This window comes from Archangium lipolyticum, assembly GCF_024623785.1.
GTDB classification, from domain to species: Bacteria; Myxococcota; Myxococcia; order Myxococcales; family Myxococcaceae; genus Archangium; species Archangium lipolyticum.
This window is the reverse complement of sequence record NZ_JANKBZ010000053.1, coordinates 1-51,667: the sequence shown is the minus strand read 5'-3', so window position 1 is coordinate 51,667 and position 51,667 is coordinate 1. Positions and strand designations below refer to the sequence as shown.

Sequence of the window (51,667 nt, the reverse complement as noted above, 5' to 3'; positions counted from 1 at the left end):
GGCCCACAACGTCAGCCGCCTGCTCACCCGCCGCAGGCTTTTGTGCGTCTACTTCCTGCTGCCTGCTTCCCCGGCCTGCGACGAGCCTCCAGAGCTATTCTGATCAACCCTGTGGTCGGACCAGTTCGCGCAGCGCGCGACCGGAAGGTGTCTCTGGGGCGGGTTTCTGGTTCGAACGCGCACTACCTTCGGTGTCGTCTCCGCGAATTGGGTAGGGCCGCTGGGCGGCCGACGCTCTCCTCGATACGGCGCGGCGCCGATGTCTCTCCCGACTATGTCGAAAGACTGTCGGACACTCCACTGGATGGCGGCGCTCAGGCCCCCCGCGCCCAACATGGCACCCGCCGCGGCGAGTCCGAGCTTGCCGCCGACGCGGGTGCCGAGATCGACCTTGTGATGGCAGTGGGGACACTTCGCGATCATGGATGACTCCTTCATGGGGGGCGTGCCGCTCAGGCGGCGCGCGGCTGGGAGGATGAGGTTGGGTATTGCTGACAAGGGGCTGGAAGGAGATGGAGTCGCCCTGACTTCGTATCTGCTACGGTTGACCGGAAAGGTCATCCACCGTGGCACTACCATCGCCCCATTTCGTGGTTCTCCTCGTCCTGTCCGTAGGGGCGTTGGCGGCAGCGCAGCCCCTACCGGTCCGCGAACAGCAGCAACGGCAGGTCGTCGTCCCCCTCAGTCCCGGTGAGCTGGTTCCGGAGATACGGGTGGCCGTCGGTGTCGTGACCTACTTCCACTTCGACGCCACCATCGATCGGGCCTCGGTGGAGGTGGAGGGACGGACGACGCGCTTCCAGGTCGTGGACGTAGGCGATCGGACCCTCATCCTCGAGCCCTCGGTGGAACCGGGCTCCGGGGAGAAGTTGGGCGTACGGGTGCGTTACAAGGACGGTGCTACCCCGGCGTATGCCACCTTCTCCCTCGTTTCCCACCCCGCGCTGGTGGACAAGGAGGTGGAGGTGGTGCGCCGCCCGCGCACCGTCGAGGCGCTGGAGGCGGCGCTCGCGGCGCTCCAAGCCGTGAGTGGGCCAACGGGGCTCGTCTTCTCCGGGAGGCTCGACCTCAAGGGCGTACAGGCCCGGCACATCGAGGTACCCCTGGGAACGCAGGGAGGGCTGAGTGTGGTGGAGGGAGAGGCGTACCGCGCCGGCCCGTGGGCGCTCGCCGTCGTCCGCGTGCGCAACCTCCCGGGGCAGAAGCCCTGGGAACCTGGGCAGGCGCAACTCACCCGTCCAGACGGCGCCTCCGTGAAGGTGCGCTCCGTGGAGATGAACAAGGCGCGGCTCGGGCCCGGGGAGGAGGGCCTCGTGGCAGTGGAGACGGAAGCCCCCTTCTGGCAGGCGACGGAGGCCCTCCGCCTGGAGCTGCTGGACAAGAGTGGCAGCCGGCGTCTCTCCATCCCCGAAGTGAAGCTGTAGGAGCGCCACCCCATGACGGCGGAAGTCCTTCACCCCGACCATCTCCAACCCGGCCACATGGTGGGTCCCTGGCGCATCGTCCAGGTACTGGGCCGTGGCGGCTCCTCCCGTGTCTTCATGGTGGAGCGCGACAACAAACCCTACTCCTTGAAGATGGGGCTCCTCCCTTTCTCCGAGGCCCGGGAAGAGCTCTCGGAGGAGGAGTACGTGGAGGAGATGAGCGCCTACCGGAGGCTGGCGCGCGAGGCGGCGGCCCTCTTCACCTACGCCTCCCACCCCAACCTGCTGCGCCTGTACGCGGTGGACTGCTGGCCCAACCCCAGCAACGGCTACCCCTTCCTCGTCACCGACTACGTGGACGGGGACAACTGGCATGAGTGGCGTTGGCACAACCCTCCACACGCCGCCAGGCTGGTGGACACCTACAGCGCCGTGGTGCGCACCGTGGGGGTGCTGCACCAGCGTGGCGTGTACCACCGGGACTTGAAGGCGGAGAATCTCCTCATCCGCCGGCAGGACGGCAGGCCCTTCATCATCGACTTCGGCACCGTGCGTCTGCCGGGAGCCCTCACCAGAACCCTGGGCGTACCCGAGGGCGTCATGCACCTGCTGCCGCCCGAGCTCCTGGCCTACACACGCACCGAGGCGTGGAAGAAGAACGTGCCCTTCAACGGGGGCGCCGCCGCGGACCTGTACGCCCTGGGGGTGCTGCTCTTCCAGGCCCTCACGGATTTGCACCCCTTCAACCCCGAGCTGCCGGACGAGCAGCTGGTGGCCGCCATCGCCACTGTGTCCCCAACAGCGCCCCACCTCCTCAACCCCCTGGCGCCGCGCGCCCTCAGCGACATCTCCCTGCGGTTGCTGGAGAAGAAGCCGGAGGACCGGTACCCCAGCACCGGAGCGCTGCTGCAGGCGCTGGAGCAGGCCGCCGAGCAGGAGAGGAAGTCGGCCGCCTGGAAGGTGCCGCTCTTCGAGGCCGAGCCGCGCCCGGAGGAGCCAACGCCCCAGCAAGAGGTAGCTCCGCCGACCCAGCCGCCCGAAACGGCGCGCGTGGCTCCAGAGGAGGCTCCGCGGCCGCAGGAGGCCCCTGTAACTCCCCCTGGCCGTCCCCAGCGCGCAAGGTGGTCCCGGGTGCTGTTCGCGGGCCTGACCGTGGTCGGCCTTGTCTTGTGGCTGGCACGCTCCACACTCGCACCGCCACCCGAGGCGCTACCGCCTGGGTCTGGCCAGTCCGAGAAAGGAAGCCCGCCCGTGTCCACCACTTCCCCCTCCACCTCCTCGAGTTTCCTCGCCGCCTGGTTGTGCGCCGTCGTTGGCATCGGCTGCCCCGCTGTCCAGGTGAGGCCCCCGGAGCCCGAGGACTGCCCCAGGGATGCAACCGAGGCCATGGCGGAGCTGAAGATTGAGACGGGCAGTCGTCTTCGAGCCATCGTGGACATCAACCAGCCCGGTGATCAGGGCGACACGGGCGTCTATCAGGATGGACCCGTCATCGGACGCCTCACGAGGGGTGACGGCAATCTGCCCGAGGGGACGTTGCTCCACGGACACCTCTGGACGGGGCCCGGCATCTACGACATCGCCGGGGATGTGAAACGCCCGGCTGTCCTGGGCCGCTACACGCAGACCGTGCTGCCCGATGGGCGGAAGTACCCCGTGTGCATCGTGCTGGGGGACACGGACGGGCGTGTGAAGAAGGAGGAGGGCTCCAAGCCCGGCGCCGCCGTGCTGGCGCGCGAGCTGCCTGTGAGCCCCATCTTGCGCTGGCCGTGAGGCCCATGGCGCGCCTGGTGGCCGTGGATGTTCCACCCGAGGAGCCATACGAGAAGCTCAAAGCCTTCCTGGAGCAGGGTGAGCACGCCGGGCGGTTCGAGTACGAGGAGGCATGTCTCGGCTTTCCATGAAGCGCGGGTGACGCTCCGCTTGCCTGCCCCAGGGGCCCATGTTACGCCGCATGGGTCCCCACCCTGAAATTGCGAACAAGAATCATTCTCAACATGGTCTCTCTGATTCGGAACAAGCGCGGACAGCGCCTCCCCGCGCCAGCGTCTCTGGCTGGTGTCTCCTTGCTCGTGCTCGCGACGGCCGCTGCCGCTCAGGAAGCGGAGGAGGCAAAGCCCATCACCCTGGATGTCGTCCAGGTGCAGGCGGAGCGGGAGCGCGCGACGGGTCCCGTGAAGGGCGTCATCGCCGAGCGCAGCGCGAGCGGCACCAAGACGGACACCTCCCTCCTGGAGACGCCGCAGGCGGTCTCCGTCGTGGGCCGGGAGCAGATGGAGGCCCAGCAGGCGCAGTCCATCGTCGAGGCCACGCGCTACTCGCCCGGTGTCCGGGCCGAGTCCTTCGGTGGTGACTCGCGCAACGACTGGTTCCTGGTGCGCGGCTTTCCCTCCCAGGAGGCCGGTTACTACCTCGACGGCCTGCAGCTCTTCTCCAGCTCCTTCGCCACCTGGCGCCTGGAGCCCTTCGGGCTGGAGCGCATCGAAGCGGTGCGTGGCCCCTCGTCGGTCCTCTACGGTGGCTCCAATCCCGGCGGTCTGCTCAACCTCGTGAGCAAGCGTCCCCCCACCGAGCCGCTCCGCCGCGTGGAAGCGGGCGTCAACGAGTACCTCAACGGCTACGGCGCGGTGGACCTCGGTGGGCCCATCGGCGAGAGCGAGCAGTGGTTCTACCGGGTGTCGGTGTTGGGCCGGGGTGGCAACACCCAGGTGCGCTCCATCGACAACAACCGTCTCTTCGTCGCCCCGAGCCTCACCTGGAAGCCGACGTCCGGCACGAGCCTGACGCTCCACGGCAGCTATCTGCTCGACCGCACGCGCGGCCAGAACTTCCTGCCCTACGTGGGCACCGTCGTGGACGCGCCCTACGGCCGCATCCCCACGGACCTGTTCACGAGCGACCCCAGCATGGACCGCTTCGCGCGCGACCAGGGCCTGCTCGGCTACGAGTTCGAGCATCGCTTCAACGACACGTGGACGGTGCGCCAGAACCTGCGCTTCGGCCGCCTCGGCATCGACTTCCAGACGCTCTACGGCGTGGGCTACGCCACCGCGCCCGAGGGCGCGGAGCTCGCCCGCTTCAACTTCGTGACGAAGCCTCGCGCGAGCCTGTTCACGGTCGACACCCAGGCCCAGGCCCGCTTCACCACCGGCCCGGTGCGTCACAGCGTCTTGTTCGGGGTCGATTACAAGCACTACCGCATCAATGACGTGCAGGGCTTCGAGGCCGGGGCTCCGCTCGATCTCCGCACTCCCGTCTACGGCTCCTACGTGCCCACGGAGTCGCGCTACAACCTCAACAAGACCCGCCAGAACCAGCTCGGTGTCTACCTCCAGGACCAGCTCCGGCTCGCCGAGCGCTTGAACCTGGTGCTCAGCGGACGCCACGACTGGGTGGGCGTCCAACTCACGAATCCGCTCACGCCGGCCGGGAGCTACGAGGGCACCGACGGAGCCTTCAGCGGCCGTGCCGGGCTCCTCTACACCTTCGACAACGGCCTCGCGCCGTACGTCAGCTACTCCCGGTCCTTCAACCCCGTCGCCGGCACCAACGCGGCTGGCGAGCTCTTCGAGCCCGAGTTCGGCGAGCAGCTCGAGGCGGGCCTCAAGTTCCAGCCGGAGGGCAGGTGGCTCTCGTTGGGCCTCTCGGCCTTCGAGCTGCGGCGTGAGAACTTCCTGACGACGGACGGCACCTTCCAGACGCTCCAGATTGGCGAGGCACGTTCCCGCGGTCTGGAGCTCGAGGCCAACGCGAGCCCGCTCCCGGGTCTGGACCTCATCGGCTCCGCCTCGTTCTACCGGCTGCGCGTCACCGAGGGGGCGGACTTCGAGGTCGGCAAGGCGCCCGTGGGCGTGCCGGAGCTGCAGGGCTCGCTGTGGCTCGACTACACCTTGCAGGACGGAGTGCTCCAGGGGCTCGGGGCTGGCGCGGGCGTGCGCTACGTGGGCGCGTCGTTCGCCAACCGGGACAACTCGCTGGAGGTGCCGGGCTTCACGCTCGTGGATGCCGGTATCCACTACGAGAAGGCCCAGTGGCGGGCGGCCATCAACGCCTCGAACCTGCTGGACAGCACGTACGTGTCGTCCTGCAGCTCCGAGACGGCCTGCTTCTACGGCGACCGGCGCCGAGCGATGTTCAACGTGGGCTACGCGTGGTAGCCCGGGCCCGGTAGACGCCGCTCACGCGGAAGCCCGGGAGGGGGTGGGGGCCTCCTCCATCCTCTCGGGCAGCACCTCCGCCGGACGCTTGCGCGCCAGTCCCCACGCGAGCCCGCCACAGCCCAGGGCGAGCGCGCACAGCAGCAGCTCCGCGAGGAAGACGGACGGCAGCCCTCGCGCGAGCGCCGTGAACAGGTTCACCTCGCGCAGCGCCACGTCCGAGGCGAGGACTCCCACGAAGAGCGCGGACGCCGCTCCGCACAGGCCGATGCCCACGCGCCGGGACGAGAGGCCCGGCACGAGCGCCATGACGACCGCGAACCCCCAGGCGCCGAGGAACAGGCCGAACTCCCAGTCGCCCCGCCTCGCGGCCTCCCACGGCAGCGCGCGGTTGGCGGTGAAGTAGACGGAGGAGGCGAAGGCGAGCCCCGCGGACACGCCCACCGTCAGCCGCTCCAGCAGCCGGTTGCCCCAGTGCGCGCGCCGCGCGTCCCGGCGCTCGAGCCAGATGAGGTTGCCGGTGATGAGGACGGCGCACATGGCGAGCGCGAGCAGCGCGTAGAGCGGCTTCAACAACAGGCCCCCGTAATGAGCGGCGTGCAGGTCGAAGAACACGCGCTCGAGGAAGAACGTGGGGGTCGAGGTCTCGATGCTCGTCCCGAAGGGCTCGCCACTCACCGCGTCCATGAAGGCGAAGTGGTCCGCGCCGAGGGGTGCCATCTGGAAGTAGATGGCGGCCCACGCGTTCGCGTCGCCCTGGAGCTGGAAGTCCACGTAGCGCGGAGTGCCCTCGGCCCCGGGGACGGCGGCGCGGGCCCGGGACACGAGCTCGTCCAGGGACAGCATGGGGGCCTCGCGCCCGGCGGCGGTGCGGACCGGTTGGGTATAGCCCCTCAGCTCGGTGACCCGGTTGGGGTTGCCGTCGAACACGGTGGCGGTGAAGCCCTGGCCCACCAGCGCCGCGAGACACAGGACGGCTCCCGTCCAACCGAGCATCGCGGTGAAGGGCAGCCCGAAGACGCCGAGCACCTTGTGCGCATCCGAGGACGAGAAGCGCAGCTTCATCCCGGGGCGGAAGCGCCACCACTGCTGGCGCAGGTCCTTGAGATGGATGACGAGCCCGCTCACGAGCACGACGAGCATCGCCACCGAGACCACGCCCGTGAGCTCCATGCCCCACGGCACGCGGTAGAAGAAGTGCATCCAATACAGCTCGCTCGAGAGCCGGCTCCGCTCGGGCAGCACCGCGCCGGTGACGGGGTCCATCCAGAGCACCCGCGTCTCCTTCGGCTCGAAGAGATAGGCGGTGACGAGCCGTGTCTCCTCGTGGGTGAGGAAGCCCACGTGCGAGCCGGTCGGCATCGGGCCGAGCTGCTTCACCCGCGCGAGCAGCGCGTCGAAGGAGGGGGGCTGCCCGTGCGGCGGCGCGACGTGGAACGCGGGCTCCTGCCACACCTCGAGCTCCTCGCGGAACAGCGCGAAGATGCCGCAGAAGAAGATGACGAAGAGGAAGAGGCTCGCGATGACGCCCGCCCAGGCGTGCACGTCCCACTGGATGCGGAAGGTACGGGGAGAGAGCTTCATCCGAGCCTCCGCGCCACCAGCGTGAGCACCAGCGGCAGCGCGAGCGCGGCGCACACGGTCCAGGCCACGCGCCCGTTCCTCAACAGCGGCAGTCCGCACGCGAGCCCCACCCAGAGGGGCAACACCAGGTGGAAGCCGATGAGGAAGGCCCACCCGCCCGTGACGGGGAGGAGCGCCACCAGGCCGGCGCCCACCGCGAACGCCGCCAGGGGCGCACCCACCAGGGCCGCGAGTGTCCGCGCCGGGCTGTGATTCGCCGCCTTGTTTCCCACGCCCTCGCTCACCCGTTCGCTCCCGCGAGCACCACCGGCACGAGCCCCAGCAGCCCGCTCACCAGCGCGAACGTCCGCGCGCGCTCGGGCCGGGGCGCCAACACCAGCACCAGCACCGAGGCCACCGTCATGGCGAGGACGAACAGGACGAGCACTCCCGCCACGGCCCCGAACCCGGCGACACAGCACGCGGCCGCCGCCAGCCCGGTACAGGCCGCCGCCCAGCGCGTGGGCCCTCGGGCGCCCTCGCTCAGCCACGAGACCGCCGAGACGCAAAAGGCGAGTGCCGCGAGGCTCAACACCGCGACGTCCTCCAGGCCCATGCCCCTCGCTTCATGACAATTTCGTCAATTGTGAGAATGATTTGCATTTTCATCTCGTACCCCCTGGCTGTCAAGCGAGGACGGCGGGCCCACGGGGTACCGCGTTATAGAGGCGCCACCGGAAGTCACACAGGGAGAGCACACAATGGCCAAGGGAGCCTTCTTCAACGTCCCCCTCCACGGGCACGTCAACGCCACGCTGCCGGTGGTGCGGGAGCTGGTCGATCGAGGGGAGGACATCACGTACTACCTCACCGAGTCGTTCCGGCCCCAGGTCGAGCGGGCGGGCGCGCGGTTCCACCGCTACGAGAGCACGTTGGAGGGTGGGCCCAATGCGGGTTCGGCGCTGATCCTCCCGGCCCGCATGCCCGGAGAGAGCCGCCAGGTGCTCGCCCAGCTGTTGGAGGCCGTGCGCGCGGAGCGCCCCGACTACATCGTCTATGACCCGATGTGCTTGTGGGCGTGGATGTTGGGCCAGATTCTCCGGATCCCCGCCATCACGTTCCGTCCCACCATGGCCGTCGACGTCCGCTCGGGCCAGTTCGCGGCCTTCCTCAAGAGCAGGAGCGCGGCGTTCGCGGGGCCGATGCAGCAGGCGGGCAAGGAGCTGGCGGAGCTGATGCGGGAGCATGGGCTGCCGCCGATGGACCTGCTCGGCATGTTGGGCCAGGCGGAGCCGCTGAACCTGGTCTGCGTGCCGCGCTCGTTCCAGATGGGGGGCGACACCTTCGATGAGCGCTTCCTCTTCGTGGGACCGTCCATCCGGCCGCGCGGAGACGCGGGGGACTTCCCCTTCGAGCACCTCGCGGGAGGCCCGGCGCTCTACATCTCGCTGGGGACGATCTTCAACAACTGGCCGGAGTTCTACCGGATGTGCTTCGAGGCGTTCGGCGGGACGCGCTGGCGCGTGGTGCTCGCCACGGGGCACGCGGTGAACGCCGCGGAGCTGGGGCCCATCCCCGGTAACTTCCTCGTCCGCCCCTCGGTGCCGCAGTTGGAGGTGCTGGAGCGCACGGACGTCTTCCTCACGCACGGTGGCGCGAACAGCCTGATGGAGTCGTTCGCCCATGGTGTGCCGGTGGTCGTGATTCCGCAGATGGCCGAGCAGCCGCTGAACGCCCGCCGGGTCGCCGAGCTGGGGCTGGGGCTCGCCCTGGAGAAGGAGACCGTCACCGTGGAGCAGCTGCGGCAGTCGGTGGACCGCGTCTCGAACGAGCCCGGGTTCCGGGAGAAGGCGCTGGCCATGCAGCGGGATGTCCAGGTTTCGGGGGGCTACCTCCGCGCCGCCGACGCCATCCTCGAGTTCCGCGCCCGCAAGGCCGCGTGAACCTCAGGGGTGCTGTTCGAACAGGGGGAGCTCCAGCGTGGCCGTGGCGCCCATGCCGGGGCCCTCGCTCTCCAGCGTGAGGCGGCCTCCCATCATCTGCGCCGCCAGCACGCTCGAGTGCAGGCCGAAGCCGTGGCCGTCCTTGCGCGTGGTGAAGCCGTGCGTGAAGAGCCGCTCGCGGAACTCGGGGGCGATTCCGATTCCGTTGTCCACCACCTGGATGCGCGCCCACTTCCCCTCGGCGGTGAGCCGCATGCACAGCACCCGCTGGCTCTCGGGGAGCACGTCCACCGCGTGCTTCGCGTTGCTGATGAGGTTGATGAGGATCTGCAACACCTTGTGCTTGTCCACCATCACCCGGGGCTGCACGGAGATTTCCCGCGTGATGGAGATGCCGTGGCGCTTGAGCGAGGCCAGCTGGATGCGCAGGGCGTCGTCCACGAGCTGCGCCAGATCGCACTCCACCTCCATCACCGAGGCCTTGGCGTAGTTCTGCTGCACCTGGACGATGGCGCGGATGTGGTCGATGTACCGGTGCATCGCCTCCACGTCCTCCATCAACGTCTCCTGCTCGCGCAGCAGCTCCTCGGACAGCTCGGCGAGGTAGTCCGGCAGCTGGCTGCCCCGGGCATCCCGGGTGAGGAAGTCCGCGAGCGTGCCGCGGTGCTCCTGGAGCAGGGCCGAGGTCTGCTTCACCCGGCCCACGCGCGAGGCGCCCACGTGCCTGCGCATCATCTCCACGTTGATGACGGCACTGGTGAGGACGTTGCCCACGTTGTGCAGCACGTTGGAGGCCACCTCGGCCATGCCCACCTCGCGGGCCGTGTCCACCAGCCGGGCCTGGGCCTCCTTCAGCTCGCGCGTGCGCTCCTCCACCCGCTGCTCGAGCTCGTCGTTGGCCTGGCGCAGCGCCGCCTTGCCCTGGCGGACATCCTCGTACAGCCGCGCGTTCTCGATGGAGGTCGCCGCCTGGGTGGCCAGGTGACTCAGCAGGGCGAGGCGCTCCGGGTTGAAGGCGTGGGTGGCCAGGTTGTTCTCCAGGTACAGCGCGCCGGAGAGCGTCTCCCGCCGCATCAGCGGCAGGCACAGCACCGAGCGGGCCCCGCTGCGCCGCAGGTACTCGTCGGACGAGAAGGGATGGGGCCGGGAGGCATCGTGGATGAGGACGTGCTCGTGCGTGCGCTTGACGTAGGCGATGAGGGTCCCCGGCAGCTCGTGGGGCGTGCCCTCCGTGACGGGGACGACGGCGCCGTCCGGCGAGGAGCCGGAGACGGCCGCGACCGAGAGCGTGTCCCCATCCGGCAGCAGCAGGGCGCCGCGCTGGGCGCCGGCGTTCTCGATGGCCACCCGCAGCAGGGTGGTCACCAGCCGCTCCAGGACGATCTCCCCGGAGATGGCCTGCTGCGCCTTCACCACGGAGAGCGCGTCGATGTGCGTCGAGTCCGTCGTACTGGTGGTCTCGTGGTCGGAGGGCGTGCGCGAGGGCGACAGGCCGGGCCACCGCGCCTCCAGGTGCAGGGCCTTGCCCTTGGCGCCCCACTGCCGGTACGCGGCCTGGGCCTCGCGCGCGAAGGAGAGGGCGGCCAGCGGCGCCTTGCGTGCCCGCCAGAAGTCCGCCGCGAGCTCGGCCGCGATGGCGGCGTTCTGGATGAAGCCGTTCTCGCGGGCCTGGCTCATGGCCTCTTCATAGGCCCGGACCGCCTCATCCAGCCGTCCCTCGAGCCGCGCCAGCTCCCCGAACACCATCCGCTCCGGAGCGCGGAAGGTCTCGGGGCAGCTGTCCGCCCACTCCGAGAGCTGCTGGTGGTGCCGCTTCATGGCCTCGAGCGACTTCACCCGTGCCTCCGCCTCCTGGCCCTCGCAGCTCGCGGCCAGCGCCAGGGCCCGGTAGAGGTGGAAGTCCAGGTTGTTGATGCTCCCCCTCATCACCCAGAGCACCCCGGCCGCCTGCTCCGCGGCGGCGAGCGCCTCCGCGTAGGCGCCGCACATGTAGCGGGACTTGAGCCGGGTGATCCAATAGATGGCGCGCAGGCTGCTCAGGCGCGCGGCCGTCAGGGTGGCCTCGAACGCCTGCTCGTCGAAGCCCTCCCCGCTCAGCGTGTCGAACGAGGGCGTACGCCCGCGCAACTGCTGCACGTAGCGCTGGTGGACGAGGATGGCGTCTCGCGTGTCCAGGACGCCGGCCTTGCGCGTGAAGTCGCCCCGCACGACGGACTCCTGGTAGACGTCGTCCAGGTGGTGCCCCATCACGAGGCGGTTCAAGGTGATGGCCGAGCCGCAGAAGCACGCCGCCTGGAAGTCCCCCGCCTGGACCGCGTGGTCGAAGCCCTCGAGGACGAGCTCCTGCGTCGCGGAGAGGGGTTGGGACCAGTAATGGATGAACTGCAGGCTGAAGAGCACCTTGCCCCGTTGAGAGGCCAGGTTGTGACGGTCGAGGAGCGCGCGGGCGAGCATTCCCAGCGCATGGCCTTCCCGGTACTGCTTGAAGTGGACGCCGGCCAGCATCCCCAGCCAGCTGAACCCGGAGACGGCGGTCTCCGTGAAGCCGTGACGCAGGGAGAGGGTGACGATCCGGCTCAGGTCGATGATGAGCAGGTGGACATCCGAGAAGAACGCCGTCGCGAAGAGGGCATCCAGGGCGGCCATCGCCGCCTTCATGTCCGGATCCGTCATGAGGGGAAGGTCGACGAGGCTCGCGATGGGGCACTCCCGGAGCAACGCCCAGACCTCCTCATAGGCGGCCGCCGCCTCTTCCGGGGTGGGGTGCGCGGGAATCGGCATGCCCAGCCGTGACAGGCACTCCAGGATGTTGGCGCTGGCCTCCCGGGTCCGGCCCGTCGCCACGTAGACGGCGTGCCTCGAGAGGTAGGCGGCCACCCTGTCCGTGTTGTTCCTCGCCTGGGGCAGGAGCTCCTCCGCCAGACGTTCCGCCTCGGCGGCATTGCCGCTCATGAGCTCGCAGGTCGCCCACGCGCGGCGCACCTTGAAGGCCAGCGCGGCGTCCGTCTCCCACGGGTCTCCGGGAATGAGCGAGAAGGCCATCCTGAAGTAGGTGATGGCGGGCCGGTGCGCGATGGAGGCCTGGGCCTTGAGCCCGGCCTCCGCGTTCAACCTCGCGAGCTGGTGGCGCTCCGCGGGCTCCTGGATGTGCTCCACCCCGGCGTTGAGCTGGCTCACCACGTCGAAGAGCTTTTCGCGCAGCACCTCGGGCGGGAGGCTCGCCAGCAGGGACCGGCCGATGCGCAGGTGGATGGCCTTGCGCTCCTCCTCGGAGCTGAGGGCATGGGCCGCCTGGTGGATGCGGTCATGGAGGAACCGGTACTGCTCCGGGCCGCCGCGCATCAGCAGGCCCTCCTGCAGCGCGGGCGCGAGCCCCTGCTCCACCGCTCCCAGGTCTTCCGCGTCGAAGAGGGTGCTCAACATCGGCAGGGAGAAGACATGGCCCACGCACGCGGCCAGGCTCAGCAGACGCTGCACCTGCTCGGGCAGCTGGCGCAGCTTGTCCACCAGGAAGTGGACGACGTCGTCCGGGTAGCCCGCGGTCCAGACCTCCTCGGCGTTCCACCTCCACCCGCCCTCGGGCGCGCGGGTCAGCAGGCCATCGCGGTCGAGCGCCAGCATCAGCTGGCCGAGGAAGAACGGGTTGCCGCCCGACTTCTCGTGGAGCCGTGCCGACAGCGGGACGATGACGTCCTGCCCCGCTTCTGGCAGTGCGTCCGTGACGAGCCGCTGGACCTGCTCCAGGTTCAGTGGCTCGAGCTGGAGGTCCGTCACCCGCGCGCCCGACCTGCGCACCGTCTCCACCATCAGCATCAGCGGATGGGCGGGGCTGACCTCGTTGTCGCGGTAGGCCCCGAGCAGCAGCAGCGGCGGCGTCTCCGCGTGCGTGAGCAGGTTCTGGAGGAGCTGGAGGCTGGCCAGGTCGGCCCACTGCAGGTCATCCAGGAACACCACGAGCGGGTGCTCGGGCGTGGCGAAGACGCCGAGGAACTGGCGGAGCACCTGGCCGAAGCGGTTGCGCGCGTCGGTGGGCGGCAGCTCCTGGACGGGAGGCTGCTTGCCCGCGACGAGCTCCAGCTGGGGGACGAGCTCCACCATGACCTGGCCGGACTCACCCCAGGCCGCCTGGAGGCGCTCGCGCCACCCGGCCAGCTCCTCGTCCGTTCCCGCCAGCAGTTGCTGCACCAGTCCCTGGAGGGCCTGGGCCAGCGTCGCGTAGGGGATGTCGCGGTGGAATTGATCGAACTTCCCACTCAGGAAGAAGCCGCGCCGTTGCACCACCGGCTTGTGCAGCTCCAGCACCACCGAGGACTTGCCGATGCCGGAGTAGCCGCGCACCAGCATGAGCTCCGCCTGTCCTCCCTGGCCGACCCGCTCCAGGCCTCGCAACAGCGTGGAGACCTGGGCCTCGCGCCCGTAGAGCCGCTGCGGCAGTTGGAAGCGCTGGGGCACGTCCCGGGCGCCCAGGGGGAACACCTCGCATGCCCCCTCGAGGCACTTCTCCAGGTCGGCCCGCAGCCCCTCGGCGCTCTGGTAGCGCTCCTCGGCCGTCTTGGCGAGCAGCTTCATCACCACGGCCGAGACGGCGGGGGGAAGGGTGGGGATGAGCTCGTGGGGCGGCCTGGGGTGCTGGGCCATGTGCGCGTGGAACCACTCCAGCGCATCACGCCCGTGGAAGGGGCGGCTCCCCGTCAGCAGCTCGTAGAACGTCACGCCCAGCGAGTAGAAGTCGGTGCGGTAGTCCACCAGGCGGTTCATCCGCCCGGTCTGCTCCGGCGACATGTACGCCAGCGTCCCCTCGATGAGGTTGGCGGGCGCGGCGTCCAGGTGCTCCACCCGTTGGAGCGAGGCCACCCCGAAGTCGATGAGGCGGGGGCCTCCCTCTGGCGCGGTGATGATGTTGGCGGGCTTGAGGTCCTTGTGGATGACGCCGTGGCGGTGGAGCTCCGCGAGGGTCGACGCCAGGGAGACGGCGAGCTCGAGGAAGCGCGGCACCTCCATGGGCTGGCCGACGAGCGCGGACAGGGGGTCGCCCCGCAGCAGCTCCATCATGAGCAGGGGGCGGCCGTGGACGTGCTCGTGGGAGTAGGAGCGGACCACGCCGCTTACGTTCCGCAGCCGTTGGAGGATGCTGAACTCGCGGCGGTAGCGCTCGCGCTCGCGCGGACCCGGGACGCCGATGGACGGAGTCTTGATGAGGACCGGCAGGCCATCGGACTCGCGCACCGCGTGGAGGAGCACGTTGGCCCCCGTCGTGCGCAGCGTCCCGAGGAGCTTGTAACCTGGGATGTCGAGCATCATCCGCCGCTCACCCCAGGCGGCGGAACCGGAGCTGGATGCCGCTCTTGGGCTTGGGGAAGGGGGTCATGATGTATTCCAGGTCCTGCCCCGGCACGAGCTCCCACGTGTAGTGCTTGAGCAGCAGCGCCAGCATCACACTCATCTCCACCATGGCGAAGTGCTGGCCCAGGCAGATGCGCGGCCCGCCGCCGAAGGGGATGAACGAGCCCGGCTTCCTCTGCTCGCCGCGCTCGGCGCTGAAGCGCTCGGGATCGAACCGGTTCGGCTCCGGCCAGCTCGAGCCCGCGTGCGCGGTCCGGATGCTGACGGGCACCGCCCACCCCTTGGGGATGCGGTAGCCGTTGTAGACCACGTCCCGCGTGGTGACGCGGAAGGCCCCGCCAATGGGGGGAATGAGGCGCATGCCCTCGTGGAGGAGCTGGACGAGGTAGGGCGTCGCCCGCAGCCCGTCCAGCGAGAGGGGACCCGCCATGGGGGCCACTGCCTCGCGGCCGCGCTGGAGCACCTCCGGGTGTTGGGCCAGTGTCAGCACGAGGTTGGAGGTGGCGGTGACGGTGGTGTCATGCCCGGCGAAGAGGAGCAGCTGCAGCTCGTCGACGATGGTCTCCCGCGACAGGGGCGGCTCCCCGTCCTCGCGGCGCTGGAGGAGCGAGCCCAGCAGATCCGGCGGTTGCTCGGCCCGCGTCTGCCGCTCGGCGACCACCTTGTCCAGGTAGTCGATCATCGCCTTCTTCGAGGCGAGCGCCTTGCCGAACGTCGTCCAGGGCAGGTTCACCGGAAGGGGGACGAAGAGGCCCGCCGTCCACGCCTGGAAGTGGCGCATCAGGAACGGCACGTCCACGGCGTCCTGGCCGAAGATGAGGGTGAGGGCGATCTCGAAGGCCAGCTCCCGCATGGCGGGCCACAGGGTGAGGTCGCCCGGGAGCGCCGCCCAGCGCTCGAAGTGGCGCGTGACGAGCGACTCGATGACGGGCACGAACCCGCGCATCGTCGCGTAGCTGAAGTGGGGGGCGAGCAGACGGCGCCGCTCCAGGTGCTCCTCGCCCTCGAGCAGCGACAGGCAGCGCGCCCCGAGCAGCCGGCGGATGCCCGGGCTCCAGCGGTTCTTCAGGTACTTGCCCTCGCCCGCGAAGATCCACTGGATGGCCTCGGGGCCGGTCAGGAACGCGGTGGGGGAGCCCAGCACGTGTGTCCGGAAGACGGGGCCGTACTGGCGTTGCCGGCGCTCGGAGAAGGCGCGGCTGGAGCGGAGGAACTCCAGCGTCTCGCCGATCAGCGGGAGGCCCGATCTACCGGGAGGAAGGGGGAGGTTCTCGGGCGTGGGGGGGCTGGCATCCGCCTGGGAGGTCATTGGTGGTCGTCTCCGGGCCGCTGGGGGAGGACAGAGCCCTTGTTGCCGTTCAACGATACAGGAGGTTCAAGCGGGGCGTGAGACGCCCCCAGCGGCGAGACGAGGGGAAACCTGGAGGGCGAGCGGCGGGCTCGCACCCGGGTTCAAAAGATGCCCTGACCCGGAGTGAGAACGTTGTCCGGATCGAACGACCGCTTGGCGAGCACGAAGTGCCCCCAGAGGGGATGGAAGTGCTCACGCCAGTCGGCGGAGCTCATCTGGACGGAACCGACGGGGTAGCGCTTGCCTCCCACGCAGGTGAGCTGGTCGAGGATGGCGTGGTTCCTCGCGACGAGGGCCGCCGCGTTCTCCGGGGTGGGCGGGACGGCGGTGCGCAGCAGGGAGAAGAGGAAGGCGGTGCGCCCCGTGGGGACCCGCGCGAAGGGCGCGGTGAGCCGGCCGGGGTGGAAGGGGTAGAGGAGGATGGGCCCCTGTCCCATCTCGGACTCGGGCGTCTGGGCAAGCACCTGCTCCACGAAGGAGGCCGTCACCCGCCCGGGGACGAAGTTGTCCAGCCACGGGTGGGGGAAGTCCCAGGCGCCGGTGCTCTTGAGGAACTCCACCAGCGGCGCGAGCCGGTTGGCGAAGTCGAAGTAGCTGCTGTCCGTCACCTGCAACGAGCCCGGCTCGAAGGACAGGCCGGCGAGCAGCCGCGCGTCGTCCGGCTCGGAGCCAGGAGCGAAGTACTTCACCACCTCGAGCTGATAGGCCCGGCCGCTGCCCGTGGAGACGACGGAGCCCTCGACGTATTCGAAGCGGCCATCCGCGATGAGCGTCTGCTGGTCCCGCAGGAAGCGGGGGAGGTCGTGGTAGAGCGCGAGATAGGTGCGCGCCCGCGGCGGTACGTCCACCAGGCGGACCCGGGCCCGCACGATGATGCCGAACTGGCCCAGGCCCGCGCGCACGGCATCGAAGAGCGGCCGGTTGCGGAAGGGGGAGCACCGCACGAGCTCCCCGCGGCCGGTGACCACGTCCATCTCCAGAACGTTGTCCACCTGGAGGCCCCAGCGGAACGTCTGCCCGCCAATGCCTCCCACCGACAGCGTGCCTCCGATGCTCAGGTCGATGTAGTCGGTCAGCGTCGGAGGGCTCTTGCCCAGGGGCAGGGTGGCCTCCAGCAGGTGGATCCACCGCAGGCCCGCGTCCACCCACGCGCTCGTCGCGTCGATTTCATGGATGGTGGAGAGCGCGGACATGTCGATGACCACACCGGCCTCCACTTGCGATTGGCCATGGGTGCTGTGGCTCTCGCCGATGCCGCGCGCGCCGGCCACCTTCAGGCCGTGCGCACGTGCGAAGCGGACCATCTTCACGATGTCTTGCACCGAGCCCGGGACGAGCACGGCCCAGGGCGTCCGGTGGACGATGTGGCCGTAATCCTCCGCGGCCCGTGTGCGTGTCGCCGCGTCCGTCAGGAGCTGTCCGTCCAACGCAGGCAGGCCGATGGCGCCTGGCTCCGGAGTGGAGGCCCAACTGCGGCTCACGGGGTTGAACAGGGTGACCACCGTCACCAGGGCGCCTCGAAGGATCGTTCGACGTGGCAGGGCGCGGCTCGACATGGGCTGCTCGCTTTCTCGTGTGAGGCACAGCGATGTTCATGGCTGTGCGGGGCCGTCCAGGACAGCTTTCTGACAGGCGATCCCCTGTATAGTCCGCGAGGGAATTTCCGCGAATGGCCTGGTGTCGTTCCGAATTCGGCCCGTCTTCCATGCATCCATCTTCTGGCCCTCGAGCCCCTCTTGCCCGATCGACGCTCCTCAAGATGGGTGCTCGCATCGCGGTCATCATCGCCCTCTCCACGCTCTTCAGTTACCTTCACATGCGTCATGCCCTGCGCAAGGAGACCCTCGCGCAGTTGCAGCAGCATGTCTCCGAGCGCGGCCAGCGGGAGGAGGCCATCTTCCTGCAGGCGGAGGACAATCACGCCTTCCTCAAGAAGGCCCTGCTGGAGAGGATTCGAACCCTCCAATCCCAACAGGAGGACGTGAACGCACGCTTCGACAGCCTGTTCACGCGGCTGCCCGATGGCACGATCCGCAACCGGCCCGAGATCCTCGATGGCACGCGGATGGTGCAGCTCTTCATTCCACGCAACGCGGCCCTCGATGCCGGGTTGCGCACCCGGCTCATGGCCGCGCATGACGTGCTCACCTGGTACGGGCCCGCCTTCCATGTCCGTTTCAAGACGAGCTACATCGCCTTTCCGGAGGGGGCGATCGTCGGCTTCTGGCCAACGGATCCCACCTGGAGCCAGGCGCTCCCGGCGGACTTCTCGGTCACGCAGTATGAGGACTACACCCTCAGCACGCCCGAGAAGAATCCCCAGCGGCGGACCATCTGGACGGGCATCTACAAGGAGACCGTCTCCAAGATCTGGATGGTCTCGGTCGCCACGCCGGTGGACCTGGACGGCCGCCAGATCGCGACGCTCGGCCATGATCTCTTCCTCGAGGAGTTGATGACCCGGACCATCAAGGAGCACGTCCCCGGGGCCTACAACGTGCTCTTCCGCGACGATGGCCAGCTCATCGCCCACCCGGACTTGAAGCTCGCGAGCGCCACCGTTGCCTACAACATCTTGAGTGACGCCAGCCGGCCGGACGTCGCCGACAGACTCCTGGACACGGAGGAGGACGCGGCCCACCTGCGCGAGCTCTTCGAGCGGTTGGAGAGCCGCCAGGCCGATCAGGCCACGCTGGAGATTCCCAGGTACGACGAGTACGTCGCCGTGACGCGGCTGCGGGGCCCCGGGTGGAACCTCGCCACGGTGCTGCCCGAGAGTGTGTTGTCCCAGCCCGCCTTCCTGGCGGCGCGCTACGTCCTGCTGCTCGGCATCGTGTCGCTGCTGGTGGAGCTGGCCATCATGTTCCAGGTGCTCCAGCAGCAGATCACCCGCCCGCTGCTGAACTTGAGCCAGGCCACCGACAAGGTGGCGGCCGGTGACTTCAAGGTGACGCTGGACACCGCACGCGGTGACGAGCTGGGGCAGCTGGCCCGCGCCTTCCAGCTCATGGCCGACGAGGTTCAGCGGCGCGAGGAGGCCCTGCGCCAGACCAACGAGGGGTTGGAGCAGCGCGTGGAGGAGCGCGCCCGCGAGCTCAAGGAGGTCAACCAGCAGTTGGTGCAGACGGCGCGCCGCGCGGGCATGGCGGAGGTCGCCACCAACGTGCTGCACAACGTGGGCAACGTGCTCAACAGCGTCTACACCTCGGCCCAGGTCGCCAAGGAGCGGGTGAAGGGGATGAAGCTGGAGCACGTGAGCCGGGTGGCCCACATGCTCGAGCAGCACCAGGAGGATCTCTCGGCCTTCCTCTCCCAGGACGAGCGCGGACGGCACCTGATGCCCTTCCTGAACGGGCTGGGAAGGAACCTGGTCGAGGAGCGCACGGAGATCGTCTCGCTGCTCGACGACGTGGGCCGCTACACCGAGCACATTGGCGACATCGTCAAGGTTCAACAGAACTACGCCCGCACGCCCCGGATGCACGAGCCCGTCAACCTGGCGGAGCTGCTGGAGGACGCCTTGCGCATCAACTCGGCCGGGCTCACCCGCCACCACGTGAAGGTGCAGCGGAACCTGACGCCCCTGCCTCAGGTGATGACCGACAAGCACAAGCTGCTGATGATCCTGGTCAACCTGGTCAGCAACGCCAAGTACGCCCTGGACGAGGCGCCTTCGGGCGAGCGGGTGCTGACGGTGAAGCTGGAGCAGGCCGCCGCCGACCGCTTCCGCATCGACATCCACGACAACGGCATGGGCATCGCGCCGGAGATGCTCACCCGCATCTTCCAGTACGGCTTCACCACGCGCGAGGAAGGGCACGGCTTCGGTCTGCACTCCAGTGCCCTGGCGGCCCAGGAGCTGGGCGGCTCGTTGAGCGTCCACAGCGAGGGGCTCGGGCACGGAGCCACCTTCTCCCTGGAAGTGCCCTTCGCCCCGGTCCAGCCTTCGACCCACGCGTAGAAAAAGTTCCCACGAAATCGGGCTCCAGCGACCCAAGGGAAAGGCCCTTGGGAGAGGAACCCGAATGATGAAGAAACTGAAGGCGGTAGCCGTTGTCGCGGTCTTCGCACTGGCCATGGCCTGTGGTTCGCCAGAGGAGGCCGCTACCGGAGACTCGCTCGGTGTCATGACCGCGGCGAGCGATAGGGCCTGCTTCGTGAGCTGCAACATGGCCTACAACAGCTGCGTGGCCGCGAGCCCCGGCTCCATGGGGCTCTGCTCCATCCGTCAGCAGCTGTGTTACCAGGATTGTGGCATCGATGAATCCATGCCGCCGTCGTCCTCGGTGACCTTCTACGCCGTGGGCGATGGGAACGGGGACGACTCCAGCGATTTCTACCGCTTCACCTATAGCGGTGGGGTCATCAGCGGCTTCGTGAAGATCGGGGAGACAGGGGTGGTGCTCAATGACCTCGCCCTGGATGCCTACACGTCCACCTTCTACGCGATGGGCGTGAACGGCTCGCTCTACACCCTCAATGCATCGACCGGGGCCGCTACCCGCAGGGGGTACGTCGGAGGCTTCGTGAACGCCATCGATTTCTGCGGCAACGTGCTGTACGGCTGGGGCGGCGACACGCTGTACACGCTCGATGCGGCCAGTGGAGCGGTGGACGTCGTCATCGGCTCGGTCGGGTTCTCCTCGTCCGGAGACCTCGCCTGCTCGCTCTGGGGCAACCTGTATGGCTCCGGGAAAAGCACGTCGTCCTCCGATGCCCTGATCAAGATCAACAAGTTCTCCGGCCAGGGCACGAGGATTGGCAACTTCGGCTACAGCGGCGTCTACGGTTTCGAGATCGACCAGAGCGACAAGCTCTTCGGCGCCTACGCGACGAGCCACTCCATCGTTCTGCTCTCCGTCAATCCCAACACGGGAGCCGCGACGCCGGTGGCCAGCTACCCGACCTCCGCGGGTATGAACGGAATGGCCACCTACAACATGGCGTACTGAAGGGGAAAGGACCCCCGCGCCTCGGAACGGTGGGCCTGCCCCGGTTGTGTGGCAGGCCCACCGGCGTCAGGGCGACTGGACGATGATGTCGTCCACGTACACGCCATCGAAGTTCTTGGTGGCGTTGGACTCGAGGCGGAAGCGGACGCGCAGCGTCGACTTGCCGGACAGCGTCAGGTTCAGCGTGCGCACCGCCCACGCCTGGTTGCCCGCGTATTTCGCATTCGGGATTGGCTGCCAGGCGCCGCCGTCGATGCTCATGTCCACATAGACGAAGTCCTTGTTCCGCTCCGTGCGCGCCTTCATCCAGAACTGCACCGACACCGACGTGAGGCCCGAGACGTTCAGCGGGGCCGCCAGCTCGGCGTAGCTCACCGTACCAGCCGCGTACTTGCCGCCCGCGCTGTCGGTGAGGCTGTGGTTCGAACTGTGGAAGTTGGCGGTGGTGAGGCTCCACACCGCTCCCGTGGAGGGCGCCGGCAGGTTCCACGCGCCCGTGCCGCTCTCGAAGTCGTCCGCGAAGAGCGTGCGCCGCGTGGTGAAGCTCGAGGTGAAGGGCACCACCATGGGGTTGCCCGCCAGGTCCTTCACCCCGCTCACCTGTACCTCGTAGGAAGTCTGTGAGCCGAGCAGCACCGTCGGCGTGAAGGTGGCCACGCGCAGGACGGCGTCATAGCGGAGGGTGCCCGCCACGTACGTGCCGCTGGAGACCTGGAGCAGCCGGATGCCCGTGAGGCTCGTGCCGTCCACGCCCTCGCTGAACGTCACCGTGATGGGGTCCGAGGAGGCCACGGCCGTGGCTTCGTTCGCCGGGCTCACCGCCGTCACCGAGGGAGGCGTGGTGTCCGGCTCCATGCTCGTGGTGAAGGACCAGCTCGTGGCCGTGGTCATCGCGTTGCCGGACAGGTCCTTGATGCCCGTGAGCGACACCGTGTGCGCCGTGGAGGCCGCCAGCACGGCCGACGGGGTGAAGGTGGCGGTCCAGTTCGCCGCGTCGTAGTGCACCGAGCCCGTCACGCGCCCGGCCGTGCCGGTGAGCGTGAAGGTGGCGTCCGTCACCGTCGCGGGGTCCACCGCTTCGGTGAAGGTCACCACGACGGTGGTGTTGCTGGCCACACCCGGGGCCCCCACTCCCGGGTTGCGGAAGGCGATGCCCGGGGGCGTGGTGTCCGCCGCGGCCGTGGTGAAGTCCACCTGCACGTCCGAGGGGAAGAGGTTGGGCTGTACGGCGTCATCCGAGGTGATGCCGGAAGGCCCTCCCGCGAGCGTGAGGGTGTAGTCCATCCCGGCGACGTAGTTGCTCCCCGTGGGCTCCACGCGCAGCCGCCGGTTGGCCGCGTCGTAGGAGAAGCTCGTCGCCACCGGGTTGCCGGTGAGGGCCTCCTCGAGTCGAACGGCGGCGGTGGTGAGGCTGGCCTGGGCGATGGGCTGGTCGAACTGGACGAGAAACGCCGAACCGAGCGGGAAGGCCAACTCGCCGTCCCGCGGCACGGTATCCGCTCGCAGGTTGACCTGGACGGTCAGGGTGCTGCGGACGGAGCAGCCCGGTCCGCTGGTGGCGTCGAGCGTATAGGTCGTCGTGTGCGTGGGGCTCGCCACCGGCTGCGCCACGTCGGAGGCCGAGAGCGTGCAATCCGCGCGGTTGCAGGACCATGTGTAGGTGGCGGCGGAGACCGGCGCGGGCCCGATGACGCTGGAAGCGCCCGGATCGAGGTTCAGGTCCGTCCCGGCGCTGCCCGGGTGGGGGAGGACGGTGACGACGGTGTCCGCCGAGGCCGTTTGCGAGAGGGCGTCGGTGACCGTTTGGGTGAAGGTGGTGGTGAGTGGCGGCACCACGGTGGGCGAGGCCACGGTGGCGCTGTCGAAGCAGCCCGTGCACACGGGGCTCGCGCTCCACGCATATGCATAGGGCGGCATCCCGCCACTGGCCGGCAGGCCGATGGAGACGGACTGGCCCGCGCAGATGACCTTGTCCCCACCCGAGCTCGCGCTGAGCGGTGAGACTCCCGCGTCCGTGCCGGTGCCGCTTCCGGCATCCACGTCCGTGCCGGTGCCCGCGTCCATGCCGGTGCCGGTGCCCGCGTCCGTGCCGGTGTTGCTTCCGGCATCCGCGTCCGTGTTGGTGCCCGCGTCCGAATCGGTGTCGCTTCCGGCATCGGCCGTGCCCGCGTCCGCGCCCGGGCAGGTGGCTGCACCAGGGCATGTGCCGGAATCGACGCTCCCCGCGTCACCGCTGCCCGAGCCGGAGCCCGAGCCCGCATCCGTTCCTATCGGAGTCGTTCCGGAGTCCGGTGGCGACTCGACCGTCCCGTCCGAGCCGGAGCCGGAGCCCACGTTGACCTTTGGTGCGTCACCGCAGGCCACCAACACGCACGCCACCAGCGGCGCCAGCCACTTCGCACGCAACGATTGGTTTCGAGCACTCATGTCCGCTCACCCCTGCTCCGTTCGGCGGACGAACCCACCGGGACGGGACACAGCAAGCGTAATTATTTTCAGTGAAACTGAGAAATGTTGGGGTGCCACTGTTTCCACCCGGGGAGCTCCCCATGAAGCCTCCCCGTGAAATCGCAGCGAGAAAACAGAGGCGGAGCCATTTCCGGCGCCGTGGGGCCGGGCTACCAGGTGACCGGCATCTCGTGCACGCCGAGCAGGTTGTCGTTCTGCTTGAAGGGGATGTCCTCGACGGGCACGGCCAGCCGCAGGGTGGGGACGCGCTGGAACAGCGTGCGGAACACCACCTCGAGCTCGATCAGTGCGAGCGCGCGTCCCGTGCACAGGTGGATTCCATGGCCGAGGGCGAGGTTGCGGTGCGGCGGGCGGTGGATGTCCATGCGGTCCGGGTCGGGGAAGACCGTCTCATCGCGGTTGGCCGAATCCGTCTGGACGAGCACACCCTCACCGGCGCGGATGAGCTGGCCGCCCAGGGTGATGTCCTCCGTGGCGACGCGTTGTCTTCCGCTGTTCGAGACGGTGACGTAGCGCAGGAGCTCCTGGACGGCCGCGGAGAGCTTGGAGGGCTCATCCGCGATCGCACGCAGCTCGCCGAGCTGCTCCGGGTGGAGCAACAGCGCCATCGTGCCCATGCAGATCATGTACGCAGTGGGTCCGTGCCCGGCGTGGAACAGCATCTGGAACATGGCGGCCGCGTCCTGCGCGCTCAGCGTTCCCCGCCGCACGTGCTCGGCCGCGATGCGGCCGATGAGCGTGTCGCTGGGGTTGCGCACGTTCTCCTCCACCAGACGTTGGAAATAGCCCTCCATCTCGTCCAGCGCCCTTCCGGCTGCATCCTTCGTCGAGTCGCGGGAGCCGATCGTGCAGCTGAGGCCGTGCAGGTACACGTAGTCGTCGTAGGAAACGCCGAGCAGCTCGCAGATGACGCGGATGGCCATGGGGAGCGCGAAGGCCGCCAGCAGGTCGACCGGCCGCGGCCCGGCCAGCATCGTGTCGAGCGTCTCGTCGACGATGCTCTGGATCCGCGGCCGCAGGGTCTCCATCCGCCGCGGCGAGAACTCCTGCACGAGCATGGCCCGCTGGACCCGGTACTCCGAATCGGGGCGGAAGGGGAAGGGAAGGGTCCGCTCCAGCCGGGCCGCCGATGAGGGCGACGTGTGCGGGAAGCCCGGCAGCCTGAAGTCCAGGCTCAGCCGAGGGTCTCCGAGGGCCTCGGTGGCGTGGTCGTAGCGGGTGATCAGCCAGGGCGTGCTGCCGTCCCACACCCGGACGCGAGTCATCGGCGCCTCCTTCCTGAGCTGCTTGTACGCGGCCGGAGGGTCCAGCGGGCACCGCCAGTCCTTGGGCAGTGGATAGGAATCGGTCATCGTGACGCTCCTGAGGGTTCGAGAAGTGCGGCGGCCCCTGCCACCGTCGGGTTTGCGTACAGGTCGCGCAGCCCGATGTGAGGTCCGAGCTCGGCACGTACCCGGACCGCGATGTCGATCAGCTGCAGGGAATGGCCGCCGAGGCGGAAGAAGTCGTCGTACGGGCCGACGGCCTCGAGCCCCAGCACGTCGGAGAAGATCCGGGTGAGGGCCCGCTCGGTGGCGGAGCGCGCGGGCAGCAGGCGGGACACCGGCACACCGGGTGCGGCGGCGCGCAGGACCTCCTCGTAGGCCGACAGCAGGCCGTCGACGAAGCCGGTGTCGAACATGCTCTCGTCGAACTCGGCCCAGACGATGCTCGTGCCGTCGGGGGTCTCCTCGACACGAACGGTGAGCTCGAATTTGGCGGTGGCGAAGTCCAGCAGGTGTTCCTTCACCGAGCAGCCGTGCAGCTCCAGCGCGCCGATCGTTCCCAGCGGGTGATGGGCGAAGTTGACCTGGACGATCGGCGACCGGGTGGGATCTCTCGGTGGAGCGAGCTCGGCGACGAGCTGCTCGAAGGGCAAATCCTTGTGCGCGTAGGACGCGGCCAGTGTCCCGGCCACCCTCACGAGCAGCTCGCGGAAGTCCGGGTCGCCGCTCAGGTCGATCCGCAGCGCGACGGTGTTGACGAAGAACCCGAGCACCCGCTCGATCTCGGGCGGGTCGCGGTTGGCCACGGCCAGACCGAGCAGCACCTGCTGCCTGCTCGCGGCGTGTCCGAGCACGACCCCGCAGGCGGCGGCCAGGACCGTGAAGACGGTCTGACGCTCGGCACTCGCGAACGCGCGCACCGCGGCGGTGACCTCGGTGGGGAGAACATGATGCATGCGCCGTCCCCGTCCCAGCGCGCGGCGGGGCGGGACGAGGTCCAGCATCAGCGGGAGCCCGGACAGCCGCTGGCGCCACCAGCGTGACAACTCCGCGCGGCGCGAGTCGGTGAGCTGCTCCCGCTGCCACTCCGCCCAGTCCGTGTACCGCACGGGCAGCTCGGGCAACCCGGCGGGCTCACCGAGGACCGCCGCGCGGTAGGCGATGGCCAGCTCCTCGAAGAAGACCTGCAGCGAACATCCATCGGCCACCAGGAGATGCGCCGAGAACACGAGGAAGTGCGTCTCCGGACCTGACCGGAGCACGGTGAGCCGCAGCAGCGGCCCGTTCTCGATGTCGAACGGCTGGGAGACGAGGGCTTCTGCTTGCCGCGGCGCCTCGGATTCGTCCGCGACGTCGAGCACGTGCAGGTGTCCGCGTCCGTCTGGCAGCACGTGTTGGTGCGTGCCGAGTGGGAAGACGGTCCGCAGGGATTCGTGCCGGGCCACCAACACGTCCACGGCCGCACTCAAGGCGGTGGTGTCCAGTGGGCCCGTCACCCGGAAGCAGCGGGCCGTGCTCTGGGCGAAGCCCGAGGGGTCGAGCCAGTGCAGGAAACACAGCCGCTGCTGGGCGAAGGACATGGGGCACGCGATCGTCATGCGCGCGGCCGTCTCACGATGGTGGGCCGAGCGGGCGGCAGGGTGGTGAGCGCGCCAGCCAGCTTCGCGACGGTCGGGCCCGCGAGGATCGTGGCGAGACCGACCTCCCGGCCGGTGGCCCGGGTCACCCGTGAGGCGAGCCTCAGGGCCAGCAGTGAATGCATGCCCAGCTCGAACAGGTTGTCGTGGACACCGACCCGCTCCACCTTCAGCAGCTCGACGACGATCGCGGCGATCTGGCTCTCGGTCTCGTTCCTCGGCGCCACGAACGGCGTGCTCGCGTCCCCGTGGGGCGTTGGCAGGCGGGCCCGGTCGAGCTTGCCGTTGGTGTTCAACGGCCATGCGTCGAGCACCATGACGGTCTCGGGCACGAGGTGTCCGGGCGACCTGCGCGCCATGTCCTCGCGCACGGCCTGGCCGGACACCGCGGAGCCCGGTGCGGCCAGGACGTAGCCGATGAGCCGTGGCTCGCCCCCCTTGCGCTCGACGACGGCGGCGGCGTCGGTCACCCCGGGATGGGCGGCCAGTGCGGCGCGCACCTCGGCCAGCTCCACCCGGATGCCGCGGATCTTCACCTGTTCATCGCGGCGGCCCAGGAACTCGATCACCCCGCCGGGGTGCCACCGGCCCAGGTCCCCCGTGCGGTACAGCCGTTCGTCCGGTGACGACCCGAACGGGTTCGCCACGAACCGCTCGGACGTGAGGTCCGGCCCGCCGAGGTACCCCCGCGCGACGATGGGTCCGCCGATGCAGATCTCCCCGACCACGCCCGGCGGAACCACCTGCGAGTGCTCGTCGAGCACGACGAGCTGGGCGTTGGACAGTGCCCGGCCGATCGGCACACTGGCGCCCTCGACGTCCTGCCAGTCCTCGAGCCGCTGAGCACTGGCCAGGATGGTCGCCTCGGTCGGGCCGTAGGCGTTCGTCACCCTCGTGACTCCCTTGCGCCGCAGCGCGCGGAAGGCGTCCGGGGAGACGACATCGCCCCCGACCAGTACCCTGTCCAGGTGGCCGAACGCCTCCGGAGCCTCCGCCACCAGGGGGTGGAACACCGCGGGCGTGAGCAGGGCGTGGGTGACCCCGCTGCGGGTGAGGCACCGCGCCAGGCCGTGGATGTCCCAGCCGGGCGGCAGGAAGTGGATGGCCGCGCCCTTCAGCAGCGGGCCCCAGATCTCCAGCACCGACACGTCGAAGGCGGCCGACGCCATGGCCAGCATCGTCTTGCCCGGCACCAGGTCGACCACGTCCGTTCCGTACAGACGGGCCACGACCGAGCGGTGCTCGATCTGGACGCCCTTGGGCCTGCCGGTCGACCCGGACGTGTAGATGACGTACGCGAGGTCGGTGGGCGCTCCCGAGGGCAGCGGGAGCTCCGGCACGTCGTGGACGTCGTCCAGCCTCACGACCGGGATGCCCGTGACGAGATGGGCCAGCCCCGCCGTGGTGACCACGGCTCGAGCCCCGGCGTCCTGGACGAGCCTCTCCAGGTGGGAAGGAGGATGGCGAGGCTCCAACGGGAGCCAGGCCGCACCCGACTTCAGGACTCCCAGCTGTGCCACGACGAGCTCGGCCGAATGCGGGGCGCACACCGCCACCACATCCCCGTGGCCGATCCCCATCCCGCGGAGATGCCGCGCGAGCCGTCCCGCGAGGCGCGTGAGCTCGCGGTAGGACATGGGCGAGTCACCCGATGCCACGGCGGGGGCATCCGGAGTGCGCTCGGCCCAGTGCTCGACGAAGCTGGGCAGCCATCCCGCCGGTGCGTCCACCCGGGGGCCCGAGGAGACGAGCGCCCGCCGTTCCGCGTCGTCCAGCAGGGACAGCCTCGATACCGGGGTGTCCGGGGCGGCGGTGATGGAACGCAGCAGCCGCTGGTAGGCGGACAGCATTCCGGTGATGAAGAACTCCTCGAAGAGGTCGGAGTCGAACTCCCATGCGAGCAGGATTCCTTGCAGGGACGAGCGCGGGCTGGGGAGCACGGGGGCATCGGACCGGGGGATGTGGATGATGTCTCCGGCCAGCCTGCTGCTGTGCCCCGGCTCGGCGTAGCGGGGGACGGCGACGACGGACAGCTCGAACTTGGCCGAGCCGTTGCTGAGTCCCTCGATGATGGAGACCTCGAATGGGGACGCGCCGAGCGCGCCGGGTGCCGAGTCGTGAAAGCTGAACATGGCCTGGAGCAACGGGTTGAACCCGCCATGATGCCGCGCGGGCGACTCCGCGAAGATCATCTCGTACGGCAGCTCCTGGTTGTCGTAGACGGCCAGGGAGGTCCGCCGCACCCGAGCGAGGAGCTCCTCGAAGGTGGGGTCTCCGTGCAACCGTCCCCGCATCACGACATTGTTGACGAACATGCCCAGCAGGTTCTCGGTGTCCTGCCAGCGCCGGTTGGCGACCGCGGAGCCGACGAGGATGTCTCGTGAGCCGGTGTACCTGTGCAGCAGGACGAAGAACGCCGCGAGGAGCGTGTTGAACAGGGACGTGTTGTTCCGGTCGGCCAGGGCCTGCAAGCGGCGCGCGAGCTCACCGTCGAGCTCCATCCGGGGCGCGATTCCGCGGAACTTCCTCGCTCCGGGCTCGGTGCGGCGGGGGAGCTGGAGCACGGTTTCCGCGCCTTCCAGCTCCTGGCGCCAGAAGCGGCGCTGCGCCTCCGCGGCCTCGGTGCCGCACCACTCCCGCTGCCAGCGCGCGTAATCGGTGTACTGCACGGGCAGGTCCGGGCGCCGCACCTCGCCGTGGCGTAAGAAGTCGGTGTAGCCATCGAGCAGGTCGCGGACGAAGACGAGGAACGACCAGCCGTCGTGCACGATGTGGTGTTCGACGTGCACGAAGACGTGCTCGTCCGCGCGGAGCCTGAGCAGCAGCCAGCGGAACGGCCTGCCATCGGCGAGCGAGAACGGCGTCTGGAGCATCTCGCGAACGGCCGCACCGACCAGGGCCTCCTGTTGGGCTTCATCCGCGCCGCTGAAGTCCCGCAGCGGAACCTCCACCGCGAAGGGCGGATCCACCTCACACCGCAGCTCTCCGTCCACCTCGGGGAAGCGCGTGCGCAGCACTTCGTGGCGCCGGACGATGTCGGTGAGGCTGGCGTGCAGCGCGGTGATGTCCAGCTCACCCGCCAGTCTGAGCACCGCTTGCGTGTGGTAGGCCGCCGCGTCCGGGTTGAGCTTGTGCATCAACCACACCCGCTGCTGGGCGTACGACGGAACGGGCTCCGCGCCCGGTTCAGCCATCTTCGGCCCCGACTCCGCGCCGTCGCGCCGGTCACCAATCCGTGCCGCGATCTCCGCGACCGTGGGGGACTGGAGAACGGCACTCAGCTCGAGGTGCGCACCCAGCGCGCCGCGCACCCGGGCGGCGAGCTGCGTGGCGAACAGGGAATGGCCACCCAGCTCGAACAGGTTGTCGTGCACCCCGACCCGTTCCAGCCCGAGCAACTCCGCCGCGATTCCCGCCACGGCCTCTTCCCCGGGGGTCCGCGGCGGCTGGTAGCCGGTGCTGTCCGGACGTTGTGGCCGGGGCAGCCGGGCGCGGTCGACCTTGCCGCTCGTGGTCATCGGCCATGCGTCGACCGGTACGATCACATCCGGTACCAGATAGCCGGGCAGGTGACGGCGGAGTCCGGCGCGTACCGCGTCGGCCGACAGCTCCGCTCCGTCGGCCGGTAGCACGTAGCCCAGGAGACGCTCACCCCGTCCGTCGACGACGGCCACCGCGTCACGCACGTCCGGCAGCGCGAGCAGTGCGGCCTCGACCTGGCCCAGCTCGATGCGCGCGCCGCGGACCTTGACCTGGTCGTCGCGCCGGCCGAGGAACTCGATCGTTCCGTCCGCCAGCTGTCTGCCGACATCGCCGCTGCGATACAGCCGGCGTCCTGGCTCGGGGCTGAACGGATCGGGAACGAACCGCTCGGCGGTGAGGCCGGGCTGTCCCAGATACCCGCGCCCGACACCCTCTCCACCGATGCAGAGCTCCCCCGGAGTCCCGTGGGGAACCGGCCGCAGGTGCTCGTCTAGGAGGACGACGTGGGAGTGGGAGATGGGACGGCCGATGGGCACCCGCTCGCCGTTCTGGGCTCCCACGGTGTGCAGCGTGCTGGCCACCGTCACCTCTGTCGGGCCGTAGCCGTTGATGAAGCGGTGGAACGCGGCCCATTGCCGGGCGGTCTCCGGGAGACACACGTCACCGGTGCTCAGCACCACCTCGAGGTGGGTGAACCGGCCCGGCCGCAGCGTGCGCAGGACCGCCGCGGGCAGCACCGCGTGGGTGATGCGGCGGGTGAGCAGCACGTCGGCCAGCGGCTCACCGGAGATTCGTGAGGCGTCGATGGTCTCCAGCCGGCCGCCGTTGGCCAGCGCCAGCAGGACTTCGAACAGGGCCCCATCGAAGGCTGGATGGGCGAACTGCAGCACCCGCGTGTCTGGCCCCAGCGCTCCCAGGGAGTCCCGCTGGGCGAGGATCAGATTGGCGACACCCCGATGGTCGATCATGACCAGCTTGGGCTCACCGCTCGAACCGGACGTACAGATGATGTACGCCAGATCCTCCGGGGTGAGCGCCATCCCCTCCGCCGCGTCCTCGCTCCCTGGCACGGTGGGGTGGAGCGCACTGCCGAGGTCCAGGTGGGGCACACCCGGTACGGCGCTGGCCGGCGACAGGTCCACCACCAGCGCCGCTCCCGCCTTCCGGATGACCTCTTCGCGCCATGCCGCCGGGTGCGCGGGAGCCAGCGGGAGATAGGCCGCACCGACCCGCCAGATGGCGAGCAGGGTCTCGATGAAGACGGGTCCCCGGTCCATCACGAGCGCGACCACATTCCCGCGACCGATACCCCTGGCTCGCAAGACTCCAGCCAGGGCGCGGGTGCGCTTGCTCAGCTGCGCGTAGGTCACCGTGACGGCCGCGTCCGCGATCGCGACGCGGTCGGCATGCAGCCGTGACTGCTGCTCGAACACATCCAGCACCGACCGCCACGGTCCGGGGGGCACACCGTCCACGCCCTCCGGCGATGCGGTTCCGGCGTGCTCCTCTCCTATCGCCCACGGGCTCTTCAGCCGGAGGCTGGACAGCAGTCGTTCGTACTCTGTTCCGGTGACCAGGGTGGACGGGGGGGGATTCAACGAGCCTCCAATGGCGTCACACGTGAACGCGCCGAAGACGGTGGCAGAACGGTGCGCTGGCCACCTCACGAGGAAGGGGGAGGGCTGGCTACCTTCTGGAGGGGACCGCGGACTACCCCGAAAGAGGCATGACGCTTCGCGGGGATTGCCGTCTGCTACGGACGATGGACGCGACGAGCTTTCGCTGGGGGTGCCTCTGCGCATTCCTGCTGTGTGGCGTGGCCGCCACCGCGCAAACGGATGGCCGCGACCGCAGCATCGGCCAGTTCTACCACGCGCGCTGGACCATCAAGGACGGCGCACCGGGGCAGATCTCCGCGATCGCGCAGACCCGTGATGGCTTCCTCTGGCTGTCCGCCGCGTCGACGCTGTACAGCTTCGACGGCGTCCGCTTCGAACGTTTCGAGCCGTCCAGCGGTGACCCGGTCACCAGCATCCAGACGCTGGCCGCTTCGCCCGACGGAGGCTTGTGGATCGGCTTCCAGCATGGCGGCGCGGCCTACCTGAAGGACGGGCAACTCACCCGCTACGGCGAGGCACAGGGATTGTCGCCCTATCAGCTGGCGTCGTTCGCGTTCGACGCGGACGGAGGCGTCTGGACCGGCAGCAGGCATGCCGGGCTCCTCCGCCTGCGGGACGGGCGCTGGCAGCGTGTGGGCGCAGACTGGAACTTCCCGGGCACGCAGGCCTCGTCTCTGTTCGTCGACCGTGACGGGACGTTGTGGGTCTCGACGGCGGACACCCTCATGTTCCTTCCAAGGGGGGGCCGCGCGTTCCGTGATACGGGCGCACGTGTGGGGTGGGTGGGGAAGATCTCTCAGGCGCCCGATGGAACGATCTGGGTCGCCGAGCTGGATGGCCACGTGCGGCCCGTGGTGCGCGCGAATGGGGAGCTCCTCACCGCGCCCGCGAGGATCGAAGTGCAGTCGGCTGGGATGGTGTTCGACCGCGAAGGCAGCCTGTGGATCAGCACGCTCGGCGATGGCATGCGCCGTGTGCCCTACGCCGAACGTCTGGGCGGCCGGCACATCGGGCGGTTCGAGCCGGCCGCGGAGCCCTTCACCGAGAAGGATGGTCTCACCGCGGACTATGTCTGGCCGCTGATCCAGGACCGCGAGGGGAACATCTGGGCCGGCACCAGCGGAGGGCTCGACTGTTTCCGCCACAGCTCCCTGGTGCTGGCGGAGTTTCCGCGCGGCTCGCACGACTTCGCGCTGGCCGCGGGTGACGGCGGTGCCCTTTGGGCGGGCAGCACCAACCGGCCCCTGATGCGGTTGCACGACAAGCAGGTCGAGTTCGCCGCGCTCGATGCGCAGATCCGCTGTGCGTATCGCGATCCGGATGGCACCGTGTGGTTGGGAACCTCGAACGGCATCTGGCGCATCGAGGACGACCGTCCCGTGCTCGTCGCCACGGTTCCCGCTGAAGCGAACACCTTGCAGGTCCAGGCGATGACGAAGGACACGACGGGCGCGTTGTGGGTCGCCATGTCGATGGGGGGGCTGCTGCGCTGGAAGGACGGCGTGTGGACGCGCATGGACGAGCAGCTCGGCATGACCGCGCGGACGCGCATCTATTCCGCGACGACCGACGCGCGGGGCCGTGTCTGGCTGGGGTTCCACGACAACGCGGTCGCCCTGTTCGACCACGGGCTCGTGCGCCGCTACGGCGCGGCGGACGGACTCCACCTGGGCGTGGTGACCGCGCTGCGTGCCGGGCGGCGGTTGTGGGTGGGGGGGCAGCTCGGCCTCGCCTGGTTCGACGGGCAGCGCTTCCACCCCTTCGGCGTGGCCGGCGGCGAGCCCTTGCGTGGTGTCGCGGGCATCCTGGAGATGCCCGACGGCGGCCTGTGGATCCACGCGGTGCCGGGCATCTTCCACTTCAGCGCGGAGGAGGTGGAGCGCGCCGTCGCCCACCCGGACCAGCTCGTCCACGGCGAGCGCTTCGACTTCCTCGATGGCCTGCCGGCGCGGCCCACCTTGCTGCGTCCGCTGCCCACCGCGGTGCAGGGCACCGACGGCAGGCTGTGGTTCGCGACCAGCAATGGCGTGGTGTGGATCGACTCGACCCGCATCTTCCGCAATCCGTTGCCACCCCCGGTGCACATCCGCGCGGTGCGCGTGGATGGCCACCTGCTCGGCTCCGGCCCGTCCCTCACCCTGCCGGAGCGGGCGATGAACCTAGAGATCGCCTACACGGCGTTGAGCTTCGCCGTTCCCGAGCGCGTGCGCTTCCGCTACCGCCTCGAAGGCGTGGACGAGACGTGGCAGGACGTCGGCACGAGGCGCGAGGCGTACTACACGCATCTGGAGCCGGGGCGATACCGTTTCCATGTCATCGCCGCCAACAACGACGGAGTCTGGAACGAGACGGGCGCGACGCTCGAGCTCATCTTGCCGCCAGCCTTCTTCCAGACCTGGTGGTTCCGCGCGTTGTGCATCGCGGCGAGCCTGGCGGTGCTGTGGATGCTGTTCCTGCTGCGGCTGCGCCAGGTGCGGGCGCACATGCGCGGCTTGCTGGAGGAGCGGCACCGGGAGCGCGAGCGCATCGCCCGCGAGCTGCACGACACGCTGCTGCAGGGCATCCAGGGGTTGATCCTTCGCTTTCAGTCCGTGGCGGAGATGCTCCCGGTGGACGCGCCCGTGCGCGTCGCGATGGAGAAGGCGTTGGATCGTGCCGACGACGTCCTGCTCGAGGGGCGCGACCGGGTGAAGGGCCTGCGCGCCGCTTCGCAGGGCACGGGAGAGCTGTCCCAGGCCTTCGCCAGGGTGGGGGAGGAACTCGAGCTGGACCCGCCAGAAGGGTTCCACGTGGTGGTGGAGGGGCAGCCCACGCCGCTGGACCCGCTGGTGCGCGACGAGGTCTTCCGCATTGGCCGCGAGGCGTTGGTGAACGCGTGGCAGCACGCCGGCGCGCGGAGGATCGAGGTGGAGCTCACCTATGGTTGCCGCGAGCTGCGCCTGCGCGTCCGGGACGACGGACGCGGCATCGACGCGGAGATCCTCCAGGCGGGTGGACGGCCCGGACACTGGGGCCTGTCGGGCATGCGCGAGCGGGCGCGGAAGATGGGAGCGCGGCTGGACATCAGAAGCCGCGGCGGCTCGGGGACGGAAGTGGAGCTGCGCGTGCCGGCGGCGGTCGCGTATCGCGGCGATCCGGAGCGCACCTGGCGCAACCGGTTGCGCCTCAGATGTCGATGATGCCCCGCTTCAGCGCGACCACCACCGCATGCGTCCTGTCCTTGGCGCCCAGCTTGGTCAGGACGTTCTTCATGTGCGTCTTGACCGTCTCCTCGGAGATGCCCATCCGGGCGGCGACCTCCTTGTTGGCGTTCCCGGCGGCGACGTGGAGCAGGACGTCACGCTCTCGTGCCGTCAACTCGTCGTCCGCCACGTGCTCGGCCATCTCGGAGGCGATGTCCGCGGCGATGCGGCGGCGTCCCGCATGCACGCTGCGTATCGTCTCCACCAGCTCCTTGCGCAGCATGCTCTTGAGCAGATACCCGGATGCACCGGCCTTGATGGCGCGCAGCGCCTGCGCGTCGCCATCGTAGGTCGTCAGGACGATGATTCGGGCCGTGGGGAACTCCGCGCGGATGGCGGTGATCGCATCGATGCCTCCCATGGTGGGCATCCGCACATCCATCAGGGTGATGTCGGGCTGATGGGCGCGGAAGGCTTGCAAGGCCTGCTCGCCGTTCTCCGCTTCGGCGACCAGCGCCATGTCCGGTTGTCCGGCGATCATGGCGGCAAGCCCTTCGCGCAGCAGCGGATGGTCGTCGACAATCAGGATGCGAATGCTCGGGTCCGTGGAATTCATCAGCGTGATGGAAGCCTGTAACAGCCTCGGGGTCAGTCCGGGAGGGTGAAGCGGTAGACGACCTCCTGGTCGCCCCGGCTGAAGCCCTTGAGTACCTCGTGGGGAACCTGCTTGCCACTCAGGTAGGAGAGCCCGCCCGACGCGAAGCCCATCACCGACAGCTCGAAGTAGATGTGGGGCTGGGGCACACCGGTGATGCGCAGCTCCGTCACGTTGCCTTGGAGCTGCGCCGCCAGATCGCCCGCGGTGAAGTAGCCCTTCCAGATACCCGGAGTGAACATCGCGAAGCGCCGGTGCTCCCCCTTGCTGAAGATCGCCTTGAGCTGGCCCTGGCTCAGCGCGTACTCGGCGGACCTCACGCCGTACTGCCAGTAGGCCTGCGGATCCCCCGCGTAGAACTGCCGGGTCATGGCGTCGTTGAGCCGCAGGAAGGCATCCGCCGGGATGCGCGTCACCGGCATCACCGGCTGGGCGAAGATGGGGTCCCGCTTCGCCTGCTCGGCGAGGAACGCGCGCCACCGGTCCCTGCCGAAGGTCTGCTCCGCCTGGGCCTGCCGTGCCAGGAACGCAACGCCTTTGACATCCATTCGTGTGTCTCCGCTGCCGTCCGGCCGTCCTGGGGTTCTCACGGACACGGACAGGTCAGCGGGCATTCTGCGCGGGATCGCGCCGCCGTGCGATACGCAGCGCGACAATTCCGGATTTCCCTGCTTATTGCTGCTCGAGTGCGACCACGGCCTTGATCGCCCCCTCCTTGTCGAGCACGAGCAGGCGGGCAGGCGTGGCATGGCCGTGCCGCGCGGGAAGCAGCACGAGTCGCAGCGCGGGCTCATCGGTGCCCTGCGCCTCGAGGGCGAACAGCCGCTTTCCGTCGCGCTCCTCGAGAAGTGAGAGCTTCGCCTCGAACGTGCGAATGGCGATCCTCGTGCATGCGCCGGCGTCGCCGAAGGCATCGAGCTGGCAGATGTTCGGATCCAACGATACCCGCGCCGCGGCCGCGTTGGCGGAGATGGCGATGCGGTGGACGGCCGACCCATCCGAAAGAGGGAGCGGCGTCACCTGGTACGGCGTCTCGAGCTCCAGACGGAGATTCTTCATGGTTGCCTCCTTCCGGGTAGAGGGAGGCCGGCGGGAATGTGACGCGCGTCAGGAGGCGGTGTACTTGTAACCCAGGGGCTTGATGCCCAACTCGGCGAACCGCCTGAACTGAGCGCTCAAGCCCTCGTAGTCCTTCGGGGCCTCCTTGCTCTTGTTCCTGCTCACGAGTTGCAGGCTCTGGCTCCCCTCACCCAGGATGGTCTCCAGGTTGTCCATGAAGGCGTCATTGAAATAGCCGCCCTCTTGCTTCCAGACGTTCTCGCTCCTGTCACGCCAGGGCACCTCGTCGTACGCCGTCAGGCCCGCGTCCAGTGTCTTCTTGGTGGAGCCCGAGATGTCTGAATAGGAGACGTTGTGGTCAGGCGTATAGGTGGGCCAGAAGTGCTTGAGCATGCCTTTTGACCGCTTGAGCAGCTCGCTCTCGAGGACCAGTCCATAGACGGGCTTCCGGCCACTCTTCTTGATCTTCTCGAGAATATCGTCCCTGACCCACCGTGCCTTCCGGGTGAACACGCCGGGAACAGCGGCGAAGACGCGATTGCTGGAGAAGCCTGCCTGGAAATTGAACCAGGTGGTGTTGTATTCCCCATCGCTCGCGGCGGCCAGCAGGTCGTTGGCGAAGTTCGTGCAGTTGTTGCTGTAATTGTTGTAGGCGAAGTTGAAGACCTCGTTGCGCCCGTCCTTGCTGGTCTCCCACCGGTTGGGGAACTTGCGGTGGAGGACGTGTTTGTAGAACCGCCAGCAATGGAGCGCCAGGGTCTCGGACAGCCCGATTTCGTTTCCATCCTCCAGGCTGGGAATGCACACCCGCTCCGAGAAGTCACCCACGTGGTGGTTTCGTGCGTACAGGCCCTTGAGGTAGGACGTGCCCGTGTAGTGCAGGAAGCAGCTCTTCTTCCCGAGACCCGTCAGCAGGACGCTGCTGTGTCCCGTGCTGCCTCCGTATTCAATGACGATGAACATGGGCATACCTCCGCAAGCATTTCAGGACGCACACGATGCCTGTGTTTGTAAAGCTACACCAGTGGAGCATGATTTCCAAGTAAAACTGGAAAAATGGCCTCATGAAGGCCGCTGTCTCAGGGCTCGACCGCGCCGAGGAGCTCGAATCGCCTGACCTCGTACTCGGCGCGGATGCCCGGGTGCGAGCGGACCGCCCGCCAGAGGGGCGAGTCACCGATGCTCCCGTGTTGGGCCCGTGGATCCGTCCCGTGCCGCAGCGCCGCGCGGTGCGCATCGGCGCTCGTCCATTCGGCGAGGTTGAGGACGTGCGCGCCGTCATCCGACAGGAAGAACGTCGCGGAGAGCAGGCCGGAGGGCGGATGGGGATCCGCCTCCAGCGCGGTCAAGACCGTGTCCACCCAGTCGCGCTGGACCTGGGGGTCCGGGCGCAGCAATGGCTGGTGCACGACCACGAGGCACCCGGCCTCCTCTTTTTCCCCGCTGACGAAGCCGCGATAGGGACTGGCCGGCTTCCGCCAGTCGCGGCGGATGCCCGGCACCTCTTCATCGACGGACGCCCGCGGCACCGCGCTGATCGCGAGGAAGGCATCGCGCGCGGCCACGTCCGTCCATTGGGAGAGGAGGAAGAGCGTGAGGTCCTCGAGCCCACGAAACACGCTGAAGCGCAGGAGGCCCGGCGACGCGGGCATGGCGGACAGCGCGGCTTCGGCGGCGGCCCGCTGCGCCGCGGGGGACTCGAGGGTCCAGAGACTGGGGTTGATGGCTCCGGCGCCAGGGTGGCGAATCGGGGCCCGGAAGGTGCGTTTCATCGACATGGGTTCATCTCCTTACCTGCTCCCGTAGGGCCGCTGGCGGCGCGCGGTCTGGAGAGCGCGCGCCCACCACTCGAGCTGGCCCAGCATGAGCCGCACCGCCTGGCGCACGCCCTCGGCGTCGCGGGGTTGCCCGTTCGCGTCGAACTGTCTCCCGATGTTGGGGAAGCTCACGCCATCCCGGATGTCCACGACGTGCAGCTCGCCCAGCACGAGGCGCAGCTGCTCCACCGCTCGCAGGCCACCCGATGTGCCGCCATACGACACGAACGCCGCTGGCTTGGCGTTCCACTCCGAATAGGCCTGGTCGATGGCCGTCTTCAGGGGCCCCGGGAAGGAGTGGTTGTACTCGGGCACGACGAACACGAAGCCGTCCGCCGCGGCGATGCGCTCGTCGAAGCCCGGTGTTCCTTCGGGCAAGGGCGCGGGCTCGTGGCCCCAGCCGAAGGACAGCCCGGCGTGGCGCAGGTCGATGACGTCCAGCTCGCCGTCGTGCAGCCGGCGGAGCTCCGGCACCAGCCAGGAAGAAAGAGTGTCAGCGAAGCGGCCCTCGCGCACGCTGCCCAGGATGATGGCCAGGCGCAGCGGAGCGAAGGCAGGGCCGGGGAGGTTGGAAGGGGTTTGGGTCGGTTGCTCGTTCATGCCCTCAAAGCTAAGCGGGGCACTTTCGAGTTCAACGCGAAGAGCGGCTCGGGCCACCACTTGACCTCGACCTTACTCGAGGTTTCATTTGGGGGAGGGAGAGGTCGCCATGCCACTGGATGAGCTCACGGTGGGGCAGGTCGCGATGCGCAGCGGTGTCAGCGTCTCCGCGCTCCGCTTCTACGAGGACAAGGGGCTGCTGAGCAGCCGCCGCACGAGCGGCAACCAACGCCGCTACCCGCGAGACGTCCTGCGCCGCGTCGCCTTCATCCGGGCCGCGCAGCAGGTCGGCATTCCGCTCGAGCGGATCCGCGAGGCGCTCAGCTGCCTGCCCGAGCAGCGTACGCCCACGGTGGCGGACTGGGCGAGGCTGTCCTCCCACTGGCGAGAGGAGCTCGACGCGCGCATCGCGGGGCTGCAGCAGGTGCGCGACGACCTGACGGGCTGCATCGGCTGCGGCTGCCTGTCCTTGAAGAGCTGCAAGCTGGCCAACCCGGGCGACCGCCTGGGCAAGCAGGGGCCGGGGGCGCGCAAGTGGGCGCCGCGCCGGGGCGGAAGCTGACCCGGCGGCCGGCCCTGGCTTCCACGCTACCGGGTGGACTGGGCGGACACCGGGACCCTGTCGTTGCGGTACACCACGCCCTCCTTCATGACGAAGAAGACCTGCTGGGTGCGGCGGATGTCCTGGAGCGGGTCTCCGGGCACGGCCACCACGTCGGCCAGCTTCCCCGCCTCCAGGGTGCCCAGCGAGTCCCGCACCCCGAGCAGCTCGGCGGCGTGCACGGTGGCGGCGCGCAGGGCCTCGGCCGGCTTCATCCCCGCCCCCACCAGCAGCGCGAACTCCTCGGCGTTGCGCCCGTGGGGGTACACCCCCGAGTCCGTGCCGAAGGCCACCTTCACGCCACTCGTGAGGGCCTTGCGCAGCGCCTGCCGGTGACTCGCCGCGGCCTCCCGGCCCTTGCGGGCGATCTCCGGCGGCAGCATCCCCTTGTCGGCGCGCTCCAGCACCCCCTGCAGCGCGAGCGCCGTGGGCACGAACCAGGTGCCCTTCTGCTTCATCAGCGCCAGCGCCTCGTCATCCAGGAACGAGCCGTGCTCGATGGAGTCCACGCCCGCGCGGATGGCGCGCTTGGCCCCCTCCGCCCCGTGCGCGTGCGCGGCCACCTTGCGCCCGCGGGTATGGGCCTCGTCGACGAGCGCCTCCAGCTCGGCCTGGGTGAGCTGGGGCGAGCCCACGTCGTCATTGAGGCTGAGCACCCCGCCGGTGGCGCACACCTTGATGAGGTCCGCCCCGTACTTGATGTTCTCGCGCACCTTGGCGCGGAAGGCCTCGGGGCCATCGGCGACGCCGCGCGAGGCCTCCTCCACGAGTAGCCCCTTGCGGAACGAGTTGCCGTCGTCGCAGTGGCCTCCGGTGGTGCCCAGCCCCGCGGTGGCGGTGAGGATGCGCGGGCCCACGGCGGTGCCGCGGCGGATGCCATTGCGCAGGCCCACGTCGATGAAGTCCCCGGCGCCCAGGTTTCGCACCGTGGTGAAGCCCGCCATCAAGGTGGCCCGGGCGTACGGCAGCGCGTCGAGCGTCTGCTCGGGGATGGTGCGCTGGAAGGTGTCGAGCACGTCCTGCCGCCAGTCCTCACCCGGCTGGGTGGTGAGGTGCGCGTGCGCGTCCATGAAACCGGGCAGCAGCGTGGCGTCCCCGAGCTCCAGCACCTCGGCGCCCGCGGGCACGGCGGCGGTGGGGCCCACGGCGGAAATCTTCCCGCCCACCACGACGACCTGGCCGGGGGTGACGAGCTTCCCACTCCTCGCGTCGAAGAGGCGGGAGGCCTTGAGGACGAGGGCCCTGGGCGGGGTGGGCTCGGCGGCGGAAGCGGGCAACGCGAGGAGGGAGGCGAGCAGGAGCGCATGTCTCATGCGAGCCATTCCCTTCCGCGCCCGCCTTCCGAGTCAAGGCATTCGCCGGGCGCGCGGCCCGCTCACGGCGTGTGCGTCTGCGCCCAGTAGGAGATGACGGCCTCGTCGTCGACGATGCGCGAGTGGAAGTGGTCCCACATGTCCGTGACGGCCACCGCGTGGCCCTTGGACAGCTTGGGCGTGAGGTAGAGGGCGTAGTACTCGGCGCCGCTGCCGTCGTCGACGGGGCCCAGCTTCTCCAGCGGGCGCTTCGTCACGGGACACAGCAGCGTGCAGCGGGTGCCGGGGGTGATGTCGGTGAAGCCCACCTTCCGCTTGTCCCCGTGGATGGGGGAGAGATGGACGATGCCCTCGCGCCCATCCGGCGTGCGCACCAGCAGGCTGACGGCGGGGTGGTTGTTGAACTTCACGTCCGAGAAGCCGACCAGGTTGTGTCCACCGGGGCCAAACGCCTGCGTCACCACCAGCGTGACCTTCTCGTCGATGGGCTGGATGCTCTCGTGCTTCTCGGGGATGTCGCGGACCTGGAGGTTCTGGATGTCGACGTGATTCTTGGGCATGGGCGGGGGCCTCCCTGTGGGGAGCAGCAAGATAGCGATGGTGGCTGCTGGCGAACACCCCGGGTCGTCTCCTACCCGATGTGGGGAGGGGGAGGACCGACTCCGCGAGTCAGGTGGGAAACCGGCCGCTGACGCGCGCGGCCATACCTCCAAAGGGGGGAGGAGTCGGCGCAACCCCTCGTGTTGGTAGTGGGCATTGACAGGACGTATCAAGTTCGTAAGGTAGGGATACCCGCCGGATGCCGTCCGTCCGCTCTGGAGACCCCTGCCATGTCCCGGCTCACCGACCGTGTTGAACATCCGTTGTCGATGTCCCTTGGAGCGGCGGTCCTGGCCGCCCGGCTGCGCGCGGCGCTCACCCCATCCGAGGTGGCGCGCCGGGTGGGGGTGCCGCGCGAGGTGTATGGCCGCATCGAGCGGGGCGAGACGTTCCCCAGCGTCCTCACGCTGCGGCGCCTGTGCCTGGCGCTGGAGATTCCCTCCGACGAGCTGCTGGGGCTGGAGGCCGCCGAGTCCCTGGACATGAACCGCCTGGTGAGCGCCGCGCGCGGGTTGAAGGCGTCGCAGCTGCGGCTGCTGCACCGGCTGGCCGAGTCGCTGCTCCCGCCGCAACGGGGGTGAGGCGTTGCGAGCCGCTGCTCGCCCGACACGTCATGGATAGAGTCCCTTCCGAGGATCCCCCGTCCATGAGAGAAGGGTCTGCCCAACCATGGAGCAGCCGAGCGTGCGAGAGCTACAACCCATCATCGACGCGGTCCGGCTCGCGTGTGAGCTATGCCGCCGGGTCCAGTCTTCCGAGGCCGGAGTCACCCGCAAGAGCGACGCCAGTCCCGTCACCATCGCGGACTATGGCGCGCAGGCCCTGCTGTGCCGCGCCATCCGACGCCACTTCCCCGAGGACGGCGTCATCGCCGAGGAGGGCGGCGAGGCCTTCCTCTCCGTGCCCCAGGCCGAGCGGGAGCAGATTCTCCGGCTGGTGGGAAGGTTGCTCGGTGAACAGGTGGGCGAGGAGGACTTCGTCCGCTGGCTCGACCACGGGCGCGGCGTGCGCTCGGACCGCGTCTGGGTCATCGACCCCATCGACGGTACCGAGGGCTTCGTCCACGGGCGCGCGTATGCCGTGTGCGTGGGGACGCTGGTGGAGGGCGAGCCCCGGGATGGCATCATCGGCGCGCCGGTGTCGCCGCTGGACGAGGGCGGGACGCTCTTCTACACGGATGGAGGTGGCGCCTGGTCCGAGCTGCTCGCCGGGGGTGAGCCGCGCCCGCTGCACGTGTCCGACCGCGCGGATCCCCCGAGCCTCCGCATCGTGGAGAGCTACGTCATGGGCCGGCGCTCGCGGGAGATCGCGGACCGGGTGTACACGGAGGCGGGGCTCGATGCGCGGCGCATCAAGCGCTACGACGGCATGGTGAAGTACGCGCTGCTGGCGGCCGGGGCGGCGGACCTGTACGTGCGAGGGCCGAGGGATCCGCGGAAGAACCCGCACAAGCTGTGGGACCACGTGGCGGGGACGGCGCTGGTGCGCGCGGCGGGTGGGCAGGTGACGGGGCTGGACGGCCGGGCGGTGGACTTCTCGCAGGGCACGGAGCTGCGCACCCCGGGGCTGCTCGTCAGCAACGGGCGCGTCCACATGCGCCTCGTCGAGGCCATGGAGCGCGTGGCCGGCGAGGAGTGGGGCTTCCTGGCTCACCCCCACTGACGCGCGGCCTGCTACGCTGCGCGTCCAGAATGTCATCGTTCCCCGTGAAGGCGTCCACCACCGAGCGTGCGGCTCCGGTGCGCGTGCTGGTGTCCCGGCTGGCCGACAACCTGGAGCGCGTCATCCGGGGCAAGCGTGAGGCGCTGGAGCTGGTGCTGTGCTCGGTGGCGGCCGGAGGGCACGTGCTGCTGGAGGACGTGCCGGGCACGGGGAAGACGACGCTGGCGAAGGCGCTGGCGCTGAGCATCGGCGGCAGCTTCAAGCGGGTGCAGTTCACGCCGGATCTGCTGCCCACGGACATCGTCGGCTCGTCCATCTTCAATCCGCAGGAGGGCACGTTCCGCTTCCGCGAGGGGCCGTTGTTCGCCAACGTGTTGATCGCCGATGAGATCAACCGGGCCTCGCCGCGCACGCAGTCGGCGCTGCTGGAGGCGCTGAGCGAGGGGCAGGTGACGGTGGACGGGCAGTCGCACGTGCTGGCGCCGCCGTTCCTGTGCATCGCGACGCAGAACCCGGTGGAGTTCCACGGCACGTACCCGCTGCCGGAGGCGTCACTGGACCGGTTCGCGGTGCAGCTGTCGCTGGGGTACCTGCCGGAGGGCGAGGAGCGGACGTTGCTGATGACGCGCTCGGGGCCGCCGCCGCTGGAGGGGATGAAGCCGGTGTGCACGGTGGCGGAGGTGACGGAGCTGCAGCGGCAGGTGCAGGAGGTGAAGCTGGAGGAGTCGGTGGCGGACTACCTCTTGAGGATCGTACAGGCGACGCGGGGGCACCCGAGCATCCGGCTGGGCGTGTCGACACGCGGGGCGCTGGTGTACGGGCGGATGGCGAGGGCGAGGGCGCTGATGCAGGGGCGGGACTACGTGCTGCCGGAGGACCTCAAGGCGCTGGGAGTGTCGGTGCTGGCGCACAGGCTGGTGCTGGATACGCGGGCCCGCTACGCGGGCGCGGACAAGCAAGCGCTCACGAAGGACCTCATCGGCTCCGTACCGGTGCCGCGCTGAACGCCAGGTTCCCGGGATTCAAGTCCGCTCGGCAAGACGGTTCAAGGTGTCCATGTCCTCAGCGCTCAGGGTGAGCGCGGCACTTGCGAGGTTCTCCCTGAGGTGTGTGACCGACGACGTGCCTGGGATGAGAAGCACGTTGGGGGACCGGCGCAGGAGCCAGGCCAGCGCAACCTGCATGGGTGTCGCGCCCAGCCGCGCGGCCACGTCGTTCAGCGCGCTCGACTGCAGCGGCGTGAACCCGCCCAGCGGGAAGTACGGCACGTAGGCCGTACCCCTGGCGGCGAGCTCGTCGATCAGGGCGTCGTCACGCCGGTGCGTCAGGTTGTAGTGGTTCTGCACGCAGACGATCTCGGCGATCTTGCGACCCTCGGCGACCTGCGTCGGCGTGACGTTGCTCAATCCGATGTGGCGGATGAGGCCGCGCTGCTGAAGCTCCGCGAGCGCGGTGAGCGGCGCCTCGATCGAGCCTTCAGCCGGGCCCTCGACGCTGAACATCGCACGGAAGTTCACGACATCGAGCACATCGAGCCCGAGATTGCGCAGGTTGTCGTGGACGGCGCGCTCGAGGTCAGCGGTCGAGAACGCAGGCTCCCACGAACCGTTGGGACCGCGCACCGCGCCAACCTTCGTGGCGATCAGCAGACCGTCGCGATACGGGTGCAGCGCCTCACGGATGATCTGGTTGGTCACGTGGGGGCCGTAGATGTCACTGGTGTCGATATGGTCGACGCCCTGGGCGATGGCCTCTTGCAGCACGGCGACCGCTGCCTTGCGGTCCTTGGGCGGGCCGAAGACGCCGGGGCCTGCGAGCTGCATTGCGCCGTAACCCACACGGCGAACGGTGTGGGTGCCGATGCGATAGCTGCCTGAGATGTGCCTGTGGGTCACGGCGAAGCTCCTTTGTTGATCGAGGTGGCCCACTCCTACGCAAGCAAGCACTGTACGACAATCGGTGGCAATCCGCACAGGTCGTGCGAAAATCCGCACAGTGATGGATGAGCTCGCTGATCTCACGGCATTCTTGACGGTCGCTCGCGAGGGCGGATTCCGCAGCGCTGCTCGCGTGGCGGGCAGCAGCGCTTCGCGCATGGGAGACGCTGTCCGTCGGCTGGAGGCCCGGCTCGGCGTTCGGTTGCTCCATCGAACCACGCGCAGCGTGACGCCGACGGACGCAGGGGCTCGGCTGCTCGAGCGGCTCGCGCCTGCGCTCAGCGAGGTGCGCTCGGCGTTGGACGTGGTCAACGACTTCCGCGACCGACCCGCGGGACGCCTGCGGCTCAACGTACCGATCGCGGCAGCGCGGCTCGTGCTGCCGCGCATCGTGCCGCCGTTCCTCGCGAAGTACCCCGACATTTGTCTGGAGGTGATCGCCGAGGAGCGCCTCGTCGACGTGGTGGCCGAGGGCTATGACGCGGGCATCCGCTACGAAGAGCGGCTCGCGCAGGACATGGTGGCGGTTCCGATCGGTCCTCGCGTCCAGCGATTCGCGGCAGCCGCCTCGCCCGCCTACCTCGCTCGTCGTGGGCGCCCCAAACATCCGCGCGAACTCATGGACCATGCTTGCCTGGGGGGGCGGTTCGCCAGTGGCCCGCTGCATGCGTGGGAGTTCGAATGCGACGGAGTGACTCTCAGCGTCGATCCGAAGGGACCGCTGATTGTCGGCCTTGGCACGACCACCGACCTCGCAGTGGATGCTGCCGTGGCTGGCACCGGGATCCTCTACGACTTCGAGGATTGGCTTCGTCCCTTCATCGACCGAGGCGAACTTGAACCCGTGCTCGAATCATGGTGGCCGAGCTTCCCAGGGCCGTTTCTCTACTACCCCGGCCGTCACCACCTCCCGACGCCGCTGCGTGCGTTCATTGACTTCGTCAGATCGATGCAGCCCTGAGCAAGCCTTGCAGCGGTGGGAGGACGGCACCTGGGCCTTGGACCCGGCGTAGCATCGGGGTCCCTGGAACGGAGCGGTGCGGTCTGCTCCAATGTGAGCCGGCCCCTGTTCGTCCACCTCTCCCTGGCCTCCGAGGAAAACGCCGCGCATGGCCCGACGTCGCCGCTGGTCCTTCTTCATGCCGGCCGAGGAGCACGGGTTCATCCGTTTCCTCCAGGACCGGTACAACGGCCTGCTCACCCCCGTGGGGCGCGTGGTGCTGTGGGCGGCGCTGGCCTCGGCGTTGTTGCTGCTCGGCGGGCTCGTCGCGCCACTCATCCTCTTCTTCTCCTTCTCCGTCTCCGCGCTGGTGGCCGCCACCGTGGTGGGCGCGCCCTTCCGGCCTCGTGTCTCCCTCACGCGCCTGCTGCCGCCCCCTGTCTCCGCGGGCGACACGCTCACCTACCGCGTGCGCGTGGAGAACACCGGCCGGCGCACCGTGCGCCACATCGCCGTGGAGGAGCGCGACCTGCCCCCCGAGCTCCGCGCCGTGGGCGAGCCTCCCGTCATCGACTCGCTCGCGCCCGGAGAGCGCACCGAGGTCGCCCTGCGCCTGCGCTGCTCCACCCGGGGCGTCTACCAGGTGGGCGCGCTCCAGGCCGCGAGCCTCTTCCCCTCGGCGCTGGTGAAGTGGCCGAGGCGCTCGTCCGTGAAGGACCGGCTGCTCGTGTACCCGCGCTTCACCCCGCTCGAGTCGCTCGAGGTTCCTCACGGGCGCAACTACCAGCCTGGAGGCATCGCGGTGGCCTCGCAGGTGGGCGACTCCACCGAGTTCTTCGGCACCCGCGACTGGCACGAGGGGGACCGCACCCGGGACATCCACTGGCCCTCCTTCGCGCGCACCGGCCGGCTGGTGGTGAAGGAGTTCCAGGAGGAGTTCTTCGTCCGGCTCGCCCTGGTGCTCGACGTGCAGTCGCGCTCGGCGAAGGAGGACGTGCTGCTGGAGCAGGCGCTCTCGCTGGCGGCGGGCATGGCGGACGTGCTCGCGCGGCAGGAGTACATCATCGACCTGTTCGCCGCCGGTCCCCAGGTGTTCCACTTCCAGGCGGGCCGGGCGCTCGCGCACTTCGAGCACATCCTCGAAATCCTCGCCGCGCTCGAGCCGGGGGACCAGTTGGACATGGAGGCCCTGGAGGCGGCGCTGCTGCCCCAGTCCAGCCAGTTGTCCGCCGTCATCTTCGTGGTGATGGACTGGGAGCCCTCGCGCGCGGCGCTGGTGGAGAAGCTCAAGGCGAACGGCGTGGCGGTGCGGGTGCTCTCGGTGCGGCCGGACCGCAAGCCCGTGGGCCTGGCCCCTGACGAGGTGGTGGCGCTGTCATGAGAGAGCCTCAGGGCCCCATCTCCCGAGGAGCACGGCTCATCGAGCTGATGCCGGTGTTCGCGGCGCTCGTGCTGCACGCGGTGTCACATGGCCGGTGGCTCGTGTGCGCGCCCGCGATGGTGGGAATGCTGTGGGCGGTGCTGGCGGGCGTGCGGCTCGACTACACACCGGCGCGATTGCTGCTCGCGGGTGCCCTGGGCTTCGCGGTGGGTGTGGTGATGCTCGGGGTGAGCGTGCCGCCGACGGCGCCCTTCCCGCCCTCCATCTTCGGTCCGGTGTGCGGGGCGCTGGTGGGGTTGTGCGTGCTGTGCGGGCTGGGCCGTAACCGCTACTACGCGTGGACGTACGCGTGTCTGCTGGTGGCGCTCAGCATGCGGGTGCGAGCCCTGCCGGGCATGGCGTGGGTGCTGGGCGCGGTGGTGCTGAGCGTGCTGCTGGTCGCCTTCGTCGAGGGCGGCTTCCTCCGCACGGGTCTCCGGGGCGCGGTGGGCTTTGGCGTCTTCACAGTGCTGCTGGTGGGGCTGGGGCTGCTGCTGGCGCGCACCGTGGAGGCCAGCGAGGGCGTGCTGATGGAGGCGGTGTACCGGATGACGAGTGGCACGGGCTCCGGGGGTGGCTCGGAGTTCCAGTCGCAGGTGGACATCCGTTCCATCTCCCGCATCCCCCGAGGCTCCGAGCGGGCGCTGCTGGTGGTGTCCGGCGCGAAGCCCGAGCGGCTGCGCATGCGGGTGTTCGACGAGTTCGATGGCGAGCGGTGGACGACCTCGGAGGCGCTGGCGAAGGAGCGGCTGATGCTGCCCTCGGGAGGCGCGGGGGAGGAGCGTTTGCTGGCGCTCACGGTGCTGGCGCCCCTGGGCGCGTGGCTGCCGGCCCCGGCGGGAACGCGCGGGGTGGACGGCGCGCGTCCCGAGGTGCAGGGCGGCTGGGTGATGAAGGCCGAGGGACTGGAGGGCACCGCGCTCGTGCTGCGTGCGGGCCCGGAGGAGCGCCTGCCGCCGGAGGCCGCGCCCGGGGAGTCGCTCACCGTGCTTCCGGAGGCGCTGAAGGTGGAACTGCGCCCGCTGGCGGAGACGCTCACCGGGAAGGCGCGCACGGCGCGCGAGAAGGCGGAGGCGCTGGAGGCGTACTTCCACCACCACTTCGAGTACTCGCTGGACGTGAACCTGAAAGGGGAGGGCAGCCCGCTGGCGGTGCTGGTGCGGGAGAAGCGCGCGGCGTACTGCACGTACTTCGCGAGCGCGATGGCGGCGCTGCTGCGCACGCAGGGGGTGCCGGCGCGGGTGGTGGGGGGCTTCGCGCCCGAGGAGCGCAACACGCTCACCGGGGCCACGCTGGTGCGAGAGCGGGACGCGCACGCCTGGGTGGAGGTGTACCTCGCGGACGAGGGGCGCTTCGTGGCCTTCGACCCGACGCCGTGGCGGAGCCGGGACGAGGCGCTCGGGCTGACACAGGGGCCACCGGGGTTGCTCGGAAATATCGTGGGCGCGGTGGGCACCTTCTTCCGGAAGCTGGGGGCGGCGGTGCGCTACCACCCGATGGAGCAGCTCCGGGCGGTGGGAAGCTCGCCGGTGTTCTGGGCGCTCCTCACGGTGGGGGCACTGTGGCGGTGGTGGCGGGGCCGGCGGACGGGCGGCCGGGTGAAGGCCGGGCGGAGGGCGATGGACACGCGGGACGCGAAGCTCGCGGCGGCCTATGCGCGCTACCTGAGGACGCTGAAGCGGAGGGCGGGCCTGGTGCCAGCGCCCTCGGAGACGGACGACGAGCTGTTGTCGCGGTTGCGCGCGGCGCGAGGGGACGCGGTGGCGGACGTGGCGGCCGAGTTCCTCGCGCACTACCGCGAGGCGCGCTACCGGGGTGGGCTTGGCGATGCAGTCGCGTGGGGCGCGTTGGTGGAGCGGCTGGACACGGAACTGCGCGAAGCTCCACCTCGAGCGGGATAGGCTCTGCTCAGCGAGTCTCCAACTCCTGGAACACCACCCCGTCCAGCTCCAGCCGCTTCACCGCGTCCACCAGGCGCTCACTGGCGATGATGAGCGTGGACCAGTCCGCCAGCCGGAATACGTCCAGGTCCTCTGGGAGCGAGGCGGTTGCGAGGATGGGCGGCTGCGGAAGTTTGTAGCCCTTGTCGAGACCACAGGAGGGGCACGGAGGCTCGCGATTCGGGGGGAGGCAGTCGGGGTGGAAGCGGCCGCGCAGCTCGAGTTGCATGTCCAGCAACTCCGGATGGTTCTTCTGCCGGAAGCGCACGTTGAGCGGGCATCCGTGAAGGCCACGTACCCCGGCGGCTCGCAGTTTTTCCAGCGCTTCGCGGCGCACATAGAGCGACCAGGGGTTCTGCATGAACAGCTGACCGAAGTGGCCAGTGGCCGTTCCCGTCAGCGGGCCGAACTCCGTTCCTGTCTTCAGTACGGCACCAGGAGGGGCCAGTGGGCGCACCAACTCGCGCAGCCGGACGAACTCTTCGTACGGCACGGGCCGCGGGTCGGACAGCTTCTTCTGCTCCTCCTCCGGCAGGATGGAGAGGTCCACGCTCGGGTATACGACTGCTGTGCTGCCGCCGCGGAGGCCGCAGATGGGGCACGGCTCGCTGCCGGGCAACCCCCATTTGTGCGCGGCGTTCAGGTTGCCCGTGTACCGCGGCGCCTTGTCACCCTGAATCCGATAGAACTTCATGGCGGTTCCTTCGCCCTACAAGTCCTCATGGGGCGAACAGCTGGGGACCGGGCGGGACGAGCGTGTGACCATAAGGCACGATGGGCCCGACGATGTCGAAACGGTAGGCCAGCTCGAAGGCCTTGGCCAGGAGCTCCGTGGGTGAAACCTCGCGTTCGAGGTTGGCATCCCGAAACTTGCGCCAGGCCTCATTCCAAGCGCCGCCGCGCCCTCCGCCCCTGTGGATGCGCAGGTGCACGTGCTCCGGGATGACCATCGTCCACTCGTGAGGATTGATGCCATTTTGCACGAACCATGCCGCGAGGTCCGACGCCTGGGGGAAGAGGTGGTGTTTGACCAGCTTGCCTTCGAGTCTGGGGAAGGCGGGGAGGAAGCCCTCGCGGTAGCGGAAGTGGAACGTCAGCCGTGGCCGTGCACCGTCCCGCAGTCCCGTGCGCCTCCAATTGCGAGAGGTTCCAGGGGCGCGAAAGGGCGGGCGAGAGTAGGAGCCTCCCCGCGCCAGTTCCGCGCCGTGGGCCAGGGGCGCGTGCGTCACCGCCTCCGGGTCCACGTCCGCACAACGGAAGATGCCGCACTCGCCTTGCTCGCCATCGCAAGCCAGGAGGACGCACTGGTCCGCGTCCGGGTTGTCGCACTCACGGGCCTCGTCTTGCGCTGCATCCACCCAGGCGCGTGAGGCCGGAGACGTCGTACCGCACCCGGACAGCAACAGCGCGGCGAGGCTCAGCCAGCGCGGGAACAGGGGCAAGCGGGGTTTCCTCATGGTGTGGCCTGCTCCATGGCGCCAGTTCGTCCCTCACCGCGACGCGGTCACCACCAGGTCCCTGTCCCCGAGTGGTGCGAAGCACGCCTCCACGTCCGCTTCACGCGCCTCGGCCAGGGTGGGCGGGTTCCACTTCGGGCGGTTGTCCTTGTCCACGAGCACGGCGCGGATGCCCTCGCGGAAGTCCGGCAGCGCGGTGCAGTGCTGGCTCAGCCGGTACTCCACGGTGACGACCTCGTCGTAGGGCCTGCTCCGACACAGCCGCAACTGGCGCAGCGTCACCTTCAGGCTCGTGGGTGACATGCGCCCCAGCGTGGCCCGCGTCTCCTCGGCCCACGGCGTGTGTTCGGCCTCGAGCGCCGCGAGGATGTCCTCCATGCGGTCCTTCGAGAAGCACCGGTCGATGGTCTCGCGGTGCGCGCTCAGCGGCGAGGGCCCGGGCTCGGTGGCGAAGCCGGACAGCACCCGCGTGGCCACGTCGCGCGCGGCCCCCGCGCTCCAATCCGCCGCCGCGAGCGCGTCCACCACGGCATCCAGCTTGTCGTGCGTCACGTGCTGCGTGCCGTACCCGAGCCACATCGCATCCGCGGCATTGCTCCGGACTCCCGTGAGCCCGAGGTACGTGCCGGCCTCGCCCGGAAAGCGCGGGAGGAACCAGCCACCACCCACGTCGGGGAACAGTCCAATCGCCGTCTCGGGCATGGCGAGCACGAGCCGCTCGGTGACGACGCGGTGCGAGCCGTGCACGGACAGCCCGAGCCCTCCACCCATGCTGATGCCATCCACGAGCGCGACGAACGGCTTGGGGTAGTGGTGGATGAGGTGGTTGAGCCGGTACTCCTCGCGGAAGAAGGAGCGCGAGAGTGGCTCCTGCCCTTCGGGGGCGGGCGAGCCCAGCGAGGCGGCCACGGCGCGCACGTCACCGCCAGCGCAGAACGCGCGGCCACCAGCGCCACGAATCACCACGGCCTTCACCGAGGGCTCCTTCGCCCAGGCCTCCAGCGCCGGGTGCAGCGCGCGGATCATCCCCAGGTCGAGCGCGTTGAGCGCCTTCGGGCGGTTGAGCGTCACCAGGCCCAGGGGGCCCCGCGTCTCCAGCAGCACGTCCGTGTTCATGCCGCCGGGGCATACCACCTCCCGGGCGCGCTCTTCACGAACTGGTCCGATGGCAGGGTTGGTCGGAATAAGGTGACGGGAAAAGTAGGTAACAGCAAGCAACCATGCTGGAGACGACCTGCTGCCCACCAGAAGAGCAGCCGACGAAGCGGAGGCGAGTGC

At 69.4% G+C, this 51,667-nt stretch carries 37 protein-coding genes; 15 read left to right on the top strand and 22 right to left on the bottom strand.

The features are described 5' to 3' along the window. The first annotated feature begins 566 nt into the window (after positions 1-566). From NR810_RS50080 to NR810_RS50065, 4 genes are all read left to right on the top strand, one after another. Complete coding sequence (locus NR810_RS50080) at positions 567-1,424, top strand: DUF2381 family protein (protein ID WP_326522560.1); 858 nt, start codon at positions 567-569, stop codon at positions 1,422-1,424. A gap of 12 nt (positions 1,425-1,436) precedes the next feature. Beyond that, entirely contained in the window at positions 1,437-3,197 is a 1,761-nt protein-coding gene (locus NR810_RS50075) for a serine/threonine protein kinase (protein ID WP_257463256.1), read from the top strand. Between the two features lie 5 nt (positions 3,198-3,202). Then, positions 3,203-3,328, top strand: coding sequence for a DUF4265 domain-containing protein (locus NR810_RS50070; RefSeq protein WP_257463255.1), 126 nt, complete (start codon positions 3,203-3,205; stop codon positions 3,326-3,328). A gap of 168 nt (positions 3,329-3,496) precedes the next feature. Next, on the top strand, positions 3,497-5,581 hold the full coding sequence (locus NR810_RS50065) for a TonB-dependent siderophore receptor (protein WP_257463259.1): 2,085 nt from the start codon (positions 3,497-3,499) through the stop codon (positions 5,579-5,581). A 21-nt stretch (positions 5,582-5,602) separates the two neighbouring features. On the opposite strand, the gene NR810_RS50060 is transcribed toward NR810_RS50065, so the two are convergent. From NR810_RS50060 to NR810_RS50050, 3 genes are read right to left on the bottom strand one after another with little or no spacing between them, the layout of a single operon-like run. After that, positions 5,603-7,165: a PepSY-associated TM helix domain-containing protein gene (locus NR810_RS50060; RefSeq protein ID WP_257463254.1), complete on the bottom strand. Its 1,563-nt coding sequence runs from the start codon at positions 7,163-7,165 to the stop codon at positions 5,603-5,605. Next, positions 7,162-7,449 (bottom strand): hypothetical protein, encoded by a 288-nt coding sequence (locus NR810_RS50055; protein ID WP_257463253.1) that lies wholly within the window; start codon positions 7,447-7,449, stop codon positions 7,162-7,164. The genes NR810_RS50060 and NR810_RS50055 overlap by 4 nt, the downstream gene beginning before the upstream one ends. Then, positions 7,446-7,760, bottom strand: a complete 315-nt coding sequence (locus NR810_RS50050) for a hypothetical protein (protein WP_257463252.1) — start codon at positions 7,758-7,760, stop codon at positions 7,446-7,448. The genes NR810_RS50055 and NR810_RS50050 overlap by 4 nt, the downstream gene beginning before the upstream one ends. Before the next feature lie 145 nt (positions 7,761-7,905). Between NR810_RS50050 and NR810_RS50045 the strand changes: the two genes are divergently transcribed. After that, entirely contained in the window at positions 7,906-9,087 is a 1,182-nt protein-coding gene (locus NR810_RS50045; RefSeq protein ID WP_257463251.1) for a macrolide family glycosyltransferase, read from the top strand. A 3-nt stretch (positions 9,088-9,090) separates the two neighbouring features. On the opposite strand, the gene NR810_RS50040 is transcribed toward NR810_RS50045, so the two are convergent. The 3 genes from NR810_RS50040 to NR810_RS50030 all read right to left on the bottom strand — a co-directional run bounded on the left by NR810_RS50040 (position 9,091) and on the right by NR810_RS50030 (position 17,337). Next, on the bottom strand, positions 9,091-14,385 hold the full coding sequence (locus tag NR810_RS50040; RefSeq protein ID WP_257463258.1) for a trifunctional serine/threonine-protein kinase/ATP-binding protein/sensor histidine kinase: 5,295 nt from the start codon (positions 14,383-14,385) through the stop codon (positions 9,091-9,093). A 10-nt stretch (positions 14,386-14,395) separates the two neighbouring features. Next, positions 14,396-15,739: a cytochrome P450 gene (locus NR810_RS50035; protein WP_257463250.1), complete on the bottom strand. Its 1,344-nt coding sequence runs from the start codon at positions 15,737-15,739 to the stop codon at positions 14,396-14,398. Positions 15,740-15,882: 143 nt separating this feature from the next. Beyond that, positions 15,883-17,337, bottom strand: a complete 1,455-nt coding sequence (locus NR810_RS50030; RefSeq protein WP_257463249.1) for an FAD-binding protein — start codon at positions 17,335-17,337, stop codon at positions 15,883-15,885. A 203-nt stretch (positions 17,338-17,540) separates the two neighbouring features. On the opposite strand from NR810_RS50030, the gene NR810_RS50025 reads away from it, so the two are divergent. Further along, the gene (locus NR810_RS50025; RefSeq protein WP_257463248.1) at positions 17,541-19,742 is read left to right on the top strand and encodes an ATP-binding protein; all 2,202 of its coding nucleotides are present in this window, start codon (positions 17,541-17,543) and stop codon (positions 19,740-19,742) included. Positions 19,743-19,806: 64 nt separating this feature from the next. Next, positions 19,807-20,733: a hypothetical protein gene (locus NR810_RS50020; RefSeq protein WP_257463247.1), complete on the top strand. Its 927-nt coding sequence runs from the start codon at positions 19,807-19,809 to the stop codon at positions 20,731-20,733. A 66-nt stretch (positions 20,734-20,799) separates the two neighbouring features. On the opposite strand, the gene NR810_RS50015 is transcribed toward NR810_RS50020, so the two are convergent. From NR810_RS50015 to NR810_RS50000, 4 genes are all read right to left on the bottom strand, one after another. Next, positions 20,800-23,160, bottom strand: a complete 2,361-nt coding sequence (locus NR810_RS50015; protein WP_257463246.1) for an Ig-like domain-containing protein — start codon at positions 23,158-23,160, stop codon at positions 20,800-20,802. Between the two features lie 191 nt (positions 23,161-23,351). Further along, positions 23,352-24,554, bottom strand: a complete 1,203-nt coding sequence (locus tag NR810_RS50010) for a cytochrome P450 (protein WP_257463245.1) — start codon at positions 24,552-24,554, stop codon at positions 23,352-23,354. Next, entirely contained in the window at positions 24,551-26,065 is a 1,515-nt protein-coding gene (locus NR810_RS50005; RefSeq protein ID WP_257463244.1) for a condensation domain-containing protein, read from the bottom strand. Before NR810_RS50005 ends, NR810_RS50010 begins: the two co-directional genes overlap by 4 nt. Next, on the bottom strand, positions 26,062-31,185 hold the full coding sequence (locus NR810_RS50000; protein ID WP_257463243.1) for a non-ribosomal peptide synthetase: 5,124 nt from the start codon (positions 31,183-31,185) through the stop codon (positions 26,062-26,064). Before NR810_RS50000 ends, NR810_RS50005 begins: the two co-directional genes overlap by 4 nt. Positions 31,186-31,313: 128 nt before the next feature. Between NR810_RS50000 and NR810_RS49995 the strand changes: the two genes are divergently transcribed. Further along, on the top strand, positions 31,314-34,385 hold the full coding sequence (locus tag NR810_RS49995) for a sensor histidine kinase (RefSeq protein WP_257463242.1): 3,072 nt from the start codon (positions 31,314-31,316) through the stop codon (positions 34,383-34,385). Here the strand turns inward: NR810_RS49995 and NR810_RS49990 are convergent. The 6 genes from NR810_RS49990 to NR810_RS49965 form a co-directional block, all read right to left on the bottom strand. Further along, positions 34,372-35,004 (bottom strand): response regulator, encoded by a 633-nt coding sequence (locus tag NR810_RS49990; protein ID WP_257463241.1) that lies wholly within the window; start codon positions 35,002-35,004, stop codon positions 34,372-34,374. The two genes, NR810_RS49995 and NR810_RS49990, sit on opposite strands and share 14 nt — an antisense overlap. A gap of 32 nt (positions 35,005-35,036) precedes the next feature. Further along, on the bottom strand, positions 35,037-35,591 hold the full coding sequence (locus tag NR810_RS49985) for a hypothetical protein (protein WP_257463240.1): 555 nt from the start codon (positions 35,589-35,591) through the stop codon (positions 35,037-35,039). Positions 35,592-35,715: 124 nt separating this feature from the next. After that, complete coding sequence (locus NR810_RS49980; RefSeq protein WP_257463239.1) at positions 35,716-36,102, bottom strand: hypothetical protein; 387 nt, start codon at positions 36,100-36,102, stop codon at positions 35,716-35,718. Positions 36,103-36,150: 48 nt separating this feature from the next. Beyond that, positions 36,151-37,065: a hypothetical protein gene (locus tag NR810_RS49975; protein ID WP_257463238.1), complete on the bottom strand. Its 915-nt coding sequence runs from the start codon at positions 37,063-37,065 to the stop codon at positions 36,151-36,153. Between the two features lie 116 nt (positions 37,066-37,181). Then, a complete protein-coding gene (locus tag NR810_RS49970; RefSeq protein ID WP_257463237.1) occupies positions 37,182-37,880 on the bottom strand; it encodes an antibiotic biosynthesis monooxygenase in 699 nt (232 codons plus the stop codon). Positions 37,881-37,892: 12 nt separating this feature from the next. Next, positions 37,893-38,519 (bottom strand): NADPH-dependent FMN reductase, encoded by a 627-nt coding sequence (locus NR810_RS49965; protein ID WP_257463236.1) that lies wholly within the window; start codon positions 38,517-38,519, stop codon positions 37,893-37,895. A 109-nt stretch (positions 38,520-38,628) separates the two neighbouring features. On the opposite strand from NR810_RS49965, the gene soxR reads away from it, so the two are divergent. Then, positions 38,629-39,081 carry a redox-sensitive transcriptional activator SoxR gene (gene soxR, locus NR810_RS49960; protein ID WP_257463235.1) on the top strand — a complete coding sequence of 151 codons (453 nt, stop codon included), beginning with the start codon at positions 38,629-38,631 and terminating at the stop codon, positions 39,079-39,081. A gap of 26 nt (positions 39,082-39,107) precedes the next feature. Here soxR and NR810_RS49955 read toward each other — a convergent pair whose 3' ends face one another. Further along, on the bottom strand, positions 39,108-40,433 hold the full coding sequence (locus NR810_RS49955; RefSeq protein ID WP_257463234.1) for a metal-dependent hydrolase family protein: 1,326 nt from the start codon (positions 40,431-40,433) through the stop codon (positions 39,108-39,110). Positions 40,434-40,495: 62 nt separating this feature from the next. Next, positions 40,496-40,993, bottom strand: coding sequence for a hypothetical protein (locus NR810_RS49950; RefSeq protein WP_257463233.1), 498 nt, complete (start codon positions 40,991-40,993; stop codon positions 40,496-40,498). Positions 40,994-41,263: 270 nt separating this feature from the next. Between NR810_RS49950 and NR810_RS49945 the strand changes: the two genes are divergently transcribed. The 3 genes from NR810_RS49945 (at position 41,264) to NR810_RS49935 (ending at position 43,699) form a co-directional block, all read left to right on the top strand. Beyond that, positions 41,264-41,614 carry a helix-turn-helix transcriptional regulator gene (locus tag NR810_RS49945; RefSeq protein ID WP_257463232.1) on the top strand — a complete coding sequence of 117 codons (351 nt, stop codon included), beginning with the start codon at positions 41,264-41,266 and terminating at the stop codon, positions 41,612-41,614. A gap of 88 nt (positions 41,615-41,702) precedes the next feature. Beyond that, positions 41,703-42,695 (top strand): inositol monophosphatase family protein, encoded by a 993-nt coding sequence (locus NR810_RS49940; RefSeq protein WP_257463231.1) that lies wholly within the window; start codon positions 41,703-41,705, stop codon positions 42,693-42,695. Positions 42,696-42,724: 29 nt separating this feature from the next. Next, the gene (locus tag NR810_RS49935) at positions 42,725-43,699 is read left to right on the top strand and encodes an AAA family ATPase (protein ID WP_257463230.1); all 975 of its coding nucleotides are present in this window, start codon (positions 42,725-42,727) and stop codon (positions 43,697-43,699) included. Between the two features lie 18 nt (positions 43,700-43,717). Here the strand turns inward: NR810_RS49935 and NR810_RS49930 are convergent, their stop codons facing one another. Next, positions 43,718-44,590 (bottom strand): aldo/keto reductase family oxidoreductase, encoded by an 873-nt coding sequence (locus NR810_RS49930; protein ID WP_257463229.1) that lies wholly within the window; start codon positions 44,588-44,590, stop codon positions 43,718-43,720. A gap of 103 nt (positions 44,591-44,693) precedes the next feature. On the opposite strand from NR810_RS49930, the gene NR810_RS49925 reads away from it, so the two are divergent. The 3 genes from NR810_RS49925 (at position 44,694) to NR810_RS52490 (ending at position 48,893) form a co-directional block, all read left to right on the top strand. Continuing rightward, positions 44,694-45,593, top strand: a complete 900-nt coding sequence (locus NR810_RS49925; protein WP_257463228.1) for a LysR family transcriptional regulator — start codon at positions 44,694-44,696, stop codon at positions 45,591-45,593. Positions 45,594-45,741: 148 nt separating this feature from the next. After that, positions 45,742-46,953 (top strand): DUF58 domain-containing protein, encoded by a 1,212-nt coding sequence (locus NR810_RS49920; protein WP_257463227.1) that lies wholly within the window; start codon positions 45,742-45,744, stop codon positions 46,951-46,953. Beyond that, entirely contained in the window at positions 46,950-48,893 is a 1,944-nt protein-coding gene (locus tag NR810_RS52490; protein ID WP_306819189.1) for a transglutaminase TgpA family protein, read from the top strand. The genes NR810_RS49920 and NR810_RS52490 overlap by 4 nt, the downstream gene beginning before the upstream one ends. Before the next feature lie 7 nt (positions 48,894-48,900). On the opposite strand, the gene sitI6 is transcribed toward NR810_RS52490, so the two are convergent. From sitI6 to NR810_RS49895, 3 genes are read right to left on the bottom strand one after another with little or no spacing between them, the layout of a single operon-like run. Next, on the bottom strand, positions 48,901-49,626 hold the full coding sequence (gene sitI6 / locus NR810_RS49905) for a SitI6 family double-CXXCG motif immunity protein (RefSeq protein ID WP_257463226.1): 726 nt from the start codon (positions 49,624-49,626) through the stop codon (positions 48,901-48,903). Between the two features lie 25 nt (positions 49,627-49,651). Beyond that, positions 49,652-50,389, bottom strand: coding sequence for a SitA6 family polymorphic toxin lipoprotein (sitA6, locus tag NR810_RS49900; RefSeq protein ID WP_257463225.1), 738 nt, complete (start codon positions 50,387-50,389; stop codon positions 49,652-49,654). A gap of 33 nt (positions 50,390-50,422) precedes the next feature. Further along, on the bottom strand, positions 50,423-51,505 hold the full coding sequence (locus tag NR810_RS49895; protein WP_257463224.1) for an enoyl-CoA hydratase/isomerase family protein: 1,083 nt from the start codon (positions 51,503-51,505) through the stop codon (positions 50,423-50,425). Positions 51,506-51,667: the final 162 nt, after the last annotated feature.

Bases quoted from the DNA above. Each gene is read 5' to 3' on its own strand.
- NR810_RS49940 (WP_257463231.1), top strand. From the start codon at position 41,703: ATGGAGCAGCCGAGCGTGCGAGAGCTACAACCCATCATCGACGCGGTC.
- NR810_RS49970 (WP_257463237.1), bottom strand. From the start codon at position 37,880: ATGTCGATGAAACGCACCTTCCGGGCCCCGATTCGCCACCCTGGCGCC.
- NR810_RS50075 (WP_257463256.1), top strand. From the start codon at position 1,437: ATGACGGCGGAAGTCCTTCACCCCGACCATCTCCAACCCGGCCACATG.
- NR810_RS50045 (WP_257463251.1), top strand. From the start codon at position 7,906: ATGGCCAAGGGAGCCTTCTTCAACGTCCCCCTCCACGGGCACGTCAAC.
- NR810_RS50030 (WP_257463249.1), bottom strand. From the start codon at position 17,337: ATGTCGAGCCGCGCCCTGCCACGTCGAACGATCCTTCGAGGCGCCCTG.
- NR810_RS49945 (WP_257463232.1), top strand. From the start codon at position 41,264: ATGTCCCGGCTCACCGACCGTGTTGAACATCCGTTGTCGATGTCCCTT.
- NR810_RS49990 (WP_257463241.1), bottom strand. From the start codon at position 35,004: ATGAATTCCACGGACCCGAGCATTCGCATCCTGATTGTCGACGACCAT.
- NR810_RS49995 (WP_257463242.1), top strand. From the start codon at position 31,314: ATGACGCTTCGCGGGGATTGCCGTCTGCTACGGACGATGGACGCGACG.
- NR810_RS49975 (WP_257463238.1), bottom strand. From the start codon at position 37,065: ATGTTCATCGTCATTGAATACGGAGGCAGCACGGGACACAGCAGCGTC.
- NR810_RS50060 (WP_257463254.1), bottom strand. From the start codon at position 7,165: ATGAAGCTCTCTCCCCGTACCTTCCGCATCCAGTGGGACGTGCACGCC.
- NR810_RS50010 (WP_257463245.1), bottom strand. From the start codon at position 24,554: ATGACCGATTCCTATCCACTGCCCAAGGACTGGCGGTGCCCGCTGGAC.
- NR810_RS50040 (WP_257463258.1), bottom strand. From the start codon at position 14,385: ATGCTCGACATCCCAGGTTACAAGCTCCTCGGGACGCTGCGCACGACG.
- NR810_RS49895 (WP_257463224.1), bottom strand. From the start codon at position 51,505: ATGAACACGGACGTGCTGCTGGAGACGCGGGGCCCCCTGGGCCTGGTG.
- NR810_RS49985 (WP_257463240.1), bottom strand. From the start codon at position 35,591: ATGGATGTCAAAGGCGTTGCGTTCCTGGCACGGCAGGCCCAGGCGGAG.
- NR810_RS50015 (WP_257463246.1), bottom strand. From the start codon at position 23,160: ATGAGTGCTCGAAACCAATCGTTGCGTGCGAAGTGGCTGGCGCCGCTG.
- NR810_RS50070 (WP_257463255.1), top strand. From the start codon at position 3,203: ATGGCGCGCCTGGTGGCCGTGGATGTTCCACCCGAGGAGCCATACGAG.
- soxR (WP_257463235.1), top strand. From the start codon at position 38,629: ATGCCACTGGATGAGCTCACGGTGGGGCAGGTCGCGATGCGCAGCGGT.
- NR810_RS49925 (WP_257463228.1), top strand. From the start codon at position 44,694: ATGGATGAGCTCGCTGATCTCACGGCATTCTTGACGGTCGCTCGCGAG.
- sitI6 (WP_257463226.1), bottom strand. From the start codon at position 49,626: ATGAAGTTCTATCGGATTCAGGGTGACAAGGCGCCGCGGTACACGGGC.
- NR810_RS52490 (WP_306819189.1), top strand. From the start codon at position 46,950: ATGAGAGAGCCTCAGGGCCCCATCTCCCGAGGAGCACGGCTCATCGAG.
- NR810_RS50050 (WP_257463252.1), bottom strand. From the start codon at position 7,760: ATGGGCCTGGAGGACGTCGCGGTGTTGAGCCTCGCGGCACTCGCCTTT.
- sitA6 (WP_257463225.1), bottom strand. From the start codon at position 50,389: ATGAGGAAACCCCGCTTGCCCCTGTTCCCGCGCTGGCTGAGCCTCGCC.
- NR810_RS50020 (WP_257463247.1), top strand. From the start codon at position 19,807: ATGATGAAGAAACTGAAGGCGGTAGCCGTTGTCGCGGTCTTCGCACTG.
- NR810_RS50035 (WP_257463250.1), bottom strand. From the start codon at position 15,739: ATGACCTCCCAGGCGGATGCCAGCCCCCCCACGCCCGAGAACCTCCCC.
- NR810_RS50025 (WP_257463248.1), top strand. From the start codon at position 17,541: ATGGGTGCTCGCATCGCGGTCATCATCGCCCTCTCCACGCTCTTCAGT.
- NR810_RS49965 (WP_257463236.1), bottom strand. From the start codon at position 38,519: ATGAACGAGCAACCGACCCAAACCCCTTCCAACCTCCCCGGCCCTGCC.
- NR810_RS49920 (WP_257463227.1), top strand. From the start codon at position 45,742: ATGGCCCGACGTCGCCGCTGGTCCTTCTTCATGCCGGCCGAGGAGCAC.
- NR810_RS49935 (WP_257463230.1), top strand. From the start codon at position 42,725: ATGTCATCGTTCCCCGTGAAGGCGTCCACCACCGAGCGTGCGGCTCCG.
- NR810_RS49950 (WP_257463233.1), bottom strand. From the start codon at position 40,993: ATGCCCAAGAATCACGTCGACATCCAGAACCTCCAGGTCCGCGACATC.
- NR810_RS49955 (WP_257463234.1), bottom strand. From the start codon at position 40,433: ATGAGACATGCGCTCCTGCTCGCCTCCCTCCTCGCGTTGCCCGCTTCC.
- NR810_RS50005 (WP_257463244.1), bottom strand. From the start codon at position 26,065: ATGACGATCGCGTGCCCCATGTCCTTCGCCCAGCAGCGGCTGTGTTTC.
- NR810_RS49980 (WP_257463239.1), bottom strand. From the start codon at position 36,102: ATGAAGAATCTCCGTCTGGAGCTCGAGACGCCGTACCAGGTGACGCCG.